Consider the following 46,744-nt stretch of genomic DNA (forward strand, 5'->3'; position numbering starts at 1 on the left):
CTCGTTTTTTGTGGGGACAAAAAATAAGGAGCAATTTTAAAATCTTATTTTTATAAATGTTTGGGTAAAAACATAACTTAGAGGATTTCTACAAAGCCGTCCTTTCCATTCTTTAAAAGATGGTCATACATCGACCAAACACCAGGCTCGGTTTCAGTTGCAGGTTTATCCTCTACCCCTTCAAGGGTGTATCCATCTACAAATATCCGATACTCATCTCCTGTTGTCTTGTCTTTTACGACAGTCATCGCACCAATCTTAGGATAGCTGTATACAACCATATTGGTTGATTTGATTTTCCCATCTGGATATTCACTTTTGGTGATTTCTATTGACCTTTCCATAGCTTCGGCTGCTTTAAAGGGTTCCGGATCGAATTCAATGTTGTTTACTGATGCCCCAAGCGTTTTATCGGCACAAACGTCTATTCTACCTATTAATATATTTTCTTTATATACTGAGAATTGATAAAATAATTTCTTACTATTTATGTCGTAAAACTCTAGTGGATTGGGATCAATAAATGCCCCTGTCCAGTTTTCAAAGCCTGGTGCATCGGCTGCTATGAAACTTATCATGTTCGCATTGGCATGCTTAAAAGCTTCCTCAGCAGTTACAAAATAATCTTTTTCTTCCTGTGCACTTACTGCCGGTATTAACACCATACCAACCAGCAGTGTTGCTAAAACAAGTATACTTACTCCAATTTTATTACGGTTCATACTTTAATCTCCTGTGTATCTTATAACCAGGAGGCAGAATCAGGCAAGCTAAGCCTTAAATACAGACAAAGCTAACATAACTCATGCCTTTAGGGCGTGTTTTGTGGAGTTCGGGTGGTACCTGGAAAGCACTTCTGAACTCCATAAATTCCTCTTATCTAACTCCTTATAAGTTTTCCGGCCATTCCATCGAACTATCCGTTTTTCATACCTGTTTTGGGTTTGCAATTATTCTGAATCTGCGATAGTTTGATGATCTGGCCAATAAGTATATGTATAAGCATATATCCTTGGCATATATTCAAGAGTTGATATCCAAATGTAAAAATTCACATCTATACTCATATACGAGGATCTTTGTGGACTGCTTACAGTATTACCGCAAAAGTCTCTGTGTTTGTATTTCATGTGAGCCTGTAGAGTCAGTGAATCTTCTAATCTTTGACAAGCATCTCCAAAAATTAGATCCTCTCTTTTTAGACAAATTCTGATAAAATACCGCCCGTAACCTTACCTGTGGAATGGGCTTTTCCCAGCTCCGCCTCAAAAAAGCACCTCTCTTCAGGTTACCAAAACCATACTCGACAGCCTTCAGAGAGCCGGAGTGGAGTTAATGCTCCATATGTGCCCGAACTGCCATATCCAGTACGACCGCTACCAGCCTGTAATTGAAAAAGAGTTCGGGGTAAAATATGACCTGGTACACATGAATATTGCCCAGTTCGTAGCCCTCTCAATGGGAGCAGACCCCTACAAAGTATGCGGTTTCCAGACTCACTCCGTGCCTCTGGAAGGATTTTTAGAGAAAACCGGTATAATATAAAATCCCGTTTTAAAGTTGAACCGGTCATCTTTTTTATTTTGATTTTTTACTCTGATCTTTCATTTTAATTTTTCATTCTGATTTTTCCATAAATTCTGAAAATTCAGATCGATTTCTCCCAGCTCTGCCCCATATCAACGAGAGGCCTCAGCTCAATAATCTCGAAGGTGGCAGTTGCGTATATCATCTTTCCCGCTTCCTCACCGGCTATTTTTGCGATCTGGCTTTTGATCATATCAAGCATCTCGCCGGAAGTCGCAGATTCTTTCAACTTCATATAAACCCTGATCCCTTTCCATGCCATAATATCTGCTCCCGGCTCCATTATCAGGAACATTGCGTAAGGGTTTTCCTGAAGGTTTGCAAACGTGCGGTTTTTCCCTGTTGCAACTACAACTGTCTTTTCATCGGTCATCTGAGGCGAACCGAAAACAGCCGAATCTACCTTTCCGTCTTTACTCGCTGTGCTGAGAACCCCAATTCTCGGTTGCTTGTTAAAGTAGTCCATCAGTTTTGACGTCATAGTAAATCCCCTATCACAAACTTATTTTCTCGCCCTTCTCCTGAAATATTGAAGGAGCAGGCTGCTTGCTCTGAAAGTACTGCCCGGAAAAGAGCTTTATTACTGTGCAAGCTGCGATAGATATGAGTCGTAAGTATGCTTAAAACTTCGCTTGATTGATACGAAGTGTTTTCAAATAGGTGAAAGGAAGAAAAGGAGACAGGGGTCGGGAAAAAGGAAGGGGGAAGAAAACGGAGAAAATGGATAAGTGCCATGAGGTTCGCAAACTTCTTCTTGACCGGCCCGGCATGAGAAATATCTGTTTTCCAGGTTTCACAGGGTACGTTTAAAAAAGAAATAGAAAAGGATTGAATTGATCATCGGTTACTAAAAAAATGAAAAAAAAGTAAGTTACGTTTTTTAGGCGGGAATCCCCATATAAATTCTGTGAAGTTCCTCGGCGACATCCTCAGTGCTATTGTATTTTTTGTCCGGAAGCATGCCAAGTTCCTGCAGTATGTCCGGGATTGCTCCACTCTTCCTTGCTTGTTCAATAATGTCGTTCCTTTTTATAGAAAAATCTATATTTTTCAATATCTTCTGAGTTTCCACAGGAAGTTCTGCAATAAATCTGCTTTTACTTTCAGTTTCCATGATATTCCCCTTTACTTTTGTTCAGGTTCCTTTAATTTTCCTCGACATCTGCAGCGTTTGTCTACTCCTTTTCCGGAGATTATTTGTATTCCGCAGCATGTCGTTCCTGGTGTTACTATCCTTAGCGTTTAACAACATCTTCCTTCTTTGCAGGAAAATCGATATTTTTTGAAGCTTCTGAAGGAAACCTAACTTTTTTGTTAGTGTATATATCAATGATGATCTACTATTTAAATGTTAATATGTTATTATGAAATTATGTTAAAAATTAACACATTTTTGTAGTTTTGTGTCAACACATACTTTTTATTGATAATATCATATTATTTAATTGGTAAAAAAGAATTCAATCGTAATCCATTTTCTTTATAGATGGACGATCAGTCTAGAGTCCTTGAGTACCGTCCTTGAGTACCGTCCTTGAGTATCGTCCTTGAGTATCGTCCTTGAGTGTATCCAATCATTGATCTATTGCGGCGGCCTCGTTATGTCCAGGGCTCTAAAAACTTATACTCAGGGGTTCAGGGTTCAGAGAAAGGAATAAATGAAAAAAGGAGAAAGAAAGCCACGGAGGTTTCAGCCCCATGGCAGATTACTTCAGTTTAATTGAGGCTTTTTGATACCGTTTCTTAAAACCCGGTTGTGGTGTTATCAAGCTCACTTGTCATATTTTTCTCCGAGCCGACTTTGATAAGCCAGACATCAGAGACCATCCCATACGAGGAAGTACGTCCTGCGAGTATGTAGTCTCCCTCGCGGGTTTCCTGGGCAAAAGCTGCGGAATCGTCGTCCTGGCCTCCAAAGTTCATCTCCCATTCTTTCTGCCCTTTGGAATCGGTTTTCATCAGCCAGGCCTGGATATCGTTATAATCACTGTTCGGCTGGGTGATGCCTGCAAGTAAAAAGCCTTTATCTGAGGTTTTCTGAACCGAATAGAAATAATCCGTGTACGGGCCGCCAAAGGTTTTGTTCCACTGTTCAGTCCCGTTTGAATCTGTTTTAATCATCCAGCCGTCAGTTCTCCCGGCCCCGAAGGATTCCGTGGTTCCTGCCAGTAAGTATCCTCCGTCCTCAAGCTCCTGGACAGAGTATGCATAATCATGGCTTTCCCCGCCAAAGGTTTTGTTCCATTCTTCTGTTCCGTTGGAGTCGGTTTTAATCAGCCAGGCTTCATTTCCGCCTGCTGAGGAGTTGGTGAACCCTGATATTACGTATCCTCCGTCTTTGCTCTGGTTGACAGAAGATGCGTAGTCCTCATTTATTCCTCCAAAGGTCTTATTCCACTGTTCGGTCCCGTTGGAGTCAGTTTTAATCAGCCAGGTATCAGATGCTCCTGCCCCGAAAGATTCCGTATATCCGGCGAGTAAGTATCCCCCATCGATGGTCTTCTCGACCGAAAATATGAGGTCTGTTTTATTCCCGCCAAAGGTAAAATTCCATTCTTCTGTTCCGTTGGAGTTGGTTTTAATCAGCCAGGCATCCGGGTCTCTTGAATCCGGTTCTCTTGAATCTATTTCTTCCCCCTTTTCAAGATAGCCTGCAAGTACGTATCCTCCATCTGCCGTTTGCTGGACCGAGTATGCACAATCATATGCAGGTCCCCCAAAAGTCCTGCTCCATTCTTCAATTCCATCCGGGTTTAATTTCATCAGGAGGGCATCAGCGTTAGCTTCATCGTAATTGACCACAGTCTCTCCTGCCAGTATGTATCCTCCGTCCTGAGTCTGCCTGATAGAATTCCCACAGTCATATTCGATGTTCCCAAAAGTTCTATTCCACTGCTCTGCCGGGATGGCCCCGGCTGATGAGGCACTCCCCGCAAGCAAAAGTAAGGATAAAAAACAAACCGCAAATGAAATATATTTAACTCTCATCTTAATTTTCCCCCGCGTTAAACTTTACTAATATATTCTTCTATCTATAAACTAACGTTAGTATATTAAACTAACTCTTCATAAATTAATTTCTTAAATAATGTGCCATACGGCTACCCTACTGTGGTATAATTTTTAGACTTCTACATTGCGAACAAAATGTCCTGAACCATGCCTGTCTCTAAAAAAATATTTTACAAACCTCTTCCTTTAATAGAACTTTTAGCTCACAAATCCATTAAGTATATATATTTCGTTATAGTGAGTTCTGAAACCTTAATTCTTCAGCGTACATTTCATTCATTATCACTTTATTCTCGGAAAGGAGGCTTACTTTTGGGAACCATCAGCGAAAAAATATTTTCCCGGACCGCGGGAACCGATGCAAAGGCTAACGATTTTGTGCTTGCAGATGTGGATTATGCAATGGCGCATGACGGCACGTCGGTGCTTGCAGTAAATGCTTTTAAGGAAATGGAGCTGGAAAAGGTCTGGGACCCTTCAAGGATCGTAATTCCTTTTGATCATATCGCACCTGCGAATACTGAGACTTCAGCTACCCTGCAGAAGGAGATCAGGGAATGGATAAAGGAGCAGCGAATACCTAACTTCTATGAGGTTGGAGAAGGGGTCTGCCACCAGGTCCTTCCTGAAAACGGCTTTGCAATGCCCGGAAAGCTGATTGTTGGGGCTGACTCGCATTCCTGCACTTACGGGGCTTTCGGGGCTTTTGCAACAGGGGTAGGAGCTACCGATATGGCTGAAATCTTTGCCACGGGAAAGCTCTGGTTTAAGGTTCCGGAAAGCTTCAGGATGACTGTTGAAGGCAGCCTTCAGAAAGGCGTCTACGCAAAGGACCTTACTCTTTACCTGGTCGGAAAGACCGGGATTGCCGGGGCAACCTACAAAGCAGTTGAGTTTTACGGGCAGGCGATCAGCGAACTTTCGGTTGCTGGCAGGATGACTCTCTGTAATATGGCAATTGAGATGGGGGCAAAGACCGGCATTGTCCCACCGGACGAAAAGACCTTCGATTTCCTGAAAAACAGGGCAGTTGCGCCTTATGAGCCCGTCTATGCCGACCCTGATGCTGCTTATCTGAAAGAGTTCACATACGATGCCGGAGATATCGAACCTCAGGTTGCCTGCCCGCATCAGGTGGATAATGTAAAGCCTGTAGGAGAGGTTGAAGGCACTCACATAGACCAGGTCTTTATCGGGACATGCACGAACGGAAGGCTTGAAGACCTCGAGGTAGCAGCAGCAGTCCTGAAAGGAAAAAAGGTTGCAGTCAGGACAATTGTGATTCCTGCCTCCCGCACTACCCTTCTTGCAGCAATCGAAAACGGGACCATGGAAACACTGCTGAAAGCCGGTGTGACCCCTGCAACCCCTGGCTGCGGGCCCTGTCTCGGTGCCCATCAGGGCGTGCTCGGGGAAGGAGAGGTCTGCGTTTCAACCGCAAACAGGAACTTCAAAGGCAGGATGGGAAAAGACGGTTTCATCTACCTTGCATCCCCTGCAACCGCAGCAGCCTCGGCACTGACAGGTGAAATAACTGATCCGAGGACAGTTTGAAAACCGACATTCTTTTCTTTTTTCCTTTTCTTCTTTTTTATCTTTATTTCCCTTTTCTTCTTTTTTATTTTTTATTTTCTTTCTCTTTATTTTTATTTTCGGTTTCATTTTCCGTATTAACAATGTGAAAATTCATCTTAAATCCACCTAAAATTTATACCATGAATTCTATACTCTTAAAAAGGAGGGAATAGCTATGACAGAAGAACTTAATCACGATAACCTTTCACATTTGATTGAGCACTGGATCGAGCATAACGATAGCCATATAAAGAGTTTTAGAGAATGGGCCCAGAAAGCCAAAAAAGACGGTTTTCTCGAAGCCTCTGAAGATATCCTTGAGGCTGCCAGCAAAGTTGAGGAAGCAAATAAACTCCTTGACAAAGCAAGGGAAGGGCTTTTCCATCTCCACAGCCACAAATAACTGTAATGGATAAATGCCCATAACTAACTCTTAATTATTTATGTGTCGGGCTTGTGCCTGTCACCTTTTCTCTTTTCTTTTTTCTTTTATTTTTTGTTTGTCTCTGTCTTACTGGTTTTAGTCTGTTTCTATCTTACTGGCTATATTCTCTCAATGTTTTACGAAAGTCAAAGGCAGAACGCCCGTTACTTTACAGGCTGTCTGACAATTACTGTAGGTAATAATTGAATTATAATTGAATTCCTTCGTTTTCGATTTAAAGACCTTAGACGTCTTATTTTTTACATGTTTTTGCCCCGAAATTGAATTGTCGGACAGCCTCTTTAGTGGCGGGATGAATACCGTCAACGTCCCATATTTTCGCTATCTGCTAACCTCTAAATACTATTTTGTCCTATACTATGTACTGAATTCCTAAGCGATAACCAAGCCAAGGAAACCAGAACCAATTTGATCTTTCTTCACCTCTGGAACAGAGGGTAGAGCCTGTGGACTTATGAACGGTAGTTCGAGGTATGAAGCAGGAAGCCCGTTACTTCAGTGATGGGTAGTTCACCCTGCATGTTCTGCCCGAGCCAGGAGAGCCTTTACATTTTTTAAATCCGTAATTAGCTCTCCCACTTCCTGTTCTTCCAGATATTTCATAAAACCCTGCTCCTCTTCAGGGTTCAGGTCCTCACTATTCAGCAGCTCTTCAATCAGGCTATCTCCAAAAAGACTAGCTGCAGAGTCATTTTTGCTTTCAGGCTTGCTCTTCTCAATGGAGCTTTCGCCGGAATTCCCACTGGAAACTTTATTTTCGTTCACTTCCTCTATTGAGAAAAGATCTGTGGTTTTTATTTTTTCTGCATTCTCCACAAAAGCCTTGCCCTCTTTTTTTTCTCCGGCTCCGCTTTTTGGGTCTGCTTCTTCGGCATCATTTTCTCTAATATTTTTGCTAGCGTTAGGTATTATATCTTCAGATATTTTTCCTTCAGGTTTTTTATCTTCAGGTTTTTTATCATCAGATTTTTCGTCTATTCCTTTAACCTCTATCTCCATTCCACTAACTTTTACCTCTGTCAATCCGGCATCTTTCGCATTCAAAGAATCGTTTCTGACTTCCAGAGGGCCGGATGTTTTTACACGTACTTTTCTGGGGAGCGGGGGGAAAATTTCTTCCCGCCAGGGAAATTCTGATATTTCCGGTATTTCTTCGTTTTTTTCTTTTTCTGCTTTCCGGATCAGATCAATGCGGGCTTCAATCTCTTTTTTTTCTTTTATTAGCTTTATTATTTTTTTCTTAACCTGGTCTCTACTTTTTGTCAAATCCTCCATATCTTCAAGATTTACATCAGCTGTTTTCGGCTTGAGTATTAAATCCTTTAAGCTCCTCACTCCCAGGCCCTTTAACCCATTTTCTCTCAGGCCCTTTAATCCGCCTATCTTTAAATCTGTTAAACTGTTCATCCAATTACCTCCCACAAAACCTGATTTATTCTGGTTTCTAAACTTTCTTACGACACCTTTCTTTATGACTCAACTGAAAACATCTTTCTCAACTGAAACATCTTTCATATCTCAAATGTGAATACCCTCGATACGACCGGAGGGATGAGAATCATACAAAGCCCTGAAATTCCGGACATCAGGCCCCCATAGAAAAAAAGTTTGTAATTTCCTCCGCCCTCCACAATCTTTACTACGAGAGTGTTTGAAATCGTAAGAATAATTATCACGGAAAAAGTTAATTTGTAGAGTATGGGTAAACTTTCGGTTACATTGAACATGCTCATTCCTATTCCGGACATCCCATTCATTCCCCCTTCCATGGACATGTAAGATTCACTCATCTCGGAGACGAGCCCACTGAATTTGGAAATTATCTCCAGTACAAAGATCAGAAGCCCAACCATTACAGCATGCAGGATTATTGCAAGCCCCTTGAAGCCGGAACTGACCAGCTGCCGTTTCATTCTCAGGAGGACAATTGCCAGGCTTGAGCTCGAAACTATGTCCCCTATCTCAGCCGGATCTCCTCCCAGTTCGACTGCGTCGGTAAAGATCCTTGAGCACCTGTTGATCAGTTCGGAGCCTGTTTCCCCTATGAATTTATCCCAGCAAAGCCTGGACTTAAGCCCCATAGAAAGGCCCATGTGCAGCTCTTCAACTCCGGGCTTGAGACAGCCGATAGTTTCCATGTCAAGGTTTTCCATTGCACTCCTTATAGTGATTCCCGTTGTTCCTGCAAGGGTCCCCAACGTTTTTACAAAAGCAGGAAAACTGCTGTCTCTTTCACCGATTTTCCGGTCGTCAATCATAGCAAGGACGCCTATCGGAAGCGTAAAGGAGGTCACTCCCAGCAGGATAAATTCCGGCCTTGTCCCGAGCAAAATGAGAGCAATAAGAGAAACCGTGCCGAGAGGGAGCAGAATCCGGGTCAGGAACCTGATTTGCTCCTGTTCCTTTGATTTACGGCCAAGGGCATGTACCTTTTTTTCGGCAGGAGCTGACTTGTATATAATATAAAGGGCAAGCCCGCATATGGTAAGAGTTAATAATACAATCAGGAATGCAATTGTTTCTATATTTGCTATATTATAGATCATGACCGAAACAAGGATTATGGTAACAACGAGGTTTACGGATACCATCAGGGCAGTATAGCCGTCAGTCCATTTTTTCAGGGATTCAACACATCTCTCGTACTCATTAGAGTAGATCTCCTCCCTTGTGATTTTTTCCTGTTTCAGAAAGTTTTTCTCAGGCTCTCCGGAAGAGAGGATATTTGCCATTCTGCCAAATAGTTTTGAAAGATAGGCATCCTTCAATTTCTGAGAAATATACTTGCAGGCTTTTGCATACTCATAGCCCCATTTTGAGGCAAGGATATAGATCTGTTTAAAGTATTTCGAAGCTTCATATTCCTTCTGTCGCCCTGCATAATCAAAGATCCTGTTCCTTTCGATATCCGCAGTTGAAATCGCAGCCATATATGTTAGCAGGAAGAGCATATCATCATTGACTCTATCAACAACTTTAGTGTTTTTCAGTTTTCTGGCGAGGTTAAAGTATCCTTCCATTCCCTGTTTTGCAGCATTCAGTTTTAAGTTCGGAACTATCTGCACGAAAGTCATGATGTTAGCCCCGCCTCCTCAAGCCGGATCAGGGTGTTGAACAGGTCGTAAAAATTGGTAATCTTTGCCTGGTGGATCTTCCTGAGTATTTTTGCCCTTCTGTCAAGTTCCGAATAAATTTTTCTAACCTGGTTTTCAGGAATCCCCATGCGTGGGGCAATTCTATGTTCCAGCAGATAAGAGTTGTTTTTTCCGGTGAACTTGAATGTATCCGTAACAGGGTCCCATTTGAAGATGTCCATAAAATTAAAAGACTGGCTCTCTGAATCGTAGCCTACGATTTCGTTTATGCTCAGGATTCTCCTTCCAAGCCCTTTTCCCGGAACGTTTACAGCACTCTGGATAATAACCACATTCAGGTTATCCACATAATTTCTGGGGACATTTATCGGGTCGCCTGTCAGTCTCTGGATCAGTTTCTCAACTGAGGCTGCATGGAACGTGGACATTACAGGGTGTCCGGTCTGCATTGCCTGAAAAGCGATATTTCCTTCAACCCCACGGATTTCTCCTATCATAATCTCATTTGGACGCTGGCGCAGGGCTGCCTTTAACAGGTCAAACATAGAGATATCAGACCCGCTGTCCTCCCTTGTACTCCTTGTAACCTCCCGGGTCCAGTTCTTATGGGGGACCTGCAGTTCCGGAGTGTCTTCAATAGAAACTATTTTGGACTCAGGTGGAAGAAAAGTAGTCACTGCATTCATCATTGTGGTCTTTCCGGAGGCTGTTTCCCCTGAAACGAAGCAGTTCATTCCTGCCCTGAGCATCATCCACATGTATGCAGCCATTGTGTAGTCAATTGTCCCGAACTCAATAAGTTCGAGGATTGAAATAGGGGTCCCCATAAATTTCCTGATGGTAAAATTGCTCCCCTGCTTTGACACATCTTCTCCGAACACGATATTAATCCTTGACCCGTCCGGAAGAGCAGTATCGACTATCGGGTCCCTGTAGGTAATTGGCTTTCCTACTTTTTCGGACATCTGTATGACAAAAGAATTGAGTTCTTCGTTTTCCTCAAACGAGATTGTTGTTTTAAGAGATGAGAACACCTTATGCTCAACAAAGATCCTGCCAAGCCCGCTGCAGCTGATGTCTTCTATATTTGAGTCGAGAAGTAAAGGTTCGAGCACTCCCATCCCCACCTTGTCCCTTAGCATCAGGTATTTGATTGCACTGAATTCCTCAGGCGTTAAGGAAATTTTCTGCAGTTTTCTTATCTTGAATGCTTTACCGGCTTCCTTCAGGTTTCCAAGAATTCCGGATTTTTCGCTTTTTTCGCTGTTATTCCCCTCTCTAAGGGAAGTTTTTTCCTTATCTGAAACTTTTTTCTTTCCCCTGCTTTTTCCTTCCTCTACCCCCGAGTTTTCCTTTAAATCCTCTCTTACTTCACAGATTTTTTCAAGAGCTTTCTCGAGGAGCTTCTTTTTTTCTTCAGGATCTTTTGTGGTGATATCCTGATCATATATCACGTCAATGAGTAACTTCTCAACTTCCTCTAGTTTGCTGTCAAGTTTCTGGAAAAGGCAGGGCTCTATGGGAATGTAATAGTTTCTTACGTCTTCTTTATCCGGATATATATGAACGGCAAGCCCTTTTCCTGTAGGATAGATCAGGTTAGGGCGTTTGATGCTTTTCATGGATCTCGAAATTCTTGGATAAAATTCCGGAAATCCTATTTCTTCCGTCGGGAGCCTGCAGACATAATCAAGGATATGATGGTTTTCTTCTCTGCCAACGAACTCCTGCATTTCTAAAGAAAGGCTGGAGTACATCTCTTCTCTGGAACGCCCCCCATTCTCCGGAGAAGGCAACGGATCAAAAGGCAGAGCTTCCATCTTGAATCCTCATTCGGGTTTTTTCTCCGATTGCCATCTTTCCGGCTTTTTTTTCTGATTGCCATCTTTCCGGCTTTTTCTTTTTTTCAGGCTTTAACCTTTGAAACCGGAATGATCTTCAGTCCAAACTCACTGTCCACATTAAAACTCACCATATTTCCGGTAATTTTCCTGGCCCCCCTCAGTTTCTGGATTTCCATAGTTTTTACTCTCTGGTCCCCAACCTGCTCTATCCTGAGTTCAAGGCAGGCACTGCAAACTGACCTTAGCCTGTAAAGCACCACCTGGGAAAATGCATACCCGTGCACACTAATGAGAATGGTCTTTCCCCTGTCACACAGCTTTACGCATTCAGTAAAGAAGTTTAACACTGCATTTTCCGAAGCGTTCACCGCAAAGATCGTCAGGGAATCTATAAGGATCAGTTCTTCTTCGCATTTTTTTATACATTCCAGAAGTACCTGAAGCAGGCTCTCGCTCAACTGGGGATTTTCCTCAACATAGCTTGCATTAATCTCAAATATTTTTGATCTCCCTATTATGAAATATTCCGAAATCCCGAGCTTCAGGCTCTCCATCTGGTTTAGAAGTTCTTTTGAGGTCTTTTCCGTTGTTAAAGCAAGAACTCTTTTATCCTGGTTCAGGGCTCCCCACATTATTTGCTGTAGTAAAATAGACTTCCCACTATCGTTTCCTCCTTCTAGAAGGCAAAGTGAACCTACAGGAACTCCTCCCTCCAGTTTCCTGTCGATTTCCATGTTTCCGGTAGATATGAACTCCAGTAATGCTTTTTCTTCCTCTTTCAGGTCGCTGAATATTTCTTCATCGAGCGACTCTTTTTCAAACAGTGCTCCCTCATCCTTACTTCCTTCCATTTCTCTCCCCCCTTCTCCGGGATTTCCCCACAAATCCCTGAATTCTTGTAGCATCCTGATCCATTTGTTCCTGTTCACTTGCTTATCAGGATCTTCCTTGATACGTAATTATCCACTGAAATATTATCCACTGAAATATTACTCACTGAAATACCGTGAAGCCTTTATTCCATTGGGGGCAGCTACCAGAAGCCAGTTTGCGCTGGAGTTCCCAGGTGGGTCTGAGGGATCCAGCCTGACCTGCAGTTTCATTTTCTCTCCCGGGTCAAAGACTCCCGGGTTTATCAGGTCAGGAACAATATCCATTTTTGTCCACTTCCACCTGTCCTCTGAAATAATTTCGCTTTCCTGGTAGGGAATCCAGACAGTCTTCATGTCACCTGATTCATTTTGATAGGTAACGATCACGTCCATGTAAGCGAAGTCCCCGAGTTTTGTCGAGCCTGTGTTCTGCAGGAAGACCGAAATATTTGCCGTGTCAATGGAGGCATCTGTAACCTCGATTTCTGTTTTTAACATCTCGTTCTTATTTTCCTGCATCTCAATGACTGAATTAGCGAGTCCGTCTGCCATGTAGAACCCTCCCTTCGAGCAGACATACGATGCCAGGAGGATGGTTGCAACCGAGATCATTGCTGCAATTATTGACCCGAACCCCATTATTACACCGTGAAATAGGCCTCTTCAGAAACCCCGTTGTATGTACTGAACTTGATGAAGTATTTCTTTCCGCTCACAGGCAAATCTACAGGTTTAATTTTTATGCGTAGAGTCTCCCCTTTATCCCAGTTCTCGTCCCCATTCTGTTCGATCAGGTAGCTCCACCCCGGAGTCATACTTCCGTTTTCATCATAGGGTATGCGCTCAAAGTTTCCTGCCTCTCCAAAAAAGAGGTCAGAATCGGGGATTATACCTGAAGATATTTCCTTGCATCCTACATTCTTTATCCATACATGAATCTCGGTACCTTCAGCCCCAGTTGTTTCATGCAGGATTTCTATATCTGTCAGGATCTGATCTCCCATAGAGTCCGAACGGCTCATTATCGGGTCTCCTGCAGAGATGACCGAGGGGTACACAGCTGAAGCAAACCCAAATGCACAGATAACGGATGCTATTGTTAGAATCGCAGAGCTTATCGATTCCCCACTCATTTTTCGACCCCCGCTTTATTTCCAGTCTTTTTAAACCGGATAAATTGATGTTTATTTGATGTTGATTTCTAATTAAGCAGTTTATCAAACTGGTTAATGTATTATGATATTGAGTTACATCAAATGTTATACTGTCAAATGATACTGTTAATGATGTCAAATGATACTGTTAATGATGTCAAATGATACTGTTAATGATGTCAAATGATGCTGTTAATGATGTCAAATGATGCTGTTAATGAAGGTGATATTGTTTCAGATTATCTGGAAGCAGTTAGTTTCAACTTCTCAGTTTCAAATTCAGTTGAAGACAAGTCTTTCTTTCTTCTCTTTTTCTTTCTCTTTCCAGCCTGAGGAGGTTTCATAAAGCGGTGGAATATTCTTTCTGAAATCTTCCGGGCTCAGGATCGCGCTCAACTGCGAAAGCACCATGATGTTGTCCTTCATGCTGATCCTGTCTTCTTCTGCGGGCTCTTCGATTGAAAGGTTTGCAATGTTTTCAATAATCCCTTTTGTTTCTTCAGGGAGCTGTCCGGTAATAGCATAGAGGTTCAGCAGTCCTTCGAGGTTGCTGTGTCCTATTGTTCTGACAGCATAATCCACCCACCGCATAAGCTCGACAAGCATGAATGTGTCAATTTTTCGGAATTTTTCAGGTTCAGGCCTGTTCATTTCTTTTATCGGGGTATTCTGTACAGGATTTTCCTGGCTGGACCTGGCGGATTTCAAGAAGCTTTCACTGTTTTTTACTATTTGATCCCCGAAATCCGAAACTTCTGCATTGGGCTTGAGTCCGGTTTCTTCATTGCCCGTCTCAGTTGGTTGGTTATTTACAGATTCCTCTTTTTCCTGCACCTCAATCTTCAGTGTTTCAAGGCTCGGGATGCTACAGAAAGGATTTTCACTCTTGTTTACCAGATCCCTTATGTCCACGAGTAACTCCTTAATCTCCCCTTTCATTATTTTCAGTTCGGTTTCTATTTCGTTTACTCTTTTGTCCAGTTCCATACTGACCACCTGAAAACGAAGATAAATTTTTCCCGTTTTCGTAACAGTAAAAGAAGGGGAAGTACCCCCTAAAGATTTAGGGGTTACCTCAGGTTCATGACATTGTCAATCTGCGGAGGCGTAACTCTTGTGATAGGCACGATTGCACCAACACTCGGTTTTACCTCAAGCCTGAATTCTCTGTTAACCACTTGAGTTTTAGTCCCCTTCAGCATTGATGCAGGGACAGTGATGGTGAGTTCCACTTTTTCGTGCTGTTCCAGCACATTATCTCCGTCACTGGCTCCGATGAATTTCTGAGTCCAAGTTACGTCTGGAACATAGGTCGAGTTGTCAGTGTAGGATACAATCATCAGTCCTGAAGCATTGTTGGTCCCTATATCCACCGGGGACTGTCCTGCTGTGAGTTGAAGAGTAACAGTTATGTTATCTACAGAGGGTTTAGCTCCAGTAGTACCTTTTGCGATTACATCCCCTGCAAGCTCAACGGATGAAGTAGTTTGTTTTACACCTTCGTCAATGGTTTTCTTGGCGGTATCGGAGGTGGTAAACCCGGCCCCAAGAACTACATAGGAGAATACTGCTGCCACCACTACGAAAGCAGTCAGCACTATTGCGGATTCCAGCCCTGTAAAGGCTTTCTCATCTTTCCGGAATATACTAAAAATTCCTTTCATTCTGTTTTCACTCCATACTTTATTTCCCTTTGAAAAGTATATAGAAAAGTCAAAAGGCTCCATTCCCCAGCGCCTGATATTCTACATTTCTTATTGTAATTTGTTATAGTAGCTATCTGCTCAGGAGCTGATACTTATGGTTCCCAGTTAACTGACCCCCCATACACATACTCATAATTTTACAACAGATACTATTCCCCTACTAATTTATTAACTTTTGCCAATAAATTACATAGTTTTTATATTAGTGTCTATTTAAATTTTTGAGGTTATTTAGAGAATCACAGATCTCCAGGCAGAGTATTTTGAGGTAAAAATTAGAATCTCGGACTGAGTCTCAATACTTAATCGAAAGATTCCCAGACTGAGTTTAAATGATTTGATGTAAAGAATATCATACTGAGTTCATATACTAAAAAGAAAGTAAGTGAGGTTTTTTAATAAAATTTCTCAATCTCATGCTTTACGTCTTCGATTGAAAACTTTTGCCTCACAAGGGGCTCTTTATGAATTGTCGGCACCATTTCCTCCAGGGTTTCCTTATCGTTTTTGTAAAATATGCCGTTAGGGATTTTGTCTCCCCATTCAAGAGACCTTTCGAAAGCTTTTACGCGGTTGTAAGGGTCATAGTTATCTTCGAGTTTATAAACTCTGTCCCGGTACCACTTGAAGGTATTCACTTTATTAAAAGTGACACAGGGCTGAAGGATATCAAGCAGAGAAAAGCCTTTGTGTGTTATGGCAGCCTTCATCAGCTCTTTTAAGTGCTCCTGGGCTCCTGAAAAACCTCTGGCTACAAAGCTGCAGTCAAGGGAGATTGCCATAGCAAGGGGGTTCAGGGGCTCAGAAGGGACCCCGTAAGGCTGGACCTTCGTGTGAGTCCCCCTGGCTGTTGTAGGTGAGGCCTGCCCTTTGGTAAGCCCATAGATCTGGTTGTCGTGCACTAAAAGGGTGATATTCGGGTTTTTACGGATAGCATGAAGGAAATGGTTTCCTCCTTCCCCGTAACAGTCTCCGTCCCCGGCAACTGCAATCACGTGCAGGGAATGGTTGGCAAGTTTTGCAGCCGTGGCAACAGGCAGGGGCCTTCCATGCAGCCCGTTGAAGGTGTGGCACTTCATGTAGTGGGGCAGTTTTCCACTCTGGCCTATTCCTGAGACCAGCAGGACTTCCCACGGTTCGATCCCAAGTTCAACAAGTGCCTGCTTGATGGTTGAGAGAATCTGGAAGTTTCCACATCCGGGACACCAGGCAGGGACCTGGCCTTCATAATCTTCAGAGGCAGGCATCTACTTCCTCCTTCAGGTTTTCAATGGTAAACGGCCTCCCGTCGTACTTTAAGATCTGATGGGTAAATTCAAATCCCGTTTCGGCTCTTATGAGTTTTGCAAACTGGCCCGTGGCATTATTTTCTATGGAGATGGCAAGCTTTGCATTTTCGAGAAGCTCAATGTAATCGAATCTGTCCCGTTCGGGGAGTGGGTAGACCTGGCTGAAATGCATCATGGCAATCTTCCTGTCCTTTGAGAGGATATCCACTACCTCTTTTATCACACCGTAAGTCGAGCCATGTCCCATAAGCACTATCTCCGGCGAGGGGTCTCCGTACAGCAACGGAGCTTCGATTTCTGATTTTATAAGCGGCAGTTTTTTTTGCAGTCTTTTCCGGACCATTTTGATGCGGGTTTCGGCGTCCTCTATAATATGCCCTTCTTCATCATGTTCGTCGCTGTCAGCTACGACAAGGTGTTTTCCGGATTCTCCGGGAACTGCAAGTAGGGAAATCCCCGTATCCGAATATTTGTAACGTTTGTACTCTTCGACTCCTTCCAGGTCTTTTTCCCTCAGTCGGTAATCATTATAGGTCAGATGTTCAAAGTCGAAGTTTTCAAAGGTCCATTCGGTATCCCCAAGGTACTGGTCGGACTGGATAAATACGGGAATCTGGTACTTCTCTGCAAGTTCGAAAGCTCTGTTAGTGAGATAAAAAGCCTGTTTTGGGGTCCCCGGCTCAAAGATAACTCTTGGAAACTCTCCGTGCCCTGCGTACAAAATGAAAAGCAGATCCGCCTGTTCGGTGCGTGTGGGTAAACCCGTAGCTGGCCCCGGACGCTGCACTTCGGCGATCACAATCGGGGTTTCGGTTATCCCTGCCAGGGAGAGGCCTTCTCCCATCAGGGCAAACCCCCCTCCAGAACTTCCGGTCATTGCCCTTACGCCTGCAAAAGAGGCACCTATTGCCATGTTAATGGCTGCGATTTCGTCTTCAGCCTGTTCTACAACAAGGCCATATTCTTCTGCTTTTGAGGCAAGGTAATTCAGAATCCCTGTTGAAGGCGTCATAGGATATGCAGAATAAAATTTACAGCCGGATATGAGAGCTCCCATCCCGATTGCCTGAAGCCCGTCTATAAGCATAAGTTTTTTTTCTTCCGGCTCCCGGATTTTAACGGTCTCGCAGCGGGGACAGTTTGAGATGACGTAATTGTACCCTGCCTCGGCACAGGCTACGTTTTTCTCAATTACTTCTTCTCCTTTTTTCTTGAAAGTGCTTTTCAGGATTTCTGTCAGGGTCTTGAGCCCGAGGTCCAGCAGGCCAAGCACTGCCCCGATTGCTACGGTATTTGCCATGATACTGCTTTTTCCGACCTCAAGGGCGATTTTTTTGAAGGGAACGTCTATAAACTCAGGCCCTTCAAATTTCTTCTTGATAGTCCTGGAGTCATAAAGGATAAAACCATCGTCCCTTACGCTTTTTTTATGAATTTCGATCGTGTTCAGGTCAAGGGCGAGAAGAATATCGACCATATCCCTGGAGGCTGATACCTCCTGGTCGGAAAAGCGGATCTGGTAAAAGTTGTGCCCGCCGCGGATCCTGGACATATAGTCCTGGTGCGTGAATACCTGGTATCCTGTTCTGGAAAAGATCTTTGCAAGGGCTCCTCCTATTGTTTGTAGCCCCTGCCCGGCTTCTCCTCCTACTCGAAGTGTATAGTCCAGAAATTAAACCCCCTTAATTTCTTTCCTTTTTTGTATCTGTCCGGACAGATTTACAGTTTGAAAGCTCAGCGTTCCTTAATTTAAGTAGGTATTGAGAATTTTCAATTTAAATAACTCAGTTTGTTATCTATTATTATCTCAGGTTTATACTGACTAAAATACTGAATAAATATTTTTAATAAATTACGCCGGAACAAGGCTTGTATATTATTCGAAAACTTGTAATAAAATAAAAAATTCTAACACTTTAATTCTATCCGGCTATTCCTTATCTTTTCTTTTCTCAGTCCCCTAAGGTTGTATTATAATTAAACCTTATATACTCTGCTATACTCTTGCCTCCACGCCTGATCTAATATGGAAAAAGTCAATACTAAAAAGATGTGATATACTGCTAAGTAAAAAGTGATTTCAAGTACCTGGAAGAAGTTCACATATCCACAGGGACAGTATATGGACAGTATAGGGGCAGTACAGGGACAGTCATACATCGGGAAAATCAGGAGAGAACCGATACCCTTCTGGAACTGTGACGCAAAATTATTCGGGAACTCCGGGATGTAAAGAAGAAAGTACAGGTAAGGCGGTTTGCAAGGAGAATCAGTTAAAATGGCAATTATAGAGGCAGTAAAAAATTTTTTTATTAAAGGTAGGGGCGTTTTACTGGGGTTTCCCCTGATCTTCCTGGGAGCTGTTTTGTTTACGGTTCACAAAATTCTGGGCCTGGTTACAGTGACTATTGGGATCGTTTTTCTCACGATGAGTGATTATGTTATTGAAAACGAAGAGGAAAGTGAAGATGAAGTAATCGGGAGAGAACTGCCCGGGGCAAAGGTCGATGAAAATGAGATTGGTGGAGATAATCGACAGGAGTGAGATACACAAAAGTGAATAACAGATGAAAATACGGTAATTGTCCCGGCTGGAAAAACTCAGATATTCAATTTTTTAAAACAGGTAAAGTAGCTTCCCCAAAAGAATGCAGCCTATCAAAACAATCCCCAGTATAAGTATATCCGACTGAAGTACAGTGTATAATATAAAAAAACAAATTATTGAAGTGACCGCACAGGCCAGAATATCCACTGGATTGCTCATGCCTGCCTCCATATCAAGCTTATAAATTCACATCATGATAAGCATTTCTACTTTGAATAAAAATTTAATAATAGTCGGATGTATAATATTTCGGAAATAACTCATTAACCAAAAATAGTTTAAATGCTTAATCGTGGCCTGAATTACTTCAAAAAGGTCACCTGAGTTTTGAAAAGTAGCCTGAAGACCTTAAGAATTAACCTGATTATCTAAAGCGGTAAGCAAAACGAAAAATGTAACTCCCCTCCCTGTTGCTTTCATTAAGGAAGGGGATTTCTTGCTTTAGTGCAGAGTCAAAGTATGTTTTTATTTTCCTGAGTGGATCGGACTAAGTTTTTTCCTGTCGGACTAAGTTTTTTCCTGTATCTTTCATTTCGCAGCTTTAGAATTTTCCACGGCCGAGCTGGGCATGTGCGCGGGCGAGGTGTCCGGCAGCCTGTGCTCCTATAAGGGAAATTTCTCCTGCAAGTACGGCAGAGGCTACAATCTCTGCAAACTTTCTGGAATTTATCCCGGGGACATCTCCTGCTCCTGCCACGCCAAGTATGTTCAGGCAATCTCTCTGGGTTCCAAGGCCAGTGCCTCCTCCGACTGTACCTATAGGAAGGGCTGGCAGGGTGACTGAACAGTGAATCTCACCATATTTTGTAAGTTCCATACTCGTAATTGCGGTGCTGCCTTCGACAACATGGGCCGCATCCTGCCCGCAGGCAAGGTAAACGGCAGCGATAATGTTTGCAGCATGGGCATTAAATCCCATGGCTCCTGCTCTTGCCGAACCAAGCAGGTTTTTACTGTAATTTACTTCAAACATTGATTCTGGAGTACACTTGAGGGTTTTTTCGACTACCTCTTCAGGAATGGTTACTTCGGCAACTACAGTCTTTCCTCTCCCAAGAATGGTACTTATGGATGCAGGTTTTTTGTCAGTGCACATATTTCCCGAAAGGGTAACAGGATGTGCGCCAAACTCGTCTTCTATGAGGTGCATCACTGCATCGGTGGCTATGGTTGCCATATTCATGCCCATTGCATCTTTTGTGTCATAGGAAAACCTGAGATAAACATACGTTCCGGTCACGAAGGGCTTTACAGAGAGCAGTTTTCCAAATCTGGTCGTCTTTTCAGCAACTTCTTTCATCTGCTCAAAAATTTCAGGACGCTTCACCCAATCATAAAATTTTTTGGTTCTGTCGAGGCTCTCAAGCTTAAAGACTGGTGCCCTGGTCATTTCATCTTCAAAAACTCTGACATTTGCCCCACCTGACTTTGTGATGGCTGAACAGCCGCGGTTTACACTGGCAACAAGGGCACCTTCCGTTGTAGCCAGAGGTATATAGTATTCAGCGTCCGCATATTCTCCGTTTACCTTCAGAAGTCCGGCAACCCCAAGAGGAATCTGAACTGCCCCTATCATGTTTTCAATATTCTTCTTTGTTACAGTTTCCACGTCTAAAGAGAAGTTCTGGATGTGTTCAAATTCGAGTTTTGCGTACTCCTGAATGGCAAGTCTCCGGATTTTTACGGCTGTTAACGGGTCTGCAAACTCTTCAATCTTACGAAAGGCTATATCTCCGTCGAGAACCTTCTGTAAAAGAAGCTTTTCTTCCTCACTAAGTTCATAATCTTTTAAAAACATGAAACCACCAGTTGATATTTTTATTTTCTTACTTAATATTAATATTTTATAGTGTTACAGTAAGATACGCTAATTCGAATGTTTTGCTCGTTTGAATATGGCCTTTGTATTAAGGTCCATTTTTACCTTAAATATCTGCATATTAGCATATAATTCATTCCTCAAAAGTAGTTTTCAGACTACCTCACAAAGTCAATCAAGATATATTGGAAAGCATAAAAATTCTTGTCTGTTTTGTAGCAGCCGTTTACAAAAATAGCTTAATAATTATTTTTTCCTGTCAGTTATTATTTGTAGAATCTGTACCTGACATGGTAGTTCACTCGGTAATCTCAAGCATAAAATCTTCGGAATATTGCAGGTTAATATAAAGCATCCTATAAAGCATCTATAAAGCATCTATAAAGCATCCTATAAAGTATCCCTGCACGAACTGAAGATAAAATTCCTTAAAGTTAAGGAACAAATAGCCAATATAGTATAAATAATATTGAATGAGAGGTCCGAGATAAAAGTGCTAAATTGTTCAAAGGTGGATCACTCAAAGATCAGGACATTCGATAATTAGATCGTTGAGAGAAATCTCATTACAATGGAACAATAGTTTTTAATCAAATTTTAAAATATTTCTAAAAAGGTGATCTAAAAAGGTGATCTAAAAAGGTGATCTAAAAAGGTGATCTAAAAAGGTGATCTAAAAAGATGATCTAAAAAGGTGATCTAAAAAGATGATCTAAAAAGATGATCTAAAAAGGTGATCTAAAAAGACAGTTATCAAAATACAACTTTAGATAATTATTTTAAAATATATTTTAAAGGAATTTTAATCATTCTTTAAAGTTGATTTTCGACTAAACTGCCAGATTCAGAAGTTTATAATCAGCTGGTTTTCTTCTCTGTACGTCAGAAAAAGTTCAGCCACGTCTTTTGAGCAAATAAACTCAATTCCCGGGATCAATTCTTCCTTCTTAAGGCCGATCATATCTGAGGCAAGCTGACAGCATCGGAATTCTACTCCCATCTCGATGCATTCCTGAACAGAGGCATCGTATTTGGGTGACCCTCTTGTTTTATCTTTCTTTGCAAGCAATACTCCCATAGGTCCCCACAGAATTACCAGAACGTCGAGCCCTTTACTTCTATAATACTTCGCGAACTTGAGAGTTTCCTGCGGGCTGGTGCTTTCGTACACCATATTTTTGAGTAGCAGTAATACCTTTTCGACTTTTGTCATAAGAACCCCAGGTCTGAACAATACTTTTCTGAAACAGATTACCTGGATGTATATAAAGTTTCACATTGAAAACAAGGGTATACACATTTTTTTACTTTATTTAAATAATTTTGTTCATCCCTTCGGAAAATGACAGGATCTTTAGATCTGTAAATTATTTAGATAATTCTATCGCAGCTTGGAAACATGCAGTTACTTTTTAACTATAATAAGATCTAACTCCGATCCCCTCAAAAAATTTATAATGTAAAAGGCCGATTATAGAGCTCGAGTTTTTTGAAATTCCATTTGGCTGAAGTTATCAAGTTTTAATGCAAGCTGGTTATCTATCTTACATGGTTGATGCTTTTATGGCAGGAAATCAATTCCTGTCTCGAAAAGTAAAAACAACAGAAAGAATCTTAAGTATGTATAAAACCGAATTAAGGCTAACTGAAATTCACTCTGTTTTTCTTTTTGGAAGGCGCCCTCAGGCAAGATTGAGGGACACTTCATGATGTTAGTATTTAAAGACGGTCCATGGGGTCAAGGTGAGCATCTCTCAGTCCGGTGAGTATTTTTTCCATAGAATTCGGCTTCTTTTAATTGTATGGTTCTTTGCTGTTTCAAGTTTTTACCTTACATTCATTCCCTAAATATTAAAGTAGTATATATATAATTTAAAAACATTTGTTGTTGAAAATCGCATCCAATCTCGATTGTTCTCTTTTTGGCATAGTTACTTTCTAACTATACAATTATTTTTGACCTCTTCTACTTGAGCGAAGAGTCAATTGTAATATAGTACCAGTCCGGATGTTATTTGTTAAAATCAATGCCAATAGACTTGTTTTTGTAGCTGTGTAGTTATGAACTGCCATAACTTGTAAGGGCTTTACTTCCACCTATAAACTTATATACTTATTATAAATATATATGTAGTTTGTATATAAATATTATGGAGATTGTTCAAATATGGTTTTAACCGTTAGTGATATTGACTCTCATATGCAAAAAGACTCATTAAAAAAATTAACAGATGATGCGGATTTAAAATCAAAAGAAATAAGCTGGCTAATAGATAACCTTCCAATAACTGTTTTCAGAGTATCGAGTGAGTCTTCCTGGGCTATAAATTACATAAGTAAAAGTGTAGAGGAACTAACCGGTTATTCTAAAATGGATTTCATGTCCCAAAAATTATCGTGGTCCGATATCATTCTTCCAGATGACCTTTCCCTTATCGATAAAATTGTACAGAAAGCGATGAAAAACAAAACTCCTTATCAGGCTGAATACAGAATCAAAAAATCCGACGGTAATATAGTATTTATTCAGGAACAGGCTCATCCGATGAAAGATGAAGACGGAAACGTCAGTTATATTGATGGGGTATTCTTAGATGTAACTCCGCAAGTAAAACGGCGAGAAGAATCTCAAAGGGTGATTGTTAATAGCATACCCAAGCCATCACTTGCATATTTTGTAGACTCATCTCGAAAGATAAAATATCTTAATGATTATTTCGCAGAAGTATGTAATCTTAAAAGTTCGGATGAGATCGTCGGGATGTCACCTTCTGAAATTGTGGAAAGGAGTACTTTAGTACATGGTACTGGGAAAACTAAAGCGCTTGCTGAACATGTGTTGGAAACTGGAGAAGGTGTCTATAACATTGAAGGGTCCGTTAAACTCAGAGGTGCAGACAAAGCGCAATTTGTAATATGTTCTGCTGTCCCAATAAAAGATGAGGCTGGTGTCATTGTCGGCAGTCTCACGATTTTTACCGATATGACAGAGATGAAGGAGAAAGAAAAGGAAATTGAGAATCTTTTAAATTATACCAACAACTGTCTGAAGGATCTTGGAGAGGGCATCAGAGGAATTAGTGAGGGGGATCTTGATACCCATCTGGAGAAGATCAAGGACGATGATTTCGGTAAGACTTTTGACGAATTCAATAAGCTCGTCATTAATCTGAAATCTGTTATTGAAACTATATTGGAAGACATGCTCACAACCCTGGAAGAAGCTCAACAGTCCGAAGAAGCTGTCGGCCAGATGAATATGGGCATGCAGCAAATTTCAACGGCTTCCGAACAGATCGCAACCGGTTCCGAGAACCTTTCGAGGCATGCAGGCACAGCAGCTTCGGATATAAAAGCTTCTGAAGTAATTTTCAAAAAGCTCAGCGAATCTTCCACTAAATCTTCCAGCTATGCTTCCCAGGCAGGAAAAACCAGTGACGAAGCCCAGGGTCTCAGTAATATGGCTCTGGAAGAAGTGGAGCAGCTTGTTGCAGAAATCTCCAATCTTGGAACCATCGTTCATTCTCTGGATGATGCTGTCAATAATATAGGTGCTGTTACAGGGAAAATCAAATCGATTGCTGACCAGACAAACCTTCTTGCACTGAATGCAGCTATTGAAGCTGCAAGAGCCGGTGAATACGGCCGGGGATTTGCCGTTGTTGCCGATGAGGTCCGAAAACTTGCTGCCGACTCAAGGAAGAGCACTGATGAGATAAATGGGATTGTTACAAACGTCCAGAAAGAGACCCGGAAAGTGACGGAAGCGATTAACACTGCGGACGGTCAGGCTAAAACAGGAAGCAAGAACATTAAACAGGCTTTGAATAAGAGCCAGGAAATTGCCACTGCAGTTGCCACTATCAACTCTATGCTCATCGAACTGGATAGGCTGTCAGAAGAAGGCCTGGATAAAATTGAAAATATCGAGAAAAGTATCAGTGAGACTGCATCTACTGCTGAAGAGAATGCCGCGAGCAGTGAACAAACCTCTGCTGCAATCGAGGAACAGACAGCTGCCATGCAGCAGGTAAGTGCCTCGGTACAGAACGTTAATAGTCTTGCCCAGAAAACAGTTGATGTTCTCTTGGAAAACTTCAAAGTTTCGGGAGAACCGAAAACCAGTCAGCCCTCTTCTGGAAAACCGCAGAGTTTCAATAGAAAAGGGAATTTTAAGAAACGCTGAATCTTGAGTACCGAAATCCCAGGATATGATATCTCCTCCGTCGTATCCTGTAAATTCTTTTTTGATTCTATCCGGATAATAAATACGAACCCATTGTTACGGACAGTATCTTCTGTGCAACTTGAAGTTAGCCCTCAGGCAAGATAATCCCTTAACCGATGACCAATGAATTCCTGTGGGAATTCATAAAAATCGTGGATTGTTTTAAGCTTCTCGTTTGAAGTAACACTTTTATTTTCTTTCTCCTATTGTGCGGAAATATCCTCCACAATAGATGTCCTGTGCCACAGTCAAAAACAGTAATATATTTATATTTTTAAATATGTTGGACAGTAACTTGAAATTGATACATGAAACCTACTCAGAGAAGCAAACATGAACGAAATCACATTTATGAACGAAGCAAAACCGACAACCGAGGCAGCCATGCTGGCAGATGCTGAGTGTCCTGGCAGCCGCTCCAATCTGTTCAAGGCAATTGGGCCAGGCATTTTGGTAGCTTGTGCTGCTATTGGAGGGTCGCACCTGGTCTGGTCAACACAGGCGGGGGCACAATACGGCTGGAGCTTGCTCGGGTTGATTCTGCTAGCTAATTTACTAAAGTTCCCGTTTTTTCTATATGGCCAGCGCTATACAGCCGCCACCGGTGAAAGTCTCCTGGCCGGGTATAAGCGGCAGGGGGTTGCCTATGTCTATATTTTTCTGGCCATTAATATCCTGACCGGAATCATCAATATAGCTGGGGTAGCCATGCTCAGCGGCGCGCTGTTTGCTGGTTACGGGTTTGATGGCAGCAGGATTCCCGCTTTCACGGTTGGTATTCTGGGGATATGTGCTGCGGTTATTCTGCTGGGACAGTATAAACTGCTCGATAAACTTTCTAAAGCAGTGGTTGCTCTGCTAAGCCTGAGTACGTTAGTAGCTCTGGGACTGGCGTTTGCCCACGGTCCGGTTGCGCCTCCGGACTTTGTCGGGCCCAGCGCCTGGACATGGCAGACCTTTCCATTTTTGGTGATGCTGCTTGGCTGGATGCCGATGCCGGTGGATCTTTCGGCCTGGTCAAGTCTGTGGATGTTCAGCCGTGAAGAAGAAACCGGTCACTTCGCTACGACCCGGGAAGCTTCCATTGATTTTTATCTGGGATATATCATGGCTGTGGTTATGGCTGTGGCTTTTGTGGCGCTCGGCAAACTGATTATGTATGGTTCAGGCCAGGAGCTTGTCAGTGGAGGTACCGGCTTCAGCCAGCAGCTGGTCAGTCTCTACTCGGCCAATATTGGTGAATGGTCAAAGCCCCTTATTTTGACCGCCGCCTTTTCTACCATGTTCAGCACCACCCTGACCTGCATCGATGGTTATCCGCGCTCGTTGGCGGCGAGCTGTACGTTGCTCAGCGACAGCTTTTCCAGGCGCTTCAAGCAGATCTTCCAGCTCTGTATTGTGTTGTCGGTGGTTGCAGCCTGCGTAATCGTGCTGTGCTTCGTCCAGAACCTGCTGCAACTGTTGAGCTTTGCCGCTATTGTCAGCTTTGTCACCTCGCCGATTCTTGCCTACATCAACTATCGGGTGATAAACGGTAGCAACGTACCGGTCGAAGAACGTCCGGGGCCGTATCTCAAGTTATTGAGCCTGGCAGGGCTGCTGTTTTTCCTGTTGATGACCGCCGGATTTGTCTACGTGACATTTATCCGGGTCTGAGGGGGAGGTACTTTAAAAAGAGGAGGGGAAATATGTGACTGCACAAAGGGAGGATTTTACAAACTTTCAGTTTTGTGTCGATTTGTGAAAATCAAAATAGCTCAAATCAGGCAAATGACTTTTGTTTGCAGGCAGTTCTATTTTTTCCCCTCAATGTTTTATATTAATAACCTGTCAGAACACATTATAGTTGCAATAATTCCAAAACAGTTTGTTAATAACTAGGAAGTGTTGGTATGACTGAACGTCAAGTTGAAAGTGTGCTTATCGAGATTCCAAAAGGAAGCCGAAACAAATACGAGTACGATAAAGAAAAGAAAGTGATTAAATACGACAGAATGCTTTTTTCTTCAATGGTATACCCTTCTGATTATGGTTTTTTCCCCGATACTCTAGCTCTTGATGGTGACCCTTTAGATGCTATGGTTTTAACATGGGAACCTACATTTCCAGGCTGTTTAATAGAAGTGCATCTTGTTGCATTATTTGACATGGAAGACGACAAAGGAAGAGATCAAAAAATACTCTGTGTCCCAAAAAATGATCCTTTATGGAATCATATCGAAGCAATTGACCAGGTCCCCCCTCACTTACTAAAGGAAATCACACACTTCTTTCAAACTTATAAGAATTTAGAAGACAAACAAGTAAAGGTTATTGGCTGGAAAGATTTAAAAACCGCAGTCGATATACTCCAGGAAGCTAAATCTCGATATATTGAGCAAAATAAATAATGTAAGCAGTGATGGGTTGCTGTTCTCCTTAAATTGCAAAATAAGCATTACGAGCCCGTTGAAATTCAGAACCCGGTTTCGCTTCCGGAGCGCGGTTCGAGATATTTCGCGGCGCTCAATTTTGCAAAACGGGAATGGAAAGTGTAGTGAGATTTGTAAAAAGTAAAGTATGCCCGCTGAGATTCGAATTCAGGACCTCCGCCGTGGGAAGGCTGGAATCTGTGACGTATGCACCGTTATTGACGAACCAAATGTGGTAGGCCTTTCTTTCTCATTAAATTAGGGATCGAATCACCAGCATACTGGTCCATAAAATGAAAAATCCAGAATAAGGCCCATATGATTAATGTGCCTTACGAGTTTTTGACAATATGATTCCTGCAAGAATTAAGATTAAAACACAGAAAGAACCCATATAAGTAGACCCTACATACGGTTCATTACTGTCTGGAAATGATACATTAACAGTTTTACATACAGCACCATAAGTTTGAGATTGCGCAGTAATTTTCACCGTGTACGTTTTTCCAGAATAGTTAGTGACTATAAAAGAGTCAGTTACCACTCCTATAGGGTTACTTACATTGTCATTAGTACCTGAGATTCCAGAGGGTACAAACGTTTTTCCATCACTCATAGTACCCAGTACAAAATTTAGATTGCTGGACTGTGATGAAGAATCGTAATAGCTTGCATTAATATAAGCTGCTGTATTGTTTATCATTTTATATGTACAATTTGTACTGATTACAGTCTGCATTGGAGGTATTGCAGAGGTGTCCTCTGAAGGTATTTCAGATGCGTCCCCTGAAGGTGGTATTGTAATAGTATATTGATTTAGATCAGGTGTCAATGTGCTGGTGTACTTTTGTCCATCTAAAGTAATTGTTACAATTTTATATGTGACACCTTGAGTCAAATGGAAATTTGCTCTACCGTCATTATTTGTCCAGGCACAAAAATTCGGTTTTTCATTATCTAAGTCATTATTTGGTGTGTAAATCTGAACTTCACATCCGGGGACCTTCTCATTTGAATCAGTACAAACATATAACTTCACATAGTGTGGTTCTAAATAATCGGGGGCTTTAACCATTTTTAAATTCATTTCTGTGTTCGTACCTGTCATATTTACTGGTAATTCAGGACTGTTAAGATAGCCTGTTGCTGAAGCAGTTAAACAGTACGTGCCTTTTCCACTGTTCACAGTGAACTGGTAAAGCCCGTCAACATCAGTAATTTGAGTCAAACTCCACGTATTATTTGATATTTTTATTACAGCACTCTGAACAGGTTGGCCTGTAGTTGAATCTGTTAAATATCCATATGCACCGGGATAAACTGTAGCTGATTTTTTGCCACTTACTGTGAACAAACTTACAGGACTGTTGTATACCCATGAATTATGAACGTCATCATGTGCACCGATTTTTATAGCAAACGATCCCGTGTAGCTTATTGGTACATTTACAGATGTTTGTGAAGTGTTAAGACTATATATTAAATGAGATGAATCGAATTGTGATGTACTGTTATATACATTGATAAAATAACTTGTTGCATTCAAATATGTCCAGCTTATACTTACATATCCGTTGACAGTTGAAATTGTACTGCCTTTAGCTGGAAAAGTAACAGAAGGTACTACAGAACCATTGTAAACAGGTAAATTTCTTGTACCATTGTCTGCAACATACCCATTATCTTTTGTACCACTGGAGCTTGAATAGGAGCTGGTTACAATATTGCCGGTTGATGCAATATCCATACCACTAATTCCATAATATCCAGGGCTGTTATAGAATATATTATTTGAAACAGTACCTCTGCCTGAACAGGCACCATCAGCTGAGTCGTGATATATTGTATTTAATTGAAGTGTTGCAAATGTATTATCATAAATATTAAGGCCTGTTACTTCCCCTCCCATTACTTCTACCCCAGCATTACCAGAACCGGTATCAGTGTAGAAAGTATTCCTGTAAATTTGAACGTTTTTCGTATTATGAATTTTAATGCAAGAATTTATAAAAGTGCCCCAGCAGTTATTGAATATTGTAATTCCATCACCGGCAGACCACGCATCAAAACTGTCATGGCCGGGTTTACACACTGTATTATAAACTTGAACATTGCTGGTATTTTTTTTACAGAAAATAAAGTCACCCATACTGTATTGCATTTTTAAGTCGTGAATAACTGCATTTGAACAGCCAGATAAATAAACTCCTTTTTCATATTCCCTATACTTGTTGCTTGCCGCATGCATTTTACTTAAAGATCCCCAACCGCCATCAATTAAGAAATTTGAAATTACAATATCAGAAATACCATTACAGTTAATTATATTTTGAGTTGCAAAATTAGAGCTCGGATTGTCACAATAGATCACAGTTGCACCAATCCCATTTCCATTAAGGGTTACCCCTGATTTCATGATTATGGGTGAACTTATGTGAAACGTGGTCGATGCAAGCTGTACAGTGTCACCTGAATTCGCTGATTGTATGGCAGCGTTAATAATATTCTGGTCGTCTGAGCCTGCAGGGCTAAAGGAAGTTCCTGGGCCTACATTGATAATTGCACCAGAGCAATTGGCTGAAAAAAAACAGATAAATAAAAGGAAAGAAATAAAAAGAATTTTAGTATTCATGATAAAATAAGCAGGATACCCGTTGCTTTAGCTGCGGGAGGAATGCGTCAACACCCAATACCTGCTTTTTACACCTCTGTTAACTATATAATGTATCGTGTGTAATATATGAATGTGGATAGAACGATTAAACTTAAACTTGGTGTTTCTGAGGAAGATAAACCTACCCTCAAGAAAACAATTATTCTTTTTAACACTGTGTTTAACGAAGTCGCTGTCTATGGTTTTGAACATAAAACCAATAGTAAGGTATCTATCCATCACGCTACCTATAACGATATTCGAGAAAGGCATCCAGAACTTCCTTCCTCTCTTGTTCAGGGAGCTAGAGATGTTGCTTGCGAAGCTCTTAAAGGAGTTAAACTTAAAAATCTTCCAACTGCAAAGCCTTTTGCTGCTATCAGGTATAATCAGAGAGTAATTACTTACCATCTGAAACATGGACGCGTAAGCATTGCTACTATAAATGGAAGAATCAAAGCAACTTTCAATATTCCTAAATATTATCAAGAGTATGTTAATTGGGAAGTTAGGAGTTCTACTTTGAAATACGATAACAGGAAAGATGCTTTTTTCTTGCATATTATTTTTAGAAAAGAATCTCCTGAACGTTCTGGAAACAAAGTTCTCGGAATTGATAGGGGTATCGTGAACATTGCCGTTTGCTCTAACAATGTTTTTTTTAACGGAAAACAAATTAAAAATGTCAGAGCTAAATATGCTTTTCTCAGACATAAATTGCAGTCCAAAGGCACTAAGTCTGCTAAACGTCTTCTCAGGAAGATTAGCAGAAAAGAAAGACGGTTTGTGACTGACGTAAATCACTGCATTTCGAAAACCATAGTTAACATGTCTCATGACGTCTTTGCACTCGAAGACCTGACAAGTATAAGAGTCCAATCCAGAAAGGGAAAAGAGTTTACTCGAAAACTCAACAATTGGAGTTTTTATCAGCTTGCTCAGTTCCTGGAATACAAAGCAGAAGCTCTTGGTAAGGCTGTTATCTACATTGATCCCAGATACTCTTCTCAGAAATGCTCCAAATGTGGAGATCTCCGTAAGAGTAACAGGAAAGGTAGTTCTTACCATTGTAAAGCTTGTGGTTTTGATATGCATAGTGACCTTAATGCCTCTCGTAACATTGCTCAAGCGGGTATATCTTGCTTGAGTAGGCTGCATGTCAATCAGCCAAACGTGGAAACGGTTTAACCGCTATTCACATGCTTGCCATTTTAATGGCGAGTCATTGACTATCTATATTGCTTTTCATTCCGGACACTTTTCCTGTAATGGTCAGGTTTTTGCAGTTTCACATTCGCAGCCGAAAACTCGTCACTAAATAGTTCTCACAAAATTTTTTTATCAGGGAGAACAATCTAGTTTGGGGATAGTTTATGGAAAAGAGCCTTAAAACAGATGATGAAGACGACTTTTCTCAAAAATATATCACTGATGAGGAACGCAGACAGCTTTTATCAGCTCTACATTCCCGTCTCTTCTGGGTCGGGCAGCATATTCCGGATTATGTGGAATTTGAAGGAGAAACATACCCGCTTCATAACTATGTATGGGAACTGATTCAGAAAGAAAACCTCACGGCAAGCGAAAAAGCCGGAATAGATAAATGTATCGATATTATTTCGGCAAAAGAACAAAAGGACGAAAAGGAGCTCGAAGAGAAACCCCTTACACAGGAACAGGCAAAGTCTCTCTACCACGAGACTGCAGGCTTATTGCGTGCGATAATGGATCTTAAAGAAATTGAAAGTGGGGCTCTTAAAGAGAGTTCAAAACGCTTCCAGGAGCAATTTGTCAACCAGAGGGTTAAGGATGCCAGGCTCTGGCTTGAATTCATAAAGAATGTGTCAAAGTAAAATGGCATAACCGATGTGCCAGGCGATGCTTAATTGTTGCAGCGCTAACCTGAAATATTTTCGGAGCAAAGGTTATATCTCTGGGAATCATTTATGAAAACTCGATGCCATTTAAGAACCGACACGTCATCTCAATGAAAGATTTTTCGCGGGAAGAAATCAACTATGTTCTGGATACCGCCGAAAAACTTGAACCTGTTGCCAGGGGCGAGGAAAGGTCCCGGCTGCTGGATGGAAAAATTGTTTCTCTTCTTTTTTTTGAACCAAGCACAAGAACAAGGCTGTCTTTTGAGGTTGCTACCCGAAGGCTTGGAGGACAGGTCCTGAATCTGGGCTCAGTTGAGGCAAGCTCTGTCATGAAAGGGGAAAACCTTGCTGATACTATCCGCGTGATCAGTAAATATGCTGACCTTATCGTGCTGCGTCATCCCCTTGATGGGTCGGCACAGATGGCTGCGGAGTTCGCGACTGTCCCTGTGATCAACGGAGGGGATGGTTCTGTTCATCACCCTACCCAGACTTTTCTTGACCTCTACACAATCCGCAGGGAAAGCCATCTTGAAGGCCTGAAAATCGCCATGGCAGGAGACCTTAAATACGGGAGGACCGTCCATTCCCTTTGCCATGCCCTGTCCCTTTATGGGGCCGAAATGACCTTTGTTTCACCCCCGGAACTCAGGATGCCCCCTGAAATTGTCCGGAGTCTTCGGAAGCAAAAGATCCGTGTAAAGGAAACTGATTCTCTTGAGGATATAATAGGGGATGTCGATGTCCTGTATATGACAAGAGTTCAACGGGAGCGTTTTCCTGATCCTGATGAATATGAAAAGGTTAAAAACAGTCTGAGGGTTACAGGCGATCTTTTAAAAGCTGCAGACCCTGACCTTAAGATCCTTCATCCTCTCCCGAGAGTCAATGAGATCTCTCCTGAGGTGGATGAAACCCCCCATGCACGCTATTTCGAGCAGGCTTTCTATGGAGTTCCAATCCGTATGGCACTGCTTGCTCTTGCAATGGGGGTGATTGAGTGAATGAAAAAAGGGACCTGAAGATTCAGGCAATCGAAAACGGGACTGTGATCGACCACGTAAAGGCTGGACAGGCTCTAAACGTTCTGCGCATCCTGGGAATTTCCAGTGCTTTTCGGGAAACTATCAGTTTTGTGATGAACGCTCCCGGGGCGCGAGGCAAAAAAGACGTTGTTAAGATCGAGGGAAAGGAACTCAGTGTTGAGGAACTTAACAGAATAGCCCTTATCTCTCCTAAAGCTACCATTAATATCATAAGGGATTTTGAAGTGGTTCAGAAAAATGATGTCGTGCTTCCTTCTTATGTGGAAGGCGTTGTCCGCTGTACGAATCCAAAATGTATCTCTAACAGCAGCGAACCCATAAAATCCAAATTTTTAGTGCTTCAGTCCGAAGAAGAAGGAGTTTCCCTTCACTGTCTATATTGTGAACACGTAATTTCCGAAGAGATTGCGGAAAATCTGCTTTGATCCTTTAAAAAAGCCGTGAAAAGAAGAAGTGCTGATCATCAGGAAAGCCAGATGTTCTTCAGCACTTTTCAGCAAGAGGAAGTCCTCAGCAGGGCGGTACTCCTGCCGAGGAATATGGATCTCTTTTTATCTTGAAATTCCCACCGGTTGCCCGGTGGGATAAAGGATTAATAAATTGGCTTGTTGCAACTTTGATTTCGCTAAATCAGCAGCTAGAACATGTGTAACGTCCATTGTTATAGGCGTCCAGTATCTCGTAGTAGTATTCTCCTCCTTCATGCCACTGTCCGCACTGGTCATACCAGCCTTGCCATGCTTCACTGTTCGCTCTAACTCCACTGCCAACTTTGTGCTCATAAAGCCATTTAGAGGCATTGCTTATTGTTGATTCGATCTGTTTATCTTCACAGCATCCATTACGCACATTTAATTTAGCGGCCACAACGGCCTTGAATAGGGTGTAGGTTTTGTCTCCTTTTACAGGCTCAGACATATAGTCTACTGCTTTATCTACTGGATACCAATCTTTCTCAATAAAAACACCCTTCTCATTCAGGCAAAAAACTTTAGACCATGAATCTGCATGATTTTTCCAGTAACCAGGGCTTTTACATTCGTTAGTCCCACATGTACAGGCTGCTGCAACCCCACTCAATGCGATCAGGCAGGCTGCCAGTACTAATATTTTTGTCAAATACCTCATGTTTTTTCACCTCATTCTCTATTTAGGAGGAAAAATAATCTTCTAGAATCAGAAAAGGAAATATTATATTCAATACTTCGACCTCTTCCCCAGGCTCCTTATCTGACTACTAGTTAGTCTAAATTCCCCCCATAGATAATAATTCTCTTAAATATTTAACACTTGTCTGTATATAATTAATACATCTGTTTAAATGGACTAATCTAATTACTTATATGGCTGCTATGAAAAGAATCATCTGTTCTTCTCTTTAAAGGCATAATGCAGCTGTTTTTTAAAACAAAAAAGAGGAATAGATAATAACTGGACAATAAACTCTTCAATCTATTTTATATATGTGGATAAAAAATTAATGCTGATAAACGGAAATTAAGTAAAAAAATTAATATGGACAAATCCAAGTGCAGTATAACTGGCTTGAAAAATTGGCTTGAAAATACGATAAATCTGAGGTCTTCCGGTATTCTCTCTGGGTAAGATAAGTCCTTTTCCGGATGCCAGTTCAGTAGATTTTCACAGTTTACTCTTACACTTTCAATGTAGATTAAAACGGTTTTCCGGGCAGGAATGGAAAAGAATAAGAGCCCGGGCGGATAAATCATAAAAGTATGTCTGGATTTGAGGGAAAGAGGTTATGCTGAAAGATGAGATAAACACAAACAAAACCGAATCAGAATATCTTGGTTCTCAGGAGCGTAACAAACTCCTCTGGAGCCTCAGGAGCGACTTTGTCTGGGCCGGGAAGAAAATCCCTGAAAGCGTGGAGATTGAGGGTGAGGAGTACAGGCTGCGGGATATGGTCCGGGAACTGGGGGAAAAAGAACCCCTCAATCCCGACGAAGCTGTCAAAATCAGGACTCTTATTCCGAAACTGAAGGAAAGGGCAAAAGCAGATGAAGAACTGCTGGAAACAGAAGAACTTACAAAGGCAGAGGCAGAAGCTCTTTATGAAGAGGCAGCCGGGCTTTTGCGGGCGGCAATGGAGCTGAAGGATAAGCTTGAGGGGAAAGGCGGGGAAAAAGGCGTCGATGAATTTAAGAAAATGCTCAATACCCAGAGGGTTGTGGATGAAAAGGGCTTTCAACAACTCTTAAAAAGCCTGAAATAATGAGTTTGTTTCTATTTTCCAGGTAATTAGTCTCCAGGGAATCACAATTTCAGAATAATTCCTCTTTTTCCTCTCTTTTCTTATTCCTTCTCGTTTCTGAGGATCGTTGTAAGTTCTTCAGGTTCTTTGGTATACAACCAGATTCTCAGGTTTGAGTTTGTGGTTACTTTAATGGCTCGTTGATAAGGTGCCATGAGTTCGCTATTGTAAAGCATTACAAGTAACATTGCTAGTACTGCGAGATGGCTTAGAAATAGACTTAGTTCAATGTAATCTGGAAATGGCATTTTCAGATCGTACAAAGTTGTCATTATCTCTTTTTTAAAGTAAAGTGGTATCCAGATAACGTAAAGTAAACGCATCAGCCAGCAAATAAAAGGATTTCCTGTCCTTGTTACTGAGATTTGTTTAATGTCCTCTTTTTTGATCACGGTTAACTTATGCATAGGTTTTTTGATAATGATTTTTCCGGGAATTACTGAAGCAGTATTTGGACGGTTAAGAAATAACATGAGAGGCATAAGGAACATAATAAGGCCTGAAAATATGACTAAGTAAGAGCCTTCAGGAATACATGTCCAGAAAAACAATGATATTATTATTGTGAAAAGAGTGATTATTAATGCCCATAATACCCACCTCCCATCAAAGAGGCTAACCCGCACCTTAGGAATTCTACTTCCGTGCAGATTCACGGGAGAGGGTACTGTCTGGCTCCCATTTTCCAATTTAAAGCCAGAAAAGCAGTCTTCCCGCCTTCCTTTCCCGAAGGAGTTTTTCATCGGGCACCAGCCCATCATTTTTCGGATAGATTCGATAAAAGCCATTTCATACGCCTTCACAAATGCCTTTCAATAAAAGATTTAAGTTCTTTAGCTGAGGCTTCATCCGTGACTAAGGAATAGTAAGGAGTCCATTCATACCATTTTTTGTGTCTTGTTTTAATATACAGCTGCGTATTCATATCCAATAACCGGGTTTTTTGTTTCTTCTCCATAAACAGTAGGAGGGGAAACAGGGAGATCAATAGCAGAAGTGGCTTCCATTCTCCTTCTGCAACAGCGATGTAAACAAAGAATCCACAAAGGGCAATTCCTCCAATTACTAGAAGCAGGGACATTTTCTTTGAACGTTTTTCAAGCCTGTATGAAGACACACTTTCAATCTCTTCATAAGGAATTTCAAATTTCTTCAATCTGAAGGTATGCAGGTGTACCCCGAATTTGTCTACCAGAACTGCTGCCTCGAGAGTTTTGAGATATAGAAAGTAGTAACAGGTGTTAAGCAGGAAGATACCTGCCAGGAAGAGTGTAATGTCGTCCGGATATCTCAGAAGCAGGCTGATGCTTATATAAAAAAGTACAAAAACCAGATTTGAATTTGCAGGAAAAATTACATTTGATGTCCGGAACTCCGGGATATTTCCTGTTTTTCCGGAAATTGGGGTCACATTTGCAAAATCGAAGGGTTGTTTTGTTTGCTGTGCCATTTTCTTACAAGCCGGGCACCAGCCCATTAGCTTTTTGACTTGGTCGAAAACAACAGGTCTGGAAGCCATTTATCTTTCCTCCCTGATGATATACGAGCTTTTCCACTTTCCAAAGCTTTTGTTGAGATAGATCGTTTTGTGGTTTTTCCGCTCCCAGTAGAGTATCTGGAGATAGCAAAACCACAGGGATACAAGCCCGCCTGCAAAGAAGGACAGGGTCCCTTTCATGAGAAAATCCCTTTGCGGACCTCCCGCAAAAATCCAGCAAAAAAGTGCGGCATAAAAAATTAGAGTTATTATCCGGAACAGTCTCCTATACAGGTTTTTCTTGCCGGAATAATCGAGAAATGGTTTTTGTGCGAGGGTGTCGTACCTGTGCATCTGTTTCTTCCAGCCAGAAACGAAAAAAGTTACGGAAATGAAAAAACCGGCAAAGAATACCGCTATATTTACACCCAACTGGGCCATTACAAGGAGATATGCAAGTGTAAGAAAAGAATCAACCAGGAGGATCCTGCTGCTAAGTTTCCGGGTCCAACCGGGATTTTCCGGGTCTCCGGAATCTCTGCCTCCGGCCCGCGTATTCGCACTAAAATATTCCGGAAGGACGGAATTTCGGGTATCAGGGGCTTTTGCATAGGGGCACCAGCCTGTAAGCCTTTTGATGAATTCTTCTGTCCCGATCATTCCGATTCCCTCTTTCCCTCAGCATATTTCCCGGGAATATATTGTCCTGAACCCGCCTTCACTTTTCGTACAAATTCTCCTCTGCTTCCCCCAGCTTCAGCATCTACCGCGTAAAAAGATGCTTTCTCTACAACCAATGTCTTCTTCTTTTTCCGTTCCCAGTAAACCACTTCAAAGTACTGGGTCCAGACAATTAAAATGAAACCTGAGGCAAATGCATAGATCTCTCTAATGGTGCTGCCAGTCTTTACAGCGAAATAACTGATGATGAAGATAACAATGAATATGAGTCCAATTATAATCAGATAGTTAACTAAGATCTGCTTCCTGGTTACCTGCAACCTTCTGAATCCTCTGGCAGCAGCTTTGTTGAGTCTGCGCCATTCAATTACCCCTGTAAATAGACTGAACACCAAACCTGAGATTATACCCATCATAAATACGTCCAATCTGTTTTTCCCATCTGAAATAAAAAAGCCAATAGCCAGCAGCGTGAGAATTAGTGAGTTCAATAGAATCCTGTTGCGATATTTGTTCCACCGTCCTGGAGTGGTGCGGGTTGATTCTCCAGCACTACCGGACACACTTACCATCAGGTCATCGAATTGCACTGCTTTTCTGGCTTCCATAGCACCCACATTCGGGCACCATCCCATCAGTTTCCTTACATTCTTTAATAATACATTCATTGTCTATTCTTTCCCCCATTTCCCCCGCTTTACGTCAGGCCTGCTCCACCAATTCTTTTAATTTTCCAAATAATTCGTCAGCTATTTTTGTGGGGTCTTCCGAACTCTGGAGTTTGAGTTGCATTTCTTCTGCAAAGTCCCAGAGGAGTTCGATACATTCCCTGTACCTTTCGCAAGACCCGCATTCCCCTTCATGTTCGTACCAGACCTGCATTCCATGTTTTACTGAGACAAAGACTATTGCGCTGGTCTTGAAAGGAACTGATCTCCCGAAGAGAATCCCTTTCTTTGAGTCCAGCTTTTCTACTTCTATTCTGTTTGCTCTGGCCATCTCAAGCAGGGATTCTTCAATGCGTTTATCCATACTGAGGAGGGCTCTTGATATCGCTTGTCTTGAGACCCCGAAACGCTTTGCTATATTGATATTCGGGAGCCCGTTTCGGCGCAGGACCCAGAATTCAAACTGTTTTTCACCTGCCGGAAGGAACATAAGTAAACATCTGGATGTTGACTATTTATAGTTTTCTATCTTCTTAAATTTTTGGAGTTCCGGTTCTGAATATTTTTACCAGATTGTGGGAATCCCAAAGTTTTCTCAAGAATAGTTTGATGATCTGGCCGGAAAATCTATATGGAATAAGGTCAAAATTTGTTTTCAAGCAGGAATATTTTTTGAATAGTATAATAATTAAATTAGGTTTCACGCTAATCTAAGTTAGAAGCTGAAGATGGAATGAGGGTTTGATATGCAGAAGGAGGATTATTCAGAACAAAGTTTAGAAGTTTTGTTTCTTTCGGAAAATTCCCGGAAACTAATGAAGGCTCTCTCCAATGCAAATTCAATAAAAATCCTGAAGCTTCTGGAAACCAGGGGTCTGTCAGCAGGTGAACTTGCAGAAAAGCTCGGTTTGGGCTTAAGCACTCTCAAATATAATCTCGACTCCCTTATCGCTGTAGGTATGATACGGGTTTCAGAGGTAAAATGGAGCCAGAGGGGCAGAAAAATAAAGATCTATGAGCCTGTTGAAAAAATTATAGTCCTTGTCCCCGGCAGCAGGGATGCCAGCAGGGGTTCAGTCCTTGAGCTGCTCCTTCGGTGTAAGGAGGAAGATTTCTGCTTTGGCAGGGACTGATCGCTCTTTAAATCCCTATGGGGTGTGAGGGTTGGCCGGGAAGGGTAGACATGAAACTAAATAAAAGAGTTTCTTTGATCAGTTCAGTTTTTTTCTTTTTGATTCTTTGCTCAGGGTGTCTTGATGTTAAAAACTCGGAAACTCAAGCAGAAGAATTGGATTTTACGCTTGTACCCGATAGAACCCGGGTTACTGAAGGAGAACCCTTCAATATTGAGCTTACCCTGACAAACGCAGGAAATACAAATGTAAACGTGTGGAAATTGATGGAACAGATCAGTTATGATATTACTTTTGTGAGTTCGAACGGCTCTTATGTACCTTATGAATGCGGGGTGATTCAAAGGGAGTTGCTAATGGATGATGCCCTTGTGGAACTTCAGCCGGGAGAGTCCCTGAAGATAAACCAGGATTCAAACTGCTGGACTCTTCCCCCGGGAGAATATACTCTTTTTGCAGAGTATTACACTTCTGGAGGGGAAGATATCACAAAACCCTACTGGATAGGGCAGATCAGCTCGAATAACGTCAGTATTTTCGTGAAAGCCGAAAACAAATCCTCTCTTTCAAAATCTGATGCTTCTACAGGGAGCAGACCGCTTGAAGAATCCAGCGCTTCAGATGTGCCTATGACAATTTCAGTTAGCTCTGAGGCCGTCATTGAGATTCAGTAATTGAAATTCAGTAATTGAGATGCAGTCACAGCAATCAGGTGAAATCATTATGAGAAGTTTTAGAAGAAAACTAATGCTCGGAATTTCCCTTCTGGTATTGATATTCATGTTACTGTTTGTGGTCGTCCCCTATCTCATTGCCGGGCCACCGACTCCACTTTTTACTGTCAGGAACCATGACAACGAAGGGCATGAACTCAGGGTAGAAATCTATGACTCGGAAAATAATTCCGTGCTTGATGAAACATATGAACTTGCAGCAGGAGAGGAAGTTTATCATCCCAAACCCTTCAGGTTCCGGGTTCCGGGGTTTGAAATCGTGGATTATACTTTCAAATTCACTCTTGACAACATGTCTACGGAAACATACAGTACGAATGTTCAGCCCTGGAACACTGTTGAAGTGGAACTCTATGCTGATTATGCAGAAGGCCAGCCAATTTCTATAGGAGAGATATCTGTTTGAATTAAGGGAGCTAATAGGAAAATAAACATGGTATTCTTCAAATAACAGGCACAAACAATAAAAATATTTTAAGTACTTTCATGCCAAATAAACTGTTGTTAGATTTGGAGGGATGATATTGGACAAAAAAGAACTTGCTCATTTTATCGCCGCTTCTGCAGCTCTGGCTGTACTTATCCTGTGTATCCTTATTTACTCCTATTTTAAAGCCCAGCTCCTCTGGGGAATTATAGCTGCGGGAATAATTGTTCTAATATCGGTTTTTCTTCTCTTTATTTTCGTTTTTACGGATCCTCTGGCCTTTTCCTGGAAAAGTGAGGGCAGGGAATCCGGGGTGTGTGGAGTTGAATCAGAGGCTTTTAGCGACTCAAAAGTTTATGAAAAGCCATCTATCTTCTTTGGGATACCCTTCGGGTTTGTGCTCGGAGGAGTTTTTAGCAGGTATTGGAGTCTGTTTTCCATGGAATATGACGGAGTATCGGCAGTTGTTCTGTATCACGGGGTCTGCCTGGCTTCGAAAGGTGAAAGGCTTATAATTACCGGGAAATGGCGCCCTGGAAAAAAAAATCGGGGTAAAAGGGAATGTTATTGTTGCTGACAGGATCGAAAACCTCAGTTCTGGATTGATTTTCAGCAAAGAATGAGTTCTATTTGTTTTTGCCCCGGTTCCCTTTCCGGTTCATCAGATCCTGGTTTTAGCTTGAATTTTTCTTTCAGGAGTCCGTGTCACATCTTTGAAAGGAATGAGGTTTTATTGGAAGGTCTTGCTCGCAGGCTCAATACAAAAAGAAGGTGTCGAAAAAAGTAAAAAAAGCTTTGGACTCGGGCCTGCCAGATATTTATTACAGAGCCCGAACCGGTTTATTCAAAACTATTGATTTCAGGCTTGTTGATTAAAGCCCGAGCACGTCGTCCATATTATAAATTCCGGGGGTTTGCCCGCAGACCCATTCGGCTGCACGGACTGCACCTTTGGCAAAGATCTGGCGGGAATGAGCCATATGCCGGATCTCAATCCTTTCGGAGTTTCCTACGAAAAGTACGGTATGGTCTCCGGTGATGTCTCCTCCACGCACGGCGTGGATTCCGATTTCCTTGCCGCGGGGGGCTATACCTTCCCTTCCGTATACGTACTCTTTGCCACCCAGAGCCTCACTGATCACATCAGCTGCGCGAAGAGCGGTCCCGCTTGGAGCGTCTTTTTTCTGGTTGTGGTGAGCTTCGATAATCTCTATATCGTAGTCTTCAAGATACTTTGCAGCTTCTCTAAGGAGCTTGAAAAAGACGTTAACTCCTACGGAATAATTCGGAGATATGACTGCACGTACCTTGTTTTTCCGGATAGCTTCATCAATTACTGTCCGTTGTTCCGGAGTCAGGCCCGTAGTTCCTATTATAAGGTTTACTCCGCATCCTGCGGCAACAGGCGCATTTACAATGGTTGCACCGGCTATAGTAAAGTCGATAAGGACATCAGCCTGAGTCTTTTTCAGGACTGTTTCGAGGTCTTTAACATCTGAAATCTGGATTCCCAGGTTGCCCACATGAGCAAATTCCCCTGCATCCTTTCCGATGTTGCCCACATCAAAAGCAGCAACTAGCTGCATGTTGGTGGAGCAGGTAATGTTTTCTATAATTAAGGAGCCCATCCTGCCGCAGGCTCCGAGTACTGCTACATTAATCATTCCATTACCCCCAGTTTTCTGAGCTCATTTGCAAGCTTTAACTGGTTGTCGTCGCTTATGGGAGCGAGTGGAAGCCTCAGGTGCCCGCTTGCGAGCCCGATAAGTTCTGCAGCTTTCTTAGCCGGAATCGGGTTTGTTTCAAGGAAAAGGGCACGTATTAGAGGGGCTATCTCGAAATGGATCTTTCTTGCAGTCTCGTAGTCTCCCCTGAGGGCTGCATTTACCATTCCCGACATTTTGTCAGGCACAATATTTGCAACAACTGAAATGACTCCGCTGCCTCCCATGGAAATAATCGGAAGAGTCAGCCCGTCCTCGCCTGAGAGCACCACGAAATCGTCATCTATAGTCTGCTCAAGGATCTGGGAAACTTTGCCGACGTTCCCGCTGGCTTCTTTGATTCCCACGATGTTTTCTACCTTTGCAAGTTTGGTGATAACATCCACAGGCATGTCCTGCCCTGTCCGGGAGGGGACATTGTAGAGGATCATAGGGATATCTACTGCCTCTGCAATTTTCTTGAAGTGAGCAAGCAGGCCTGCAGGATTAGGCTTATTGTAATAGGGAGAGATCAGAAGTACGCCATCAACACCCGCATCTGCGGCATGTTTTGTAAACTGGAGGGCTTCTCCCGTGTTGTTTGAACCTGTTCCTGCAATCACAGGAACCTTTGCGCACTCCACTGCAATGTTGATTACTTCTTCATGCTCCAAAGCGGAAAGGGTTGCCGATTCTCCGGTTGTGCCACAGGGCACGATTCCTGAAACCCCTCCCTCTTCTACAAACGCTATATTCCTTCGTAGACCTTCCCTGTCAATCCTGTCGTCTTTCGTAAAAGGAGTGATCAGGGCAGGCATTGCTCCTTCAAACATATACGATATCCCTGCCTGTTCCCTGGAAATAAGTTCTTTATCTATTCAGTAAACTTATTCAGTAAACTTTCATGCGTGCAACTTTTCTTGTGACGTAGCCAGCAACCCTGTTTCTGATTATTTTGCTCTCAATGGTTGTATACTTTGTCACAAGGAGTTTGTTGGTCTCAAAGTCCTTTGTAAAAACGTCTCCGTAGTTTTCAAGCAGGCTAAATGCAGTTCTTTTGATGTTTGTCTGTCTTATATTTCCCATCGTATCTCCTCTTAGATTTTTGTTTTTTATTCCAGTTATTCAAGTTTTTGTGGTTTGTCTAACCATGTTTCCCTGTGAATTCTGGTTAACGTGAAGTCGGAGAAGGAAGCAGTTCCATAACATGGGTTTTCTTCTATCTCCGATTAATGATTTAGCGGAAACTGGATTCAAAAATTTAACTATACTGATTTTGTCGACTAATAGGTAACTTGAGATTTATAAGTTTTGGGGTGAAAAAGTATTTTCGGGAATGTCCCTACCTTTTCTGTAAATGTTTTTTCTTCTGCCATAGTTTCTGATGTAAATATACACTTAAGTCACTCGAAGGTTTGATAGGCGCGGAAAACACAGAAAGTCAGGGAAAACCCCTCTCCTGACGCTATAATCACGGAAGACGCGGAAAGCACTTAACGCTTGTGCCCGTACTTCCTTTATTACGTGTTTTCCGTGGTTCACTTTATATTTAAGAGTAAGTAGAGAAATTTTGGTACGTGACGATAAATACATCCACATCAGTTTGTAAAGTGTTAATTTCTACCGTGAGGACTATATTTCTACCTGTCCCTTCTCACCCTTCAGTTTTTGTTTATTCCTGTTTTTTAATCTCTTCTTTTTAACTTGTTGCTCTTTACATAATCAGTCTTTCCAAGAAAGCGATCAAGTGTTCCTGCACTCGTAAAAACCGGTTCTCTTACCCCTTTGCGGTTGACAATAAGCCCGAGTAAAACAATAAGCAGACCAAGATCCGGCTTTATCTCAATGCTGATTGCCCCTAAGAGGATCAGGGAAGAAGCTGCAAGCCCCCTGAGAGCACCTTTCCTGTAGGAAAAATACCCCGTTCTTTTAAAAATCCGAATATCTCTAATTGTCAGGAAGAGGGCTACAAAATAGGCAAGCATTGCAATTTCCAGATACATTCTTTTCTCCATTTTCTTTGTGGTTTCGCACTTTTTTATTCCTTACAGGTTGATTCTCAAGAGTTCAACCGTATATACATGGGTAAATCGCGCTGATGATTTTTCAGGGGACAGTGCAAGATTAGTATTTCAGTACGGTTTCTCGTATTGCAATACGTGGATAATTTTATATGTGAAAATATTTCCCGGTTATACGACAATATTGCTTTGTTATGTGAAAACATTACCTGGTTATGTGAAAATATTATCGTTGAGTAGTTACAGATGGTAATATTAAATACTACAGATGGTAATATTAAATACCGGATAATAATGCAAAATCAGGTACTCTATATAATATATAAAACCAGCAGGTTTAGTTCTTTCTGTCAATTCTCTTTGCGCCAAAAAAGCAGACGAAAAAGCAGTTTTTCGCGGAGGAAACAGGCAGGTAGCAAATATTTAGATCATTCCCGGGTCAAGGAGCCCGCTCAGGAGCAAAAGCCCGAGGAAGAGAGGCTGGTGGATAAAATATATGAACAGGGAATGTTTTCCGATCCAGGAAATGAGTTTCTGAAGCAAGAAATTCTCGGCTTCCGGGACTCTAAACCGCCTATTTCCACCTTTATAGAGAGAGTTTCCAAGGAAAATTCCTGTAAGAAGTACCCCAAACCAGGGGAACAGAGGGAAATAGTCCAGGGTTATGAAGCCTTCCGGCCTGAAGCCCAACCAGATAAGAGCAGAAAACCCGAAAGTCCTGTCTCTGAGGTAGAGCCCTATAATGCCAAAAAACAGGCCAAAGAACAGGTTTTCTTTTCCGTACTTCAGGAACGGGTAGGCAAGCACTGCTGAGACTCCGAAAAAGTGCAGGATCCCAAAGAGAATATACTGTCCCGGAAAAAAAATCCAGGTTATCCCTGTAATTATCATTCCCATTGCAAAAAGTCTCAACCCTCTTTTAAGGTATTTTGTAAAATTTTCCGCAGGCTTTCCTGAGGCTCCATTATCAAGACCTCTTGAATGGCTTATGGAAAGAGCGGCTCCGGATATCAGGATAAAAAGGAATGCTGCACCTCTACCTATATATAAAAAAGTGCCGGACCTTAACTCAATATCAGCAAGCCCGAAAAAATCGAGGTCATAGAGAAAATGATATCCGAGCATTAAAATAACGGCAAAACCCCGCAGGCAATCAATTTCCCAGAAGCGGTTTGAGTGCCTTCCCATAAACTTTTTCTCCGAAATGCCCTGAAATCCTGTTACTAAATAACTTTCGACTCCCTTTTAAGAGAACCACACTTATATACTCTACGGGACACAGGGAATAAAGAGGTCAACACTCTTTACTTTTTCATCCTGCCCACCAGTAAAACCCCAAATCCTGCTAAGATACCGGCAAGCAAATAGAAGTAATCGATGACCTGATTCTCATGCTCTTGAATTTCCTGTTCTTTTGCTGATTCTTTTGCTGATTCTTTTACTGATTCTTTTGAAGGGACCTCTCCAGCAGTTGCAGCTATAGTATTATCTTCATCCCACGAACTTTCAGTCAGGTAAATACTGCGTTTTTCTTCATTTTCTCTGTCTGTTAGTTCCGTATCTGTGGATTCCTTGCCTGCAAGTGCCATTTCGGAGTTTTTTCTCTCCTCAGGCTCTCCGGATGCCCGGATCTGAGAAGAAGCCGGAGGAGCCTGCAAGACAGGGACGTTTCCTTTTGCGTCAAAGATAATTTCCCTTTCCGAATTCCCCAATTTGATTTCAAGTTTTCCTGAAGGAACCGATCCGGTACTGTACCTGTAGCTAAACTTTCCGTCTTTTCCGGCGTTCAGTTTTTGAACTGTTGTGACCTTCAGGTTAACACCTGAAGCTCCATCTTCTGCTATACCGTCTACCCTGACTCTATACTCTCCCGGAGAAACCCCGGAATGGGACACGGTAGCTATCCCGCCATCTGCCCAGGCGCTCTCTGTCTTTGAGATAACCATTTTCATTTTAACTTTAAGGTTCTCCACCCCTTCTGCTCTTACAGTAAAGAGGTTATTAAAATTAAGGATTTCAATGTTTTCGAACTCGTAGGTGTATTCTCTCAGGTATACAGGCACTGTCTTTTCAAAGGAAACCGAAACCTCCACTTCTTCTTCAGGAGTGGCAAGTCCGCTGATTATAAGAGTATCCCCGATTTTCGGGTTCTCAGGGCTTACTTCCCAGCCTGTTACCTTTGCAGTTGCAGGAGAGGCTGTAGCCCCAAAAAACAGGATTAGTATAATGAGTACACAAAACAGGGGCTTCAGTCCTGCTCTGTTAGGTTTGAGCATGAGAGGCTTCATAGTTTTTCTTCCGTATTTATGGGAAGGAGCGTAAAACCCCGAAGTCTTCAGCTTCGTGGGATATAAGCGTCAACTTCCTCACGTTCTGCTGTTATTGATTCTGCAAACTTATT

At 41.9% G+C, this 46,744-nt stretch carries 45 protein-coding genes and 1 pseudogene; 17 read left to right on the top strand and 29 right to left on the bottom strand.

The annotated features are described in order from the left end of the window. Positions 1–104: 104 nt before the first annotated feature. Positions 105–722 (bottom strand): annotated as a pseudogene (locus EO92_RS15855) (GTPase - sulfate adenylate transferase subunit 1); the annotation flags it as partial. A 613-nt stretch (positions 723–1,335) separates the two neighbouring features. Between EO92_RS15855 and EO92_RS15860 the strand changes: the two are divergent. After that, on the top strand, positions 1,336–1,545 hold the full coding sequence (locus EO92_RS15860) for a hypothetical protein (RefSeq protein WP_048173124.1): 210 nt from the start codon (positions 1,336–1,338) through the stop codon (positions 1,543–1,545). Positions 1,546–1,648: 103 nt separating this feature from the next. Here EO92_RS15860 and EO92_RS15865 read toward each other — a convergent pair whose 3' ends face one another. The 3 genes from EO92_RS15865 to EO92_RS15875 all read right to left on the bottom strand — a co-directional run bounded on the left by EO92_RS15865 (position 1,649) and on the right by EO92_RS15875 (position 4,575). Then, on the bottom strand, positions 1,649–2,068 hold the full coding sequence (locus EO92_RS15865; protein WP_048173126.1) for a pyridoxamine 5'-phosphate oxidase family protein: 420 nt from the start codon (positions 2,066–2,068) through the stop codon (positions 1,649–1,651). A 399-nt stretch (positions 2,069–2,467) separates the two neighbouring features. Further along, positions 2,468–2,701, bottom strand: coding sequence for a DUF2795 domain-containing protein (locus EO92_RS15870; protein ID WP_048163237.1), 234 nt, complete (start codon positions 2,699–2,701; stop codon positions 2,468–2,470). A gap of 629 nt (positions 2,702–3,330) precedes the next feature. Continuing rightward, the gene (locus EO92_RS15875) at positions 3,331–4,575 is read right to left on the bottom strand and encodes a hypothetical protein (protein ID WP_048173127.1); all 1,245 of its coding nucleotides are present in this window, start codon (positions 4,573–4,575) and stop codon (positions 3,331–3,333) included. A gap of 345 nt (positions 4,576–4,920) precedes the next feature. Between EO92_RS15875 and hacA the strand changes: the two genes are divergently transcribed. Then, a complete protein-coding gene (gene hacA / locus EO92_RS15880) occupies positions 4,921–6,153 on the top strand; it encodes a homoaconitase large subunit (RefSeq protein ID WP_255350356.1) in 1,233 nt (410 codons plus the stop codon). Between the two features lie 196 nt (positions 6,154–6,349). Further along, positions 6,350–6,577 (top strand): hypothetical protein, encoded by a 228-nt coding sequence (locus tag EO92_RS15885; protein WP_235283375.1) that lies wholly within the window; start codon positions 6,350–6,352, stop codon positions 6,575–6,577. Between the two features lie 552 nt (positions 6,578–7,129). Here EO92_RS15885 and EO92_RS15890 read toward each other — a convergent pair. The 10 genes from EO92_RS15890 to EO92_RS15935 all read right to left on the bottom strand — a co-directional run bounded on the left by EO92_RS15890 (position 7,130) and on the right by EO92_RS15935 (position 18,248). Then, positions 7,130–8,026, bottom strand: a complete 897-nt coding sequence (locus EO92_RS15890; protein WP_048173133.1) for a hypothetical protein — start codon at positions 8,024–8,026, stop codon at positions 7,130–7,132. A 104-nt stretch (positions 8,027–8,130) separates the two neighbouring features. Further along, on the bottom strand, positions 8,131–9,693 hold the full coding sequence (gene flaJ, locus EO92_RS15895) for an archaellar assembly protein FlaJ (protein WP_048173135.1): 1,563 nt from the start codon (positions 9,691–9,693) through the stop codon (positions 8,131–8,133). Next, on the bottom strand, positions 9,690–11,534 hold the full coding sequence (locus tag EO92_RS15900; RefSeq protein ID WP_048173138.1) for a type II/IV secretion system ATPase subunit: 1,845 nt from the start codon (positions 11,532–11,534) through the stop codon (positions 9,690–9,692). Before EO92_RS15900 ends, flaJ begins: the two co-directional genes overlap by 4 nt. 86 nt (positions 11,535–11,620) lie before the next feature. Then, a complete protein-coding gene (locus EO92_RS15905; RefSeq protein ID WP_048136425.1) occupies positions 11,621–12,409 on the bottom strand; it encodes an ATPase domain-containing protein in 789 nt (262 codons plus the stop codon). 138 nt (positions 12,410–12,547) lie between these two features. After that, complete coding sequence (locus tag EO92_RS15910; RefSeq protein ID WP_048163227.1) at positions 12,548–13,069, bottom strand: hypothetical protein; 522 nt, start codon at positions 13,067–13,069, stop codon at positions 12,548–12,550. Positions 13,070–13,071: 2 nt separating this feature from the next. Further along, positions 13,072–13,563: a hypothetical protein gene (locus EO92_RS15915; RefSeq protein WP_048163226.1), complete on the bottom strand. Its 492-nt coding sequence runs from the start codon at positions 13,561–13,563 to the stop codon at positions 13,072–13,074. Positions 13,564–13,863: 300 nt separating this feature from the next. Beyond that, entirely contained in the window at positions 13,864–14,571 is a 708-nt protein-coding gene (locus EO92_RS15920) for a hypothetical protein (protein ID WP_156165864.1), read from the bottom strand. Between the two features lie 83 nt (positions 14,572–14,654). Further along, entirely contained in the window at positions 14,655–15,248 is a 594-nt protein-coding gene (locus tag EO92_RS15925; RefSeq protein ID WP_052734387.1) for an archaellin/type IV pilin N-terminal domain-containing protein, read from the bottom strand. Positions 15,249–15,685: 437 nt separating this feature from the next. Continuing rightward, positions 15,686–16,537: a 2-oxoacid:ferredoxin oxidoreductase subunit beta gene (locus EO92_RS15930; protein ID WP_048173141.1), complete on the bottom strand. Its 852-nt coding sequence runs from the start codon at positions 16,535–16,537 to the stop codon at positions 15,686–15,688. Then, positions 16,524–18,248, bottom strand: coding sequence for a 2-oxoacid:acceptor oxidoreductase subunit alpha (locus tag EO92_RS15935; protein WP_048173143.1), 1,725 nt, complete (start codon positions 18,246–18,248; stop codon positions 16,524–16,526). Before EO92_RS15935 ends, EO92_RS15930 begins: the two co-directional genes overlap by 14 nt. A 609-nt stretch (positions 18,249–18,857) precedes the next feature. Here EO92_RS15935 and EO92_RS15940 point away from each other — a divergent pair. Further along, on the top strand, positions 18,858–19,124 hold the full coding sequence (locus EO92_RS15940) for a hypothetical protein (RefSeq protein ID WP_048163222.1): 267 nt from the start codon (positions 18,858–18,860) through the stop codon (positions 19,122–19,124). Between the two features lie 604 nt (positions 19,125–19,728). Here EO92_RS15940 and hmgA read toward each other — a convergent pair. Together hmgA and EO92_RS15950 are read right to left on the bottom strand one after the other, a co-directional pair. Continuing rightward, positions 19,729–20,985: a hydroxymethylglutaryl-CoA reductase (NADPH) gene (gene hmgA, locus EO92_RS15945; protein ID WP_048173145.1), complete on the bottom strand. Its 1,257-nt coding sequence runs from the start codon at positions 20,983–20,985 to the stop codon at positions 19,729–19,731. An 865-nt stretch (positions 20,986–21,850) separates the two neighbouring features. Continuing rightward, positions 21,851–22,219, bottom strand: a complete 369-nt coding sequence (locus tag EO92_RS15950; protein WP_048065599.1) for a DsrE family protein — start codon at positions 22,217–22,219, stop codon at positions 21,851–21,853. A 954-nt stretch (positions 22,220–23,173) separates the two neighbouring features. Between EO92_RS15950 and EO92_RS15955 the strand changes: the two genes are divergently transcribed. The 3 genes from EO92_RS15955 to EO92_RS15965 all read left to right on the top strand — a co-directional run bounded on the left by EO92_RS15955 (position 23,174) and on the right by EO92_RS15965 (position 27,624). Further along, complete coding sequence (locus EO92_RS15955; protein ID WP_048173147.1) at positions 23,174–25,192, top strand: methyl-accepting chemotaxis protein; 2,019 nt, start codon at positions 23,174–23,176, stop codon at positions 25,190–25,192. Positions 25,193–25,567: 375 nt separating this feature from the next. Then, complete coding sequence (locus EO92_RS15960) at positions 25,568–26,890, top strand: NRAMP family divalent metal transporter (RefSeq protein WP_052734385.1); 1,323 nt, start codon at positions 25,568–25,570, stop codon at positions 26,888–26,890. A 236-nt stretch (positions 26,891–27,126) separates the two neighbouring features. Further along, positions 27,127–27,624 (top strand): inorganic diphosphatase, encoded by a 498-nt coding sequence (locus EO92_RS15965; RefSeq protein WP_048173149.1) that lies wholly within the window; start codon positions 27,127–27,129, stop codon positions 27,622–27,624. A 343-nt stretch (positions 27,625–27,967) separates the two neighbouring features. Here the strand turns inward: EO92_RS15965 and EO92_RS15970 are convergent, their stop codons facing one another. Continuing rightward, positions 27,968–30,061 carry a carboxypeptidase regulatory-like domain-containing protein gene (locus EO92_RS15970; protein ID WP_048173195.1) on the bottom strand — a complete coding sequence of 698 codons (2,094 nt, stop codon included), beginning with the start codon at positions 30,059–30,061 and terminating at the stop codon, positions 27,968–27,970. A gap of 70 nt (positions 30,062–30,131) precedes the next feature. Here EO92_RS15970 and EO92_RS18690 point away from each other — a divergent pair, with 70 nt between their 5' ends. From EO92_RS18690 to pyrI, 5 genes are all read left to right on the top strand, one after another. Further along, the gene (locus EO92_RS18690; RefSeq protein WP_235283376.1) at positions 30,132–30,287 is read left to right on the top strand and encodes a hypothetical protein; all 156 of its coding nucleotides are present in this window, start codon (positions 30,132–30,134) and stop codon (positions 30,285–30,287) included. A gap of 98 nt (positions 30,288–30,385) precedes the next feature. Next, positions 30,386–31,486, top strand: coding sequence for an RNA-guided endonuclease TnpB family protein (locus EO92_RS15975; RefSeq protein ID WP_048173152.1), 1,101 nt, complete (start codon positions 30,386–30,388; stop codon positions 31,484–31,486). A gap of 185 nt (positions 31,487–31,671) precedes the next feature. Continuing rightward, positions 31,672–32,151, top strand: coding sequence for a DUF5788 family protein (locus EO92_RS15980; protein ID WP_048162376.1), 480 nt, complete (start codon positions 31,672–31,674; stop codon positions 32,149–32,151). Between the two features lie 104 nt (positions 32,152–32,255). After that, positions 32,256–33,182: an aspartate carbamoyltransferase gene (gene pyrB / locus EO92_RS15985; protein ID WP_048173154.1), complete on the top strand. Its 927-nt coding sequence runs from the start codon at positions 32,256–32,258 to the stop codon at positions 33,180–33,182. Continuing rightward, positions 33,179–33,649, top strand: a complete 471-nt coding sequence (gene pyrI / locus EO92_RS15990; protein WP_048173156.1) for an aspartate carbamoyltransferase regulatory subunit — start codon at positions 33,179–33,181, stop codon at positions 33,647–33,649. Before pyrB ends, pyrI begins: the two co-directional genes overlap by 4 nt. Positions 33,650–33,854: 205 nt before the next feature. On the opposite strand, the gene EO92_RS15995 is transcribed toward pyrI, so the two are convergent. Further along, positions 33,855–34,352 (bottom strand): hypothetical protein, encoded by a 498-nt coding sequence (locus EO92_RS15995; RefSeq protein WP_048173158.1) that lies wholly within the window; start codon positions 34,350–34,352, stop codon positions 33,855–33,857. A 634-nt stretch (positions 34,353–34,986) separates the two neighbouring features. On the opposite strand from EO92_RS15995, the gene EO92_RS16000 reads away from it, so the two are divergent. Continuing rightward, a complete protein-coding gene (locus tag EO92_RS16000; protein WP_048173161.1) occupies positions 34,987–35,460 on the top strand; it encodes a DUF5788 family protein in 474 nt (157 codons plus the stop codon). A gap of 80 nt (positions 35,461–35,540) precedes the next feature. Here EO92_RS16000 and EO92_RS16005 read toward each other — a convergent pair whose 3' ends face one another. Genes EO92_RS16005 through EO92_RS16025 form a run of 5 tightly spaced genes read right to left on the bottom strand, consistent with a single transcriptional unit; the run spans position 35,541 to position 38,815 of the window. Then, the gene (locus EO92_RS16005; RefSeq protein WP_048173164.1) at positions 35,541–36,287 is read right to left on the bottom strand and encodes a DUF1673 family protein; all 747 of its coding nucleotides are present in this window, start codon (positions 36,285–36,287) and stop codon (positions 35,541–35,543) included. An 11-nt stretch (positions 36,288–36,298) separates the two neighbouring features. After that, positions 36,299–37,018 (bottom strand): DUF1673 family protein, encoded by a 720-nt coding sequence (locus EO92_RS16010; RefSeq protein WP_048173167.1) that lies wholly within the window; start codon positions 37,016–37,018, stop codon positions 36,299–36,301. Continuing rightward, on the bottom strand, positions 37,019–37,636 hold the full coding sequence (locus EO92_RS16015) for a DUF1673 domain-containing protein (protein ID WP_048173169.1): 618 nt from the start codon (positions 37,634–37,636) through the stop codon (positions 37,019–37,021). Continuing rightward, positions 37,633–38,325 (bottom strand): DUF1673 family protein, encoded by a 693-nt coding sequence (locus tag EO92_RS16020; protein ID WP_048173172.1) that lies wholly within the window; start codon positions 38,323–38,325, stop codon positions 37,633–37,635. The genes EO92_RS16015 and EO92_RS16020 overlap by 4 nt, the downstream gene beginning before the upstream one ends. A gap of 34 nt (positions 38,326–38,359) precedes the next feature. Continuing rightward, positions 38,360–38,815: a hypothetical protein gene (locus EO92_RS16025; protein ID WP_048173175.1), complete on the bottom strand. Its 456-nt coding sequence runs from the start codon at positions 38,813–38,815 to the stop codon at positions 38,360–38,362. A gap of 325 nt (positions 38,816–39,140) precedes the next feature. Between EO92_RS16025 and EO92_RS16030 the strand changes: the two genes are divergently transcribed. The 4 genes from EO92_RS16030 to EO92_RS16850 all read left to right on the top strand — a co-directional run bounded on the left by EO92_RS16030 (position 39,141) and on the right by EO92_RS16850 (position 41,196). Further along, complete coding sequence (locus EO92_RS16030) at positions 39,141–39,458, top strand: transcriptional regulator (protein ID WP_235283377.1); 318 nt, start codon at positions 39,141–39,143, stop codon at positions 39,456–39,458. Positions 39,459–39,508: 50 nt separating this feature from the next. Further along, positions 39,509–40,132, top strand: a complete 624-nt coding sequence (locus EO92_RS16035) for a hypothetical protein (protein WP_048173180.1) — start codon at positions 39,509–39,511, stop codon at positions 40,130–40,132. A gap of 49 nt (positions 40,133–40,181) precedes the next feature. Next, positions 40,182–40,598 carry a hypothetical protein gene (locus EO92_RS16040; RefSeq protein WP_048131261.1) on the top strand — a complete coding sequence of 139 codons (417 nt, stop codon included), beginning with the start codon at positions 40,182–40,184 and terminating at the stop codon, positions 40,596–40,598. Positions 40,599–40,716: 118 nt separating this feature from the next. Further along, positions 40,717–41,196, top strand: coding sequence for a hypothetical protein (locus EO92_RS16850; protein WP_052734386.1), 480 nt, complete (start codon positions 40,717–40,719; stop codon positions 41,194–41,196). A 295-nt stretch (positions 41,197–41,491) separates the two neighbouring features. Here the strand turns inward: EO92_RS16850 and dapB are convergent, their stop codons facing one another. The 6 genes from dapB to EO92_RS16075 all read right to left on the bottom strand — a co-directional run bounded on the left by dapB (position 41,492) and on the right by EO92_RS16075 (position 46,631). Beyond that, positions 41,492–42,283 carry a 4-hydroxy-tetrahydrodipicolinate reductase gene (gene dapB, locus EO92_RS16050; protein ID WP_048173183.1) on the bottom strand — a complete coding sequence of 264 codons (792 nt, stop codon included), beginning with the start codon at positions 42,281–42,283 and terminating at the stop codon, positions 41,492–41,494. Beyond that, entirely contained in the window at positions 42,280–43,155 is an 876-nt protein-coding gene (dapA, locus tag EO92_RS16055) for a 4-hydroxy-tetrahydrodipicolinate synthase (RefSeq protein WP_048131259.1), read from the bottom strand. The genes dapB and dapA overlap by 4 nt, the downstream gene beginning before the upstream one ends. A gap of 58 nt (positions 43,156–43,213) precedes the next feature. Then, positions 43,214–43,408, bottom strand: coding sequence for a 30S ribosomal protein S17e (locus tag EO92_RS16060; protein ID WP_048131258.1), 195 nt, complete (start codon positions 43,406–43,408; stop codon positions 43,214–43,216). Positions 43,409–44,007: 599 nt separating this feature from the next. Continuing rightward, on the bottom strand, positions 44,008–44,325 hold the full coding sequence (locus EO92_RS16065) for a hypothetical protein (protein ID WP_048131257.1): 318 nt from the start codon (positions 44,323–44,325) through the stop codon (positions 44,008–44,010). Between the two features lie 441 nt (positions 44,326–44,766). Next, positions 44,767–45,531, bottom strand: coding sequence for a heparan-alpha-glucosaminide N-acetyltransferase (locus EO92_RS16070; protein ID WP_048173184.1), 765 nt, complete (start codon positions 45,529–45,531; stop codon positions 44,767–44,769). Positions 45,532–45,647: 116 nt separating this feature from the next. Beyond that, positions 45,648–46,631, bottom strand: coding sequence for a hypothetical protein (locus tag EO92_RS16075; protein WP_048173187.1), 984 nt, complete (start codon positions 46,629–46,631; stop codon positions 45,648–45,650). Between the last annotated feature and the right edge of the window lie 113 nt (positions 46,632–46,744).

The organism is Methanosarcina sp. 2.H.A.1B.4 (genome assembly GCF_000979385.1).
Taxonomy (GTDB): domain Archaea; phylum Halobacteriota; class Methanosarcinia; order Methanosarcinales; family Methanosarcinaceae; genus Methanosarcina.

Excerpts from the sequence above, each read along its gene's own strand:
- EO92_RS15870 (WP_048163237.1), bottom strand. The coding sequence starts at position 2,701 with ATGGAAACTGAAAGTAAAAGCAGATTTATTGCAGAACTTCCTGTGGAA.
- EO92_RS15865 (WP_048173126.1), bottom strand. The coding sequence starts at position 2,068 with ATGACGTCAAAACTGATGGACTACTTTAACAAGCAACCGAGAATTGGG.
- EO92_RS15960 (WP_052734385.1), top strand. The coding sequence starts at position 25,568 with ATGAACGAAATCACATTTATGAACGAAGCAAAACCGACAACCGAGGCA.
- pyrB (WP_048173154.1), top strand. The coding sequence starts at position 32,256 with ATGCCATTTAAGAACCGACACGTCATCTCAATGAAAGATTTTTCGCGG.
- hmgA (WP_048173145.1), bottom strand. The coding sequence starts at position 20,985 with ATGTTTTTAAAAGATTATGAACTTAGTGAGGAAGAAAAGCTTCTTTTA.
- EO92_RS15875 (WP_048173127.1), bottom strand. The coding sequence starts at position 4,575 with ATGAGAGTTAAATATATTTCATTTGCGGTTTGTTTTTTATCCTTACTT.
- EO92_RS15980 (WP_048162376.1), top strand. The coding sequence starts at position 31,672 with ATGGAAAAGAGCCTTAAAACAGATGATGAAGACGACTTTTCTCAAAAA.
- flaJ (WP_048173135.1), bottom strand. The coding sequence starts at position 9,693 with ATGACTTTCGTGCAGATAGTTCCGAACTTAAAACTGAATGCTGCAAAA.
- EO92_RS15885 (WP_235283375.1), top strand. The coding sequence starts at position 6,350 with ATGACAGAAGAACTTAATCACGATAACCTTTCACATTTGATTGAGCAC.
- dapB (WP_048173183.1), bottom strand. The coding sequence starts at position 42,283 with ATGATTAATGTAGCAGTACTCGGAGCCTGCGGCAGGATGGGCTCCTTA.
- EO92_RS15860 (WP_048173124.1), top strand. The coding sequence starts at position 1,336 with ATGCTCCATATGTGCCCGAACTGCCATATCCAGTACGACCGCTACCAG.
- EO92_RS16005 (WP_048173164.1), bottom strand. The coding sequence starts at position 36,287 with ATGGCTTTTATCGAATCTATCCGAAAAATGATGGGCTGGTGCCCGATG.
- dapA (WP_048131259.1), bottom strand. The coding sequence starts at position 43,155 with ATGTTTGAAGGAGCAATGCCTGCCCTGATCACTCCTTTTACGAAAGAC.
- EO92_RS16025 (WP_048173175.1), bottom strand. The coding sequence starts at position 38,815 with ATGTTCCTTCCGGCAGGTGAAAAACAGTTTGAATTCTGGGTCCTGCGC.
- EO92_RS15995 (WP_048173158.1), bottom strand. The coding sequence starts at position 34,352 with ATGAGGTATTTGACAAAAATATTAGTACTGGCAGCCTGCCTGATCGCA.
- EO92_RS16070 (WP_048173184.1), bottom strand. The coding sequence starts at position 45,531 with ATGGGAAGGCACTCAAACCGCTTCTGGGAAATTGATTGCCTGCGGGGT.
- EO92_RS16065 (WP_048131257.1), bottom strand. The coding sequence starts at position 44,325 with ATGTATCTGGAAATTGCAATGCTTGCCTATTTTGTAGCCCTCTTCCTG.
- EO92_RS16060 (WP_048131258.1), bottom strand. The coding sequence starts at position 43,408 with ATGGGAAATATAAGACAGACAAACATCAAAAGAACTGCATTTAGCCTG.
- EO92_RS18690 (WP_235283376.1), top strand. The coding sequence starts at position 30,132 with ATGGCAGCGTTAATAATATTCTGGTCGTCTGAGCCTGCAGGGCTAAAG.
- EO92_RS15905 (WP_048136425.1), bottom strand. The coding sequence starts at position 12,409 with ATGGAAGGAAGTAAGGATGAGGGAGCACTGTTTGAAAAAGAGTCGCTC.
- EO92_RS16035 (WP_048173180.1), top strand. The coding sequence starts at position 39,509 with ATGAAACTAAATAAAAGAGTTTCTTTGATCAGTTCAGTTTTTTTCTTT.
- EO92_RS16015 (WP_048173169.1), bottom strand. The coding sequence starts at position 37,636 with ATGATCGGGACAGAAGAATTCATCAAAAGGCTTACAGGCTGGTGCCCC.
- EO92_RS15975 (WP_048173152.1), top strand. The coding sequence starts at position 30,386 with ATGAATGTGGATAGAACGATTAAACTTAAACTTGGTGTTTCTGAGGAA.
- EO92_RS15925 (WP_052734387.1), bottom strand. The coding sequence starts at position 15,248 with ATGAAAGGAATTTTTAGTATATTCCGGAAAGATGAGAAAGCCTTTACA.
- EO92_RS15900 (WP_048173138.1), bottom strand. The coding sequence starts at position 11,534 with ATGGAAGCTCTGCCTTTTGATCCGTTGCCTTCTCCGGAGAATGGGGGG.
- EO92_RS15890 (WP_048173133.1), bottom strand. The coding sequence starts at position 8,026 with ATGAACAGTTTAACAGATTTAAAGATAGGCGGATTAAAGGGCCTGAGA.
- EO92_RS15950 (WP_048065599.1), bottom strand. The coding sequence starts at position 22,219 with ATGACAAAAGTCGAAAAGGTATTACTGCTACTCAAAAATATGGTGTAC.
- EO92_RS15920 (WP_156165864.1), bottom strand. The coding sequence starts at position 14,571 with ATGGAACTGGACAAAAGAGTAAACGAAATAGAAACCGAACTGAAAATA.
- EO92_RS16000 (WP_048173161.1), top strand. The coding sequence starts at position 34,987 with ATGCTGAAAGATGAGATAAACACAAACAAAACCGAATCAGAATATCTT.
- EO92_RS15940 (WP_048163222.1), top strand. The coding sequence starts at position 18,858 with ATGGCAATTATAGAGGCAGTAAAAAATTTTTTTATTAAAGGTAGGGGC.
- EO92_RS15955 (WP_048173147.1), top strand. The coding sequence starts at position 23,174 with ATGGTTTTAACCGTTAGTGATATTGACTCTCATATGCAAAAAGACTCA.
- EO92_RS15930 (WP_048173141.1), bottom strand. The coding sequence starts at position 16,537 with ATGCCTGCCTCTGAAGATTATGAAGGCCAGGTCCCTGCCTGGTGTCCC.
- EO92_RS16040 (WP_048131261.1), top strand. The coding sequence starts at position 40,182 with ATGAGAAGTTTTAGAAGAAAACTAATGCTCGGAATTTCCCTTCTGGTA.
- EO92_RS16010 (WP_048173167.1), bottom strand. The coding sequence starts at position 37,018 with ATGGCTTCCAGACCTGTTGTTTTCGACCAAGTCAAAAAGCTAATGGGC.
- EO92_RS15910 (WP_048163227.1), bottom strand. The coding sequence starts at position 13,069 with ATGGGGTTCGGGTCAATAATTGCAGCAATGATCTCGGTTGCAACCATC.
- EO92_RS15970 (WP_048173195.1), bottom strand. The coding sequence starts at position 30,061 with ATGAAATCAGGGGTAACCCTTAATGGAAATGGGATTGGTGCAACTGTG.
- EO92_RS16020 (WP_048173172.1), bottom strand. The coding sequence starts at position 38,325 with ATGAATGTATTATTAAAGAATGTAAGGAAACTGATGGGATGGTGCCCG.
- EO92_RS16075 (WP_048173187.1), bottom strand. The coding sequence starts at position 46,631 with ATGAAGCCTCTCATGCTCAAACCTAACAGAGCAGGACTGAAGCCCCTG.
- EO92_RS15965 (WP_048173149.1), top strand. The coding sequence starts at position 27,127 with ATGACTGAACGTCAAGTTGAAAGTGTGCTTATCGAGATTCCAAAAGGA.
- EO92_RS16030 (WP_235283377.1), top strand. The coding sequence starts at position 39,141 with ATGAAGGCTCTCTCCAATGCAAATTCAATAAAAATCCTGAAGCTTCTG.
- EO92_RS15915 (WP_048163226.1), bottom strand. The coding sequence starts at position 13,563 with ATGAGTGGGGAATCGATAAGCTCTGCGATTCTAACAATAGCATCCGTT.